Annotated in this window: 41 protein-coding genes, 1 tRNA gene and 7 pseudogenes; 31 read left to right on the top strand and 18 right to left on the bottom strand. The window is 59.6% G+C overall.

Annotation, left to right across the window (positions count from 1 at the left end):
* A pseudogene (locus C8024_RS07925) lies at positions 1–163 on the top strand (ATP-binding protein); the annotation flags it as partial.
* 45 nt (positions 164–208) lie between these two features.
* Here the strand turns inward: C8024_RS07925 and C8024_RS07920 are convergent.
* The 3 genes from C8024_RS07920 to C8024_RS21280 all read right to left on the bottom strand — a co-directional run bounded on the left by C8024_RS07920 (position 209) and on the right by C8024_RS21280 (position 1815).
* A complete protein-coding gene (locus C8024_RS07920) occupies positions 209–631 on the bottom strand; it encodes a polymer-forming cytoskeletal protein (protein ID WP_367947221.1) in 423 nt (140 codons plus the stop codon).
* Positions 624–1214: a M23 family metallopeptidase gene (locus tag C8024_RS21285; protein WP_254305705.1), complete on the bottom strand. Its 591-nt coding sequence runs from the start codon at positions 1212–1214 to the stop codon at positions 624–626. The genes C8024_RS07920 and C8024_RS21285 overlap by 8 nt, the downstream gene beginning before the upstream one ends.
* Positions 1215–1308: 94 nt before the next feature.
* Positions 1309–1815, bottom strand: coding sequence for a hypothetical protein (locus C8024_RS21280; RefSeq protein ID WP_254305704.1), 507 nt, complete (start codon positions 1813–1815; stop codon positions 1309–1311).
* A gap of 247 nt (positions 1816–2062) precedes the next feature.
* Here C8024_RS21280 and C8024_RS07910 point away from each other — a divergent pair, with 247 nt between their 5' ends.
* From C8024_RS07910 to C8024_RS07870, 9 genes and pseudogenes are all read left to right on the top strand, one after another.
* Positions 2063–3316: a glutamate-5-semialdehyde dehydrogenase gene (locus C8024_RS07910; protein ID WP_173203947.1), complete on the top strand. Its 1254-nt coding sequence runs from the start codon at positions 2063–2065 to the stop codon at positions 3314–3316.
* Positions 3317–3326: 10 nt separating this feature from the next.
* Positions 3327–3968: a nicotinate-nucleotide adenylyltransferase gene (locus tag C8024_RS07905; protein ID WP_100093274.1), complete on the top strand. Its 642-nt coding sequence runs from the start codon at positions 3327–3329 to the stop codon at positions 3966–3968.
* Positions 3969–4060: 92 nt separating this feature from the next.
* Complete coding sequence (gene rsfS, locus C8024_RS07900) at positions 4061–4384, top strand: ribosome silencing factor (protein WP_100095454.1); 324 nt, start codon at positions 4061–4063, stop codon at positions 4382–4384.
* Between the two features lie 12 nt (positions 4385–4396).
* Positions 4397–4818: pseudogene (locus C8024_RS07895) on the top strand (23S rRNA (pseudouridine(1915)-N(3))-methyltransferase RlmH).
* A gap of 5 nt (positions 4819–4823) precedes the next feature.
* The gene (locus C8024_RS07890; RefSeq protein ID WP_254305703.1) at positions 4824–6020 is read left to right on the top strand and encodes a murein hydrolase activator EnvC; all 1197 of its coding nucleotides are present in this window, start codon (positions 4824–4826) and stop codon (positions 6018–6020) included.
* A 127-nt stretch (positions 6021–6147) separates the two neighbouring features.
* Positions 6148–7512 carry a S41 family peptidase gene (locus C8024_RS07885; RefSeq protein ID WP_100093276.1) on the top strand — a complete coding sequence of 455 codons (1365 nt, stop codon included), beginning with the start codon at positions 6148–6150 and terminating at the stop codon, positions 7510–7512.
* A gap of 9 nt (positions 7513–7521) precedes the next feature.
* Entirely contained in the window at positions 7522–8007 is a 486-nt protein-coding gene (locus tag C8024_RS07880) for a disulfide bond formation protein B (RefSeq protein WP_173203943.1), read from the top strand.
* The gene (locus tag C8024_RS07875) at positions 8000–8539 is read left to right on the top strand and encodes a demethoxyubiquinone hydroxylase family protein (protein WP_254305702.1); all 540 of its coding nucleotides are present in this window, start codon (positions 8000–8002) and stop codon (positions 8537–8539) included. The genes C8024_RS07880 and C8024_RS07875 overlap by 8 nt, the downstream gene beginning before the upstream one ends.
* Before the next feature lie 56 nt (positions 8540–8595).
* Positions 8596–9216 (top strand): hypothetical protein, encoded by a 621-nt coding sequence (locus C8024_RS07870; RefSeq protein ID WP_367947220.1) that lies wholly within the window; start codon positions 8596–8598, stop codon positions 9214–9216.
* On the opposite strand, the pseudogene C8024_RS07865 reads toward C8024_RS07870, so the two are convergent.
* The 6 genes and pseudogenes from C8024_RS07865 to C8024_RS07840 form a co-directional block, all read right to left on the bottom strand.
* Positions 9217–10949 (bottom strand): annotated as a pseudogene (locus tag C8024_RS07865) (DUF885 family protein). It lies immediately after the preceding gene.
* Between the two features lie 104 nt (positions 10950–11053).
* Complete coding sequence (locus tag C8024_RS07860) at positions 11054–11851, bottom strand: PH domain-containing protein (RefSeq protein ID WP_173203939.1); 798 nt, start codon at positions 11849–11851, stop codon at positions 11054–11056.
* Entirely contained in the window at positions 11830–12567 is a 738-nt protein-coding gene (locus tag C8024_RS07855) for a PH domain-containing protein (RefSeq protein ID WP_173203937.1), read from the bottom strand. Before C8024_RS07855 ends, C8024_RS07860 begins: the two co-directional genes overlap by 22 nt.
* Complete coding sequence (locus C8024_RS07850; protein ID WP_254305701.1) at positions 12564–13109, bottom strand: PH domain-containing protein; 546 nt, start codon at positions 13107–13109, stop codon at positions 12564–12566. The genes C8024_RS07855 and C8024_RS07850 overlap by 4 nt, the downstream gene beginning before the upstream one ends.
* 68 nt (positions 13110–13177) lie before the next feature.
* Positions 13178–14155 (bottom strand): nitronate monooxygenase family protein, encoded by a 978-nt coding sequence (locus C8024_RS07845; protein WP_173203954.1) that lies wholly within the window; start codon positions 14153–14155, stop codon positions 13178–13180.
* 90 nt (positions 14156–14245) lie between these two features.
* Positions 14246–15512, bottom strand: a pseudogene (locus C8024_RS07840) (aspartate kinase).
* Between the two features lie 68 nt (positions 15513–15580).
* Between C8024_RS07840 and ubiG the strand changes: the two are divergent.
* Positions 15581–16309, top strand: a complete 729-nt coding sequence (gene ubiG, locus C8024_RS07835; RefSeq protein WP_173203935.1) for a bifunctional 2-polyprenyl-6-hydroxyphenol methylase/3-demethylubiquinol 3-O-methyltransferase UbiG — start codon at positions 15581–15583, stop codon at positions 16307–16309.
* An 88-nt stretch (positions 16310–16397) separates the two neighbouring features.
* Positions 16398–16748, top strand: a pseudogene (locus C8024_RS07830) (GNAT family N-acetyltransferase); the annotation flags it as partial.
* A gap of 71 nt (positions 16749–16819) precedes the next feature.
* Here the strand turns inward: C8024_RS07830 and C8024_RS07825 are convergent.
* From C8024_RS07825 to C8024_RS07795, 7 genes and pseudogenes are all read right to left on the bottom strand, one after another.
* Positions 16820–17491, bottom strand: a complete 672-nt coding sequence (locus tag C8024_RS07825) for a glutathione S-transferase family protein (protein ID WP_173203933.1) — start codon at positions 17489–17491, stop codon at positions 16820–16822.
* The gene (locus C8024_RS07820; RefSeq protein ID WP_173203931.1) at positions 17409–18059 is read right to left on the bottom strand and encodes a VOC family protein; all 651 of its coding nucleotides are present in this window, start codon (positions 18057–18059) and stop codon (positions 17409–17411) included. Before C8024_RS07820 ends, C8024_RS07825 begins: the two co-directional genes overlap by 83 nt.
* A gap of 530 nt (positions 18060–18589) precedes the next feature.
* Positions 18590–23115 (bottom strand): annotated as a pseudogene (gene gltB, locus C8024_RS07815) (glutamate synthase large subunit).
* Positions 23112–23270 (bottom strand): hypothetical protein, encoded by a 159-nt coding sequence (locus tag C8024_RS07810; RefSeq protein WP_173203929.1) that lies wholly within the window; start codon positions 23268–23270, stop codon positions 23112–23114. The pseudogene gltB and the gene C8024_RS07810 overlap by 4 nt, the downstream one beginning before the upstream one ends.
* Entirely contained in the window at positions 23267–23806 is a 540-nt protein-coding gene (locus tag C8024_RS07805; RefSeq protein ID WP_173203927.1) for a hypothetical protein, read from the bottom strand. The genes C8024_RS07810 and C8024_RS07805 overlap by 4 nt, the downstream gene beginning before the upstream one ends.
* Positions 23799–24413, bottom strand: coding sequence for a DUF2059 domain-containing protein (locus tag C8024_RS07800; protein ID WP_173203925.1), 615 nt, complete (start codon positions 24411–24413; stop codon positions 23799–23801). Before C8024_RS07800 ends, C8024_RS07805 begins: the two co-directional genes overlap by 8 nt.
* Before the next feature lie 151 nt (positions 24414–24564).
* Positions 24565–25983: an NAD(P)-dependent oxidoreductase gene (locus C8024_RS07795; protein ID WP_173203923.1), complete on the bottom strand. Its 1419-nt coding sequence runs from the start codon at positions 25981–25983 to the stop codon at positions 24565–24567.
* 278 nt (positions 25984–26261) lie between these two features.
* Here C8024_RS07795 and C8024_RS07790 point away from each other — a divergent pair, with 278 nt between their 5' ends.
* Positions 26262–27080: an undecaprenyl-diphosphate phosphatase gene (locus tag C8024_RS07790; protein WP_254305700.1), complete on the top strand. Its 819-nt coding sequence runs from the start codon at positions 26262–26264 to the stop codon at positions 27078–27080.
* Here the strand turns inward: C8024_RS07790 and C8024_RS07785 are convergent.
* A pseudogene (locus C8024_RS07785) lies at positions 27077–28011 on the bottom strand (complex I NDUFA9 subunit family protein). The gene C8024_RS07790 and the pseudogene C8024_RS07785 overlap by 4 nt on opposite strands.
* A 246-nt stretch (positions 28012–28257) precedes the next feature.
* On the opposite strand from C8024_RS07785, the gene C8024_RS07780 reads away from it, so the two are divergent.
* The 9 genes from C8024_RS07780 to C8024_RS07745 all read left to right on the top strand — a co-directional run bounded on the left by C8024_RS07780 (position 28258) and on the right by C8024_RS07745 (position 35635).
* Positions 28258–28344, top strand: a tRNA-Leu gene (locus C8024_RS07780).
* Between the two features lie 132 nt (positions 28345–28476).
* On the top strand, positions 28477–28992 hold the full coding sequence (locus tag C8024_RS07775; RefSeq protein ID WP_173203922.1) for an RNA polymerase sigma factor: 516 nt from the start codon (positions 28477–28479) through the stop codon (positions 28990–28992).
* A 91-nt stretch (positions 28993–29083) separates the two neighbouring features.
* Positions 29084–29983 (top strand): FecR domain-containing protein, encoded by a 900-nt coding sequence (locus tag C8024_RS07770; protein ID WP_173203920.1) that lies wholly within the window; start codon positions 29084–29086, stop codon positions 29981–29983.
* A complete protein-coding gene (locus tag C8024_RS22535) occupies positions 29980–30102 on the top strand; it encodes a hypothetical protein (RefSeq protein WP_302051606.1) in 123 nt (40 codons plus the stop codon). The genes C8024_RS07770 and C8024_RS22535 overlap by 4 nt, the downstream gene beginning before the upstream one ends.
* A gap of 132 nt (positions 30103–30234) precedes the next feature.
* Positions 30235–32265 carry a TonB-dependent receptor gene (locus C8024_RS07765; protein ID WP_173203918.1) on the top strand — a complete coding sequence of 677 codons (2031 nt, stop codon included), beginning with the start codon at positions 30235–30237 and terminating at the stop codon, positions 32263–32265.
* Complete coding sequence (locus tag C8024_RS07760) at positions 32154–33797, top strand: TonB-dependent receptor (RefSeq protein WP_254305708.1); 1644 nt, start codon at positions 32154–32156, stop codon at positions 33795–33797. The genes C8024_RS07765 and C8024_RS07760 overlap by 112 nt, the downstream gene beginning before the upstream one ends.
* A gap of 29 nt (positions 33798–33826) precedes the next feature.
* Positions 33827–34417, top strand: coding sequence for a biliverdin-producing heme oxygenase (locus C8024_RS07755; RefSeq protein WP_173203914.1), 591 nt, complete (start codon positions 33827–33829; stop codon positions 34415–34417).
* Positions 34401–34853, top strand: a complete 453-nt coding sequence (locus tag C8024_RS07750; protein WP_173203912.1) for a YbaN family protein — start codon at positions 34401–34403, stop codon at positions 34851–34853. Before C8024_RS07755 ends, C8024_RS07750 begins: the two co-directional genes overlap by 17 nt.
* Before the next feature lie 8 nt (positions 34854–34861).
* A complete protein-coding gene (locus C8024_RS07745) occupies positions 34862–35635 on the top strand; it encodes an energy transducer TonB (protein ID WP_254305707.1) in 774 nt (257 codons plus the stop codon).
* On the opposite strand, the gene C8024_RS07740 is transcribed toward C8024_RS07745, so the two are convergent.
* Entirely contained in the window at positions 35625–35765 is a 141-nt protein-coding gene (locus tag C8024_RS07740; RefSeq protein ID WP_173203908.1) for a hypothetical protein, read from the bottom strand. The genes C8024_RS07745 and C8024_RS07740 overlap by 11 nt on opposite strands.
* A 56-nt stretch (positions 35766–35821) precedes the next feature.
* Here C8024_RS07740 and C8024_RS07735 point away from each other — a divergent pair, with 56 nt between their 5' ends.
* From C8024_RS07735 to C8024_RS07695, 9 genes are all read left to right on the top strand, one after another.
* Positions 35822–37456: an EAL domain-containing protein gene (locus C8024_RS07735; protein WP_173203906.1), complete on the top strand. Its 1635-nt coding sequence runs from the start codon at positions 35822–35824 to the stop codon at positions 37454–37456.
* Complete coding sequence (locus C8024_RS07730; RefSeq protein ID WP_173203904.1) at positions 37456–39291, top strand: TonB-dependent siderophore receptor; 1836 nt, start codon at positions 37456–37458, stop codon at positions 39289–39291. Before C8024_RS07735 ends, C8024_RS07730 begins: the two co-directional genes overlap by 1 nt.
* Before the next feature lie 59 nt (positions 39292–39350).
* Positions 39351–39554, top strand: a complete 204-nt coding sequence (locus tag C8024_RS07725; RefSeq protein ID WP_217272079.1) for a hypothetical protein — start codon at positions 39351–39353, stop codon at positions 39552–39554.
* 21 nt (positions 39555–39575) lie between these two features.
* Positions 39576–40094, top strand: coding sequence for a YfiR family protein (locus tag C8024_RS07720; RefSeq protein ID WP_217272078.1), 519 nt, complete (start codon positions 39576–39578; stop codon positions 40092–40094).
* Positions 40091–42142, top strand: coding sequence for a response regulator (locus C8024_RS07715; protein ID WP_173203899.1), 2052 nt, complete (start codon positions 40091–40093; stop codon positions 42140–42142). Before C8024_RS07720 ends, C8024_RS07715 begins: the two co-directional genes overlap by 4 nt.
* Positions 42143–42153: 11 nt before the next feature.
* Positions 42154–42426, top strand: coding sequence for a hypothetical protein (locus C8024_RS07710; RefSeq protein ID WP_217272077.1), 273 nt, complete (start codon positions 42154–42156; stop codon positions 42424–42426).
* Positions 42426–42968, top strand: a complete 543-nt coding sequence (locus C8024_RS22530) for a PleD family two-component system response regulator (RefSeq protein WP_302051605.1) — start codon at positions 42426–42428, stop codon at positions 42966–42968. The genes C8024_RS07710 and C8024_RS22530 overlap by 1 nt, the downstream gene beginning before the upstream one ends.
* Entirely contained in the window at positions 42914–43153 is a 240-nt protein-coding gene (locus tag C8024_RS07700) for a hypothetical protein (protein ID WP_217272076.1), read from the top strand. Before C8024_RS22530 ends, C8024_RS07700 begins: the two co-directional genes overlap by 55 nt.
* A gap of 70 nt (positions 43154–43223) precedes the next feature.
* A partial coding sequence (locus C8024_RS07695; RefSeq protein WP_173203893.1) for an IS5 family transposase occupies positions 43224–43541 on the top strand: 318 nt, incomplete at its 3' end.

Here is a 43541-nt window from a genome sequence, read left to right as displayed (position 1 = left end):
TTTGCTCGGGCAGGCGGCGGAAGCGATGCGATTAACCGCGCGCGGTTATACCAGGGTCCTGCGCGTATCTCGCACCATTGCCGATCTGGCGGGGGCGGAAGTCATCGGACGAATCCATGTGGCGGAAGCGCTCAGCTACCGGAGGCAGGCACCGAGAAATTAACGTCAGGGATCGTTTCCGATCAAACGCCCGTCCACAATGATGAAATCAGGCAGCCCTGTCGCCAGGGGTCAGTTCCAGCGGGATCGCCATCTCGTTCATGTTCACCGTCGATTTGGCGAGATTGGGAGATTTGCTGCTGCGGTGCTTGAACTTGCCGTCGACATGTCCGCCTTGCTCGATCGTCACATTTTCATAAGTGACGTCGCCACCAATGCGGGCCGTGGAGGCGATGGCAAGATCGCCGGCATCAATCGAGCCTTCTACCGCACCGGACAGGCTGGCATTCTGGGCAACGATCGCACCCTTGATCTTGCTCGAGGGTCCCTGGACCAGCGACAGGCATTTGACGTCGCCGATCACTTCGCCGTCGATATGCAGATCGACCTTCGATTCGATATTGCCGGTGATGACGATGCCGTCACCGATGATCGAGAAGCTCGATCCGCTGCTGCCACTGCTTCTAGCCACGGCTGGTGCCTGACTCGCTGCGCTTCGGGGTGTTGGCACGCTGTCGTGCGATGGCTTTGATCTTGAGAACATCTGTATTCGCCTCTAAAAATGGTCGGGGGTTGATTGCACGTCCGTTCAGACGCACCTCAAAATGGAGATGCGTACCGGTCGAGCGTCCCGTGCTGCCCATAGCCCCCAATTGTAGTCCCTGTTCAATCTTTTGGCCAGCGGTCACGCCAATCCGTGATAAATGCGCATAGCGCGTCATCAAACCGTTGCCATGGGTGATTTCGACGGTCTTGCCATAGCCGGACTTCCATCCTGCATGGGTGACTTTGCCACCGGCTGCGGCCAGGATTGGCAAGCCGCGAGGGCCTTTGAAATCCATACCGCTGTGCATTGCGCTTCCGCCGGTGAACGGATCACGGCGATAGCCGTAGCTGCTTGATATCATTCCGGTGCTGGAGGGTTTGCCGGACGGTATTGCGATCAAGGTCCGCTCCAGCGCATCCATCCGCTGCAGGGCAAGATTGAGCCGCTCCAGCGTGGGATGCAGTTGCTGATCGCGATTCTTGAAAAAGGGAATCAGCGGACCGCCCATCGCGGCGATGGAGTTTTGCTCAGCTTCTCGGGATTCAGGCCGAATTTGCGAATTGCCTCTGCCGCTTGTTCGGTGCGTTGGATGGCCGCCATTGTCAGGCGCCGGGCAAACATGATCTGCCGCGCTTCAAGCTCGGCAAGATGGGCCGCTTCCGGAAAAGCCGCGCTGATCTTCCGGGTATTTTCGGACAATTGTTCGTCGGTTTGTTTTGTTCCACCGATTCAGCAGCTTCGGGCTGTTCGCCGACAAATTGCTCGGTCATCTGATCGAGCACATCCTGCCGCTGCTTCAGATCAGCGGCGACGTCTTCGATCGATGCCCTGTAATTTGCGACGCGGCTTTCGGTGCTGTTCACCTCGGCCTCTTTCTGCGCGAGCGCCATGCGTTCGCCGCTGACGGTAAGCTGATTGATCATCATTGCCAGCGTGACCACGAGCCAGAAAGCCAGCGCCGCAGCGACAGAATAGAATATACGTTTCTGCAATATGGCCGATATCGTGAGAAAGCGGACCTGTCCGTGTGATCGCATGAAAAATTCGCGATCCGTAAACATATGATCCAGCCGGGCTCTTAACCCTTTTCCGGTGTTTTGTTTGTGCATGACCCGCCGTTGTTATTCGTAATCCCCGATCATTCGCTAGCAGAGGGTAGCGAAGCTGGCGAATCGCATCGGGGTGACTCGTGACGAGTCGAACGTGTCATGCGATGAATTGCGCGATTGCCGAATAATTTATCCGAGCGAAGAGCGATTCCGAAGAATCGATTGTTGTTCCACGACAAAATTTTCTTGCTCAAACTTGTAGCGATTATGGGTTAAATTGCCGCCGCCACCATGCTAGCAGCCGCTTATGACAGAACCTGCACAACTGATTACCGACATGGGCCACAAGGCCCGCGCTGCATTCTCGATGCTGACCGGCGTGAGCGATGCACAAAAATCTGCTGCCCTGAAAGCGGCCGCGCGGCACTTGCGTGCCAGTAAGAAAAGCATTTTGGCTGCCAATCTGCGCGATGTGGAAAAGGCGCGGGATCGCGAACTGAGCGATTCCATGATTGACCGGCTGATGATCGACGAAGGACGGCTCGAAGCCATTGCTGCAGCGGTGGAGCAGGTCGCCGATCTGCCAGATCCCGTTGGACAGGTCATCGACCGCAGCGAACGGCCCAATGGCCTGGTGATGGAACGCGTCCGGGTACCGCTGGGCGTCATCGGAATCATATATGAAAGCCGCCCCAATGTTACCGCCGATGCGGCAGCCCTGACGCTGCGGTCGGGCAACGCTGTCATCCTGCGCGGCGGATCGGAAGCGATACACAGCAATGGCGCGATTTTTGAAGCTATGGCAGCAGGCGTTGTCGAAGCAGGCCTTCCCGCTGACGCGATCCAGCTGGTCCAGACCACCGACCGCGCTGCGGTGGGCGCGATGCTGAAAGCCAGCGGGCTGATCGACATCATCATTCCGCGGGGCGGCAAGTCGCTGGTCAAACGGGTGCAGGACGAGGCGCGGGTGCCGGTGCTCGCGCATCTCGACGGCATCTGTCACACCTATATCGGCAAGGACGCCGATCCGGACAAGGCGCTGGCGATCGCGGTCAATGCGAAGATGCGGCGGACCGGGATTTGCGGCGCGATGGAGACATTGCTGATCGATCAGGATTATCCGGCACCTGGTCCCCTCGTACGGGCGCTGCTCGATGCCGGATGCGAGCTGCGCGGCGACGATGGCATACTTGAACTGGACGAGCGGATCGTCTCGGCGGAGGCGACGGACTGGGACACCGAATATCTCGCTCCGATATTGTCGGTCGCGATGGTGAACGGAGTCGACGAGGCGCTGGCGCATATTGCCGAACATGGCTCGCATCATACCGATGTGATTGTCACCGAAGATAAAGATCTGGCCGAACGGTTCATCCTGCGGGCCGACAGTGCGATCGTCATGCACAATGCATCGAGCCAGTTTGCCGATGGTGGCGAATTCGGTCTGGGCGCGGAAATCGGCATTTCGACCGGACGGCTGCACGCGCGCGGTCCGGTGGCGCTGGAAGGGCTGACGACCTATAAATGGGTGGTGCGCGGAACCGGGCAGATACGTCCTTGAGTATGATTCGGTGAAAACCACCGGCCTGCTCGGCGGATCATTCAATCCGGCTCATGGCGCGCATCGCGCGATCAGCCTGTTTGCCATAGAAGAACTTGATCTGGACGAATATTGGTGGCTGGTCTCGCCGGGCAATCCGCTGAAGGAAGGGGCCAAGGACATGGCACCGCTGCATGCGCGGCTGGCTTCGGCACAGAAAATGGCGCGCCGCAGCAGGATCAAACCGACGGCCATCGAACAGGATCTGGGCACCCGCTTTACTTATGATACGCTGCGCAAACTGGTCCGGCGTTATCCGAAGCGGCAGTTTGTATGGATCATGGGAGCCGACAATCTCGCGCAATTCCATCGCTGGAAAGACTGGCGAAAGATCGCCCGATTATTGCCGATTGCAGTTATTTCGAGACCCGGCTATGATGACGATGCTTTTGCGGCTCCCGCAATGGCCTGGCTGCGGCGCTTCGTCCACCCCGCGCGCCAGCGTCGTAACTGGACCTACTGGAGTACGCCGGCGCTGACATTCCTGCGCTATCGTCCCGACCCACGCTCGGCCACCGCGATCCGGATGGCCCGGCCCCATTGGCATCAGCAATATGATGATCGCCGCGTCCGCGACGCGGTGACACACCGGCTGATTGGCCCAGAAGATTAGGATTTAAGTTGACGAAACCGAAGGTAAAAGCTCTGAAATCTGCCACTTCCAAGGAAGGAAAGGCCGAATCAGACGCGCTCCACGCGCTTGTCATGAAATCGCTCGACGATGATCAGGCGCAGGACGTTGTCTCCATAGCGCTGGCCGGCAAAAGCAATATTGCGGACCATATGGTGATCGCCGAAGGGCGTTCGACCAGACAGGTCGCGGCTATTGCCCAGAAGCTAGCCGAGCGCGTCAAACAGGCGGGCGGCACCGCCCGAATCGAAGGCCTCGCCAATGCCGACTGGGTGTTGATCGATGCCGGTGATGTCATCGTGCACCTGTTCCGGCCGGAAGTCCGCAGCTTCTACAATCTGGAACGGATGTGGGCTGTCGACGAGGAAGGCGATGCGGCGGAAGTCGCCGAAGCCTGATATAGCCGGGCGATGAGACTGCATATCGTCGCCCGTGGCAAGATCGGCCGCAGTCCGGAAGCGGAACTCGTCGACCGCTATGTGAAGCGGATCGGCTGGGACGTGAAGATCAGCGAACTGCCCGACCAGGGTGGCAAGATGCCGAAGCTGCAAGGTAGCACCAGAATCATCGCCATGGATGAGACCGGTGAAAACTGGACCTCGAAGAAGTTCGCCAATCTGCTGTCGGCGTGGCGCGATGATGGCGCGCGCGAGGCGCGTTTCCTGATCGGCGCCGCAGACGGTTTGAGCGCGGACGAAAGGGCCAGCGCTGACCATTTTTCTCGTTCGGCAAGGCAACCTGGCCGCATATGATGGCGCGGGCGATGCTGGCGGAACAGCTGTTTCGGGCAACCTCCATCATCGCCGGTCATCCCTATCACCGGGAAGGATGACCATGATGATCCGTTCCCTTCTGGCCCTGTCTGCTTTTCTCGGCCTCGCCACGGCAGGAGCGGCGCTGCTCTCTGCGCAGACGCCCGGTCCGAGTCTTGCGGAACAGCAGCGCAGCCTGTTGACCGCACGCGAACAATCCGAGCGCGCGCGCCAGCGCAGTGAAGCCTTGCGGCGCCAGGCGGAAGCGGCCAGCAATGATGCCGACCGGCTCGCTGCCGAAGCCGCTGCTCTCGCTGCCCGCATCCAGTCGGCGGAAGCCGATATCAAGGCTGCCCGCACACGTATCGCCATTGTCACGAAGCTTCAGCAGCGCCAGCGGGCCCGGCTGGCGGAAAAGCAGGGCCCGATGATCCGGCTGACGGCGGCGCTGCAGATGATGACCCGCAAGCCGACCGCGCTCGCTCTGGTTGAGCCGCGGTCGCTCGACGAACTTATCTACATGCGTTCGATCCTCTCGGCGGTGATGCCGGAAATCGAGCGGCGCACTGCCAGCCTGCGCGACGAGGTCAGGCAGGGTGAGCAGCTTCGGCTGCAGGCGGCCCGTGCGATCGTGTCGCTGGATGAAAGCCAGCGTCGCCTGACCGAAAGGCGGCGGCAGCTGGCCAGTCTGGAAGCCAGCGAGCGGATCGAGGCCCAGCGGTTTTCCGATGATGCCGGTATCGAGCAGGATCAGGCGCTGGCGCTTGGCGAGGAAGCGCGCGACATATTGGATCTGATGGACCGGATACGCGAAAGCGGGGCGGTCCGGGAATCTCTGGCCGATCTGGACGGTCCGTTGTTGCGACCCGGGCAGGGACGCGAGCCGCCGGTTGACCGGTCCGCCCAGAATGGCGATGTTGCCGGCGCCTATCGCTTGCCGGTGATCGGTGAAATTGTCACTGGACTCGGCGAGATATCCGACAGCGGCTATCGCTCTCGCGGCCTGACCATTGCCGTTGATCCCGGCGCGCAGATCGTGGCGCCGGCAGCGGGGCGGGTGGCCTATTCCGGTCGCTACCGGGGCTATGGCAACATATTGATCATCGAGCATGATGGCGGCTGGACCAGCCTGATCACCAATATGGCGACAAGCAGCGCCGCGGTCGGTGACCGGGTGGTGCAAGGCGCTCCGGTCGGACGGTCCGGTACCGACGATCCCGCCGTCACCGTCGAGCTGCGCCGCAATGGCCGGCCGATCGATATTGCCGCGCTGGTCGGCTGAAAAAGGTCAAAAGAACTGGAAAAGCGTCGTTGGTCGAATGCTTCCGTCATTATTGGTTAAGCTGCTTTGCTTTACGGACGATTCCAGCCTATATTTGGCGCCGATCTAGACCGACAGGACACTATTGATGAAAAAGCCCGTTTTGCAAGCCGCCGCCCTTGTGCTGACCGTTGCGCTTTTGCCCGCGACAACTTCTGCAATTTCGGCCGTCGATGCGAATACCTATCGCGAAATGGAACAGTTCATGAGCGTCTTTGACCGGGTGCGGAATGACTATGTCGATCAGGTTGACGATGCCGACCTGATCAAGGGTGCCATCGAAGGCATGCTGGCCAGTCTTGATCCGCACAGCAGCTTTCTCGACGCACGAGATTTCGAAAATCTGCGGACGCAGACCGACGGCAATTATGGCGGCCTTGGCCTTTCGGTGACGCTGGAAGACGGTGCGGTGAAGGTCATTGCACCGTTCAAGGATACGCCGGCCGACAAGGCAGGCGTGAAAGCGGGCGACTATATCACCCATATCGATGGCGAACTGATTTACGGCGGCACGCTGGACGAAGCCGTCGAGGAAATGCGCGGCAAGCCTGGCGAACCGATCACCATCACGATCGTCCGCCCCGGCCGCGACAAGCCATTCGATCTCTCCATGAAACGCGCGATCATCGACCTGAAGCCGGTCACTTGGGAAGTCCGGGACCAGATCGGCGTGATCAGCATCAACAGCTTCTCCAATGACACCGGCGCCGATGTCGCCGCCGCGATTGCCGGTATCGACCAGTCGCTCGGCAAGAAGCCGCTCGGCTACGTGCTGGACCTGCGCTCCAATCCGGGCGGACTGCTCGATGAAGCCGTGTCCGTCTCCGACGTATTCCTCTCGCGCGGCGAGATTGTATCGCAGCGCGGACGCGAAAAATCCGACATTGAACGCTATTTTGCCAAGAGCGGCGATGCCGCTGGCGGCTTGCCTGTGATTGTACTGATCGACGCCGGCTCCGCTTCGGCGTCCGAGATCGTCGCCGGTGCCTTGCAGGACCATCACCGCGCCCTGGTCATGGGCGAGCGCAGTTTCGGCAAGGGTTCGGTGCAGACCTTGCTGCCGCTTTCCAATGAAAGTGCGCTGCGATTGACCACGGCGCGCTATTATACGCCATCGGGAAAATCGGTGCAGGAAGGCGGGATCGAACCCGACATCAATGTACCGCAACTGTCCGACCCGGATTACAAGACCCGGCCGCGTTTCCGGGAATCCGACTTGCGACGCCATCTGGTCAACGAGATCAAGCTGAAGGACGAAGTTCTGGAAGAAGACAGCAAGGATGATCCGCGCTTCACCCAGACAGCCGAGGAGCTGAAGGAACAGGGCGTCGAGGATTTTCAGCTGCATTATGCCTTGCAGACCATTGGTCGTCTTGGCCCCGATGGACTGAAAATGGCGATGAACAAAGCTGCCAAGAAGCCAGCCAAGAAAACCCAGGTCGCGAAAAACTAGGGTCGTCCGGTGGCATCCGTCCGCAACGCTGGCTGGCTGGCCCTTCTGCTTCCGGCAGCATTGCTCGGTGGTGCGCTGATTGGCCAATATGGCTTCGGTCTCTATCCTTGCGAAATGTGCATGTGGCAAAGATGGCCGCATCTTGCCGCTATCATTCTGGCGTTCTTGGCGCTGATCTTGCGTTCCGGGCCCGTATCAAGGCTGTTGGTCCTTGCCGCTGCGATCGCAATAATGGTCAGTGGACTGATTGGCGGCTTTCACGCGGGGGTTGAATATGGCTGGTGGGAAGGGCTTACGTCCTGCGCAACCAATATTCCGGCGGGCGGCAATATGCTCGATTCGATCATGAATGCGCCGCTGGTCCGCTGCGATGTCGCGCCCTGGTCGCTGTTCGGCATTTCCCTGGCCGGTTACAATTTTCTCTTGTCAATAAGCGGCGCCATTCTCATCTTGGTGATGCTTGCCGGGCCGCGAAAGGATGCCGACCATGTCTGAGACAAAATTGGGACGAACAAGAGCGGATATTGCCTCGATGATCCGGGTCAATCAGGCCGGGGAATATGGCGCAGCGCAAATCTACAAGGGCCAGCTGGCGGTGATGGGCGACCATGCGCCGCAAAGTAGCGAAATCCACCATATGGCGGAACAGGAACAGCGCCATCTCGATGCCTTTGACCAGATGATCGCCGAGCGCGGCGTTCGGCCTACCGCCTTGCAGCCTTTCTGGAAGATTGCCGGCTATGCGTTGGGCGCGACCACGGCAGCGATGGGGCCGCGTGCGGCAATGGCCTGTACGGCTGCGGTCGAAACAGAAATTGACCAGCATTATCGGGAACAGCTGGACGCGCTCGAAACCGAAAGCGAACCGGAACTGACCCGTATGATTGCGGAGTTTCGCGAAGAGGAATTGGAGCATAAGGCTACGGCAATAGCTTCGGGAGCGGAAGACACGCCCGGCTATCCGGTCCTGAGCGCGGCAATTCGGCTGGGATGCCGGGTCGCGATAGGATTGTCGAAACGGATTTAGGAAGCGCAACCCGCTTCAGCACCGGTTCAGGCCGCTGTGGACAAAGGAACGATATGATGAAGAAAATTTTGATCTCCGCCGCTGCGCTGACCGCCACCGGCCTCCTCGCCTTTCCGGCCCAGGCCCAGGATCAGGCTGGAGACCGCGTCAACCAGCTGGTCATCTATGGTGACGACCCCTGTCCACAGAGCAGCGAGGAAGAAATTGTTGTCTGCGCGCGCAAGGACGAGGGCGAACGCTATCGCATTCCCGAAACGCTGAGAGGCGGCGGCCTGGGTGACGCGAAGAATCAGGCATGGTCGGAGCGGGTCAGGTCCTACGAATATGTGGGCGCATCGGGTACCAGCAGCTGCTCGCCGACCGGTGCTGGCGGTTTCACCGGATGTACGCAGGAATTATTGCGTCAGGCTTATGCCGAAAAAGGCATCGATGACACGGTTAACTGGGGCCAGTTGATCGAGGAGGAACGCCAGAAACGCCTGTCACGGATCGATTCCGAAGCCGACGCGGTGGAAGAGCGCCTGCTGGAAATCGAAGCGCAGCGGGAAGCGCGTGAAGCAGCTGCCGAGGCCGCCAGAGAACGGCTTGATGCAAGGGATGCGGATGCGCTGGAAGCCACCAATGATCTTGCCGTGCCACCGGGGGCGGATGAAACCCCCGGACCGGATGATGAATGATTAGCTAGCCTTCCGGGCTTCAATCCACCGGTTCACCTGCGCCTCGAGCATATCGAGCGGCACCGCGCCCTGTCCGAGCACGACATCGTGAAAGGCGCGCAAGTCGAATTTCTCACCCAGTTCGCTGGTGGCCTTGCGGCGTAGCTCGCGGATTTTCAATTCGCCCATTTTATAGGCCAGAGCCTGGCCGGGCCAGCTGATATAGCGGTTGACCTCGGCCTCGATATTGGCCTCGCTAAGCGCGGTATTGTCGGTCATGAAATCGATCGCTTGCTGCTTGCTCCAACCCTTGCTGTGAATGCCGGTATCGACGACCAGCCGGCAGGCCCGCCACATTTCATAGGACAGCCGTCCCATATTCTTGGCGGGCGTGTCGTAAAGGTCCATCTCGATACCAAGCCGTTCCGAATAGAGGCCCCAGCCTTCGACAAAGGCGGTGAAAAGGCACCATGTTTGCGGAAGTCAGGCATATCGAGTTCCTGCTGCAACGCGATCTGCTGATGGTGACCGGGCACTGCCTCGTGCACGCTCAGCGCCGGAATTTCCCAGAAAGGCCGCTGGTCGAGCTTCGACGTGTTGACATAATAATAGCCGGCAATCCCGACATCGGGCGAACCGGGATTATAATAAGCGGTGGTCGTACCTTCCGCGGTTTCGGCCGGGATTTCCTTGATGCCATAAGGCAACCGCGCCAGCTTGCCGATGATCGAGGGCATTTTGCCATCGATCATCTTGGTCACGCGGGCGACCTTTTTCATCAGCTCTTCCGGCGTTTTGGCATAATATTGGGGATCGGTGCGGAGATGCTCGATAAAGGCCTCGCGGCTGTCATAGCCGGCTTCTTTGGCAATCTCGACCATCTCGGCGCGGATTCGCGCCACTTCGCTCAGGCCGATATTATGGATTTCGTCGGCTGACTTTTCGGTGGTCGTCATCTGACGGATACGGAAATCATAATATTCCGCGCCACCGGGCTGGGCCGACACGCCGGGTGCCTTGGCGCAGTTCGGGGCATAGTCTTGCATATACCAGTAGAGATGCTTTTTGACCGCCGGATTGATCACGCTGGTGATGGTTCCGGCGGCTTCAGCGGCCAGCTTGTCGAATGTCGTTTCGTCGATTGTCTCCGGCCGCTTGCGGGTGAAGGGCTGATAGAATCGCGATTGTTTCGCATCATCGGTGAGCAGGCCGGAAATGCTGGTCTCATAGCCGACCATCGACACGCAGGGCTGGACATAGCCGCCGGCGAGCGCCTGGTTGGCGACGGTGATCGACTGGTCATTGACCCGCGCATATTGCTTCAGGCGGTTGATGTAAGTCCGGTAATCCTGCGCGTTGCGGAACGGCAGATTGTTCTGCATGCTGGCGAAATTCTGGTGCCAGCCGCCGCGATTGGTGAAATTGATGGTGCGCTGGCCATAGCTGTTCGCCTCGATTTGTTCAGCGAGCGACCGGCGCAATATGCCATGGTTGGTCTTGTCATCTTCGCTCAGCGTCGTCGTGTCGATGGCGTCCAGTTGCGCGAGCCAGGCCTTTGCCTTTGCGACGCGGCTGTCCTCTGCCTCGAGACTGGCGTCGCTGACGCGGCCCACCGGATCGTCTACGCCGAGGGAAGACGCAAATTCGGGATATTGTTCCAGCTGATAAGCCCAATAGCTGTCTATGATTTCATGCAGCGCGGAAGATGCCCGCTTGTCATCCGTTTGCGCATAGGCCGGCGCAGCGACCAGCATCGCCAGCGGTGCCAGCATGGTCAAATTAGTTCTGCGCATCATTTTTCTCCGAAACTGTCCTGATAATATCTCTGGAAACTATCGTGGAGAATCGACGCCTATAGTCAAGTCTGATTTTGCAGGCGAAGCAGCCGATCGCGCAAGTCCATAGCCTCGCGAAAGCCGATGGCGGTGATTCTGAGCGGTGCGATTGCCGAACCCCCGGCGATGCCGACGGTGAGCGTGGCGAGTTGCAGCGGGTGATCCAGCGGCCTCTGGCTGACATCGACGCTCTGGATCTTGCGGATCGGCAGGATGGTCAGCCGCCGCCGCCACCAACCGGTGCGGACATATAGCTGGCCATCGTGCAAGGCATATTGATGGTGCCGCCAGTTGAGCAACTGAATCAGCCCGACCGGAATGGCGACCAGGATGATCGCGTATAGCCCCGGATGGACAAACAGGCCGTTGCCGGTGGCGACGATCGCGAGCACCAGCAAGACCATGATGGCATCGCGCCACCAGAAAGCCGGATTGACGCCGTGGAACAGCAGATCGGCAGCGGGTGGGCGGATGGCGCATTCATCGAGGATCGGTTCGATTTCCGACAGCGTCGCGCAGGGCGCTGCGCTATGGTCGGTCTCGCCGGTCCCGTCTCCTGCCAGCGACGTGAACTTGAGATGATACCAGCCGAACCGCGCGCGAACGGGACCGGTCTGCAATATCGCGGCCTGTACCCGGTGGATCGGCATCACCATGTCGGTCAACGTGAAAAGACCGCGCCGCCGGCGCAATCCCGGCTGCCCGGTGTCGACCCGGTCAAGGCGAAAGCCATATTCGCGCACAAACGTCCGGACGATTCCGCTGACCACACCGACCAGAATGAGCGAGATTATGGCGATCAGTGCGCCACCGATCCGCATCCACGAGGTGAAGGCATTGATCGTCTCCTGCTCAGGAATGGCGTCGATCCATCGGCGGGGATCGAAGAAGCGTCGGGCAGGAGAAAGTCGAGATTCTGGGCGAGAGCGCCGAGTATCGCGAGCAGGACGAAGGAGAAATTGAACAGTCCGGCAATCAATATGCGGCGGTTGTCCATAGCAAATAACGGAGGTGGTTCTGCTATCTCGGCTTTTTCACCGCCGACAAGGCGGCCGGGTGCCAATCCGGCCTTATAGTCGCGGATCGTGTCGCGCAGAAGTTCGGCCTCCGGGCGTGAAAGCGCATCAAGCTGGCCATCCTCGCCGCCGCCGGAGCCGGTTTCGAGCGCGACCGTGGCGAGACCCAGCAAGCGGTGGGCCAGCTTCTGTTCGAGGCTGACATCCTGGATCCGGTCGAAGGGAATGGAACGGTTGTTGCGGTTGAGCAGCCCGCTCTTGATTCGGATTTCGCGTTCCGTGACCTGATAGGTGAAGCGCGACCAGATCAGGGCGGTGACGCCGCCAACAAGCGCGAACAGCGCGAATGCAGCCAGCCCGGTGTAGGCGATATTCTGGTCGAACAGGCTGAAGTGGAGAACGGCAATAGCGACAATATTCCGTCCGATCATCGACAGGGATTTCAGGATGATACTGAGCGGGTGCAGATGCCGGAACGGCGCGCTGTCCTGCACGGGCGGTGTTTCTGCGGCCTCGTTCATATCATGTCTTGGCGGATATGGTCCTTGATCGTCTCGCGCATATCCTCGGCGTCCGCGGTGGCCAGCCCGGGCAGGGTGACGATGCTGTTATGCGTTCCGGCGGTGTGCACGATCAGGGTCGAGAGGCCGAAGAAGCGTTGCAACGGGCCCTGCGCGACATCGATATGCTGGATCCGGTTGAACGGGACGATCGTGTCGGTGCGCCAGAGATAGCCGCGGAGCACCCGCAATTGCTCGTCGCCCATATCATAGCCCCAGCGGCGGTAGATGCGGTTCGGCAGGACGGCGACCGTCAGAACGGCAAAGATTGCCGCTGGAACCAGCACCATGCCGGGCTGCACCTCGTGATGCAGGAAGAGCAGCAGTTCGGCGACCGAGGCGAGGATCAGGAGGATCAGCGCCCGCAGAACCATATTGGCCCGGATCAGGCTTTTCTGCGGCGGGTGGAGCGGCGTCAGGCCCTGGTTATAGCTGGGCGACAGGGAGAGTTCCGGCGCGGTGGCGGGATCGATATTGGAAGAGTTGGAAGCATGTTCGTCCATGCGCCCGCTATGCCGAAACTGTGTTACCGAAGCAAGACAGATGATGCAGCGAAGCGCAACGGTCCATCCTAGCGGGCCAGGGCGGTTTCGGCCTGTTCGATCAAAGATTTGATAATTTCGGCCACGGATTCCTCGGCCTTGACCATGCCGACCGACTGCCCGGCCATGACACTTCCGTGCTCAATATCGCCATCTATGACCGCTTTTCGGAGCGCTCCTGCCCAAAAATGTTCAATTTGTAGCTGCGCTTCGCCCATTTCTATCGCGCCCGAATCCAACAGTTTGGCGACTTCGATCTGCTTGCGGGTAAATTCTTCGGTGCCCTTGTTTTTCAGCGCGCGGACCGGGATTACCGGCAGCCGTGGATCAACCTGGACGCTGGTGATCGCATCGCGGGCGTTGCCGCGGATGAAGGCTTTCTTGAAATCCGGATGGGCGATCGATTCATGGGCGCAGACAAAGCGGGTGCCGAGCTGGACGCCGCTGGCCCCCATTTCGAGATAGGCGGCGATCATGTCACCCGTGCCAATGCCGCCGGCAACAAAGACCGGCAGCTGATCGGCGATCTCCGGCAATATTTCTTGCGCCAGTACCGAAGTCGATACCGGTCCGATATGGCCGCCCGCTTCCATGCCCTCGATGACAATAGCATCAACGCCGGAGCGGACGAATTTCTTGGCCAGCGCCATGGCCGGGGCAAAGCAGATCACCTTGGCGCCGGTTTCCTTGATCGCCTCGAGGCTGCCCTTGGGCGGCAGGCCGCCGGCGAGCACGACATGGTTGACCTGATGCTTGCCGCAAATGGCAATCAGCTCCATCAGATCGGGGTGCATGGTGATCAGATTGACGCCAAAGGGCTTGTCGGTGCGCTTCTTCGTTTCGGCAATCTCGGTGTCGAGCAGTTCGGGAGTCATCGCGCCGCAGGCAATCACGCCAAAGCCGCCAGCGTTGGAAATCGCGCTGACCAGATTGCGCTCGGATACCCAGGACATCGCCCCGCACATGATCGCGGTCTCGCAGCCAAGAAAATCGGTGCCGCGTTGCATCAGGCTTTGGAGATCGCTCAAGATAAAAGATCCTTGTTCACAAATTTTGGTTCCGCGTGCGATGACGCGCCGGAGTTGGTCCGTTTGGCTTCAGGCCGCATCCTCTGCGTCCAGGCCATAAGCCGTGTGCAGCACGCGCAGCGCCAGTTCGGTATAGTCTTCCTCGATCAGCACGCTGACCTTGATTTCCGAAGTGGTGATCGCCTGGATATTGACGCCGCGTTCGGCCAGTGCCTTGAACATGGTGGCGGCAATGCCGGCATGGCTCTTCATGCCGACGCCGACGACCGAGATTTTCGCGACATTGCTGTCGGGGATCAGGCGGTTGAAACCGATGCCTTCGCGGGCGCTTCCAGCACCTGCATCGCCTGGTCGAGGTCGGCGCTGGGCACGGTGAAGGTCACGTCGGTCTCGCCCTTCTCGCGGCCGACATTCTGGATGATCATGTCGACATTGATCGCGGCATCGGCGAGGGGCGCGAAGATATTGGCGACCGCGCCGGGCTTGTCGGGGACACGGGTCAGGGTAATCTTGGATTCATTCTTGTCGTGGGCGATGCCGGTAATCAATTGGCCTTCCATATCGTCCGTCTCCATTTCGTCTTCGCTGATAATCATTGTTCCGGGCAGGTCGTCGGCGGTCCAGTTGGTATTTTCGTCGGTGAAGGAGGACAGCACCTGGATGCGCACGCCTTCCTTCATCGCCAGTCCGACCGAGCGGGTCTGCAAAACCTTTGCCCCGACGCTCGCCAGTTCGAGCATTTCCTCGAAGGTCACGGTTTTCAGTTTGCGCGCCCGGGTCACGATCCGGGGATCGGACGTATAGACGCCATCGACGTCGGTATAGATGTCGCAGCGGTCGGCCTTCACCGCGGCCGCCATGGCAACCGCGCTGGTATCGGATCCGCCGCGTCCCAGCGTCGTGATCCGGCCATTGTCGCTAACGCCCTGAAAGCCGGGGATAATCGCGATTTCGCCGCTCTGCATGGCCGTGGTCAGCGCCGTTGCGTCGATCGAATCGATCCGCGCCTTGCTGTGCGCTTCGATCGTATGGATCGGCATTTGCCAGCCGAGCCAGCTGCGCGCCTTGGCGCCAAGGGACTGCAAGGCAATGGCGAGCAGGCCCGAAGTCACTTGTTCGCCGGAGGCACGACCACGTCATATTCCGCCGGATCGTAAAGCGAACTGGCTTCGCGGCAGAAATTGACCAGCCGGTCGGTGTCGCCGGCCATGGCGGAGACCACCACCGCGACTTCGTGACCGGCGTCGGACTGTTGTTTGACGATCTGCGCCACCCGGCGGATACGTTCAATTCCGGCCATCGAGGTGCCGCCGAATTTCATCACTATGCGTGCCATGCTGCTGTCGCTAAAACTTTCGATAAAAAGGGCCTGAACAGGATTGAAAAGCCTGATAAAGAGGCGACATGACAAAGGCAAGTAGCACGATCAAGCCCGAAGAAGCCGCGCATTTCGGTGCACTGGCCGCAGACTGGTGGGACCCGAAGGGCTCGTCGGCGATGTTGCACCGTCTCAACCCGGTGCGGCTGGCCTATATCCGGGACGCGAGCGATCTGCATTTCCACTGCGACAGCAGTCTGTTCAGGCCGCTTGCCGGCAGGACAGCGCTCGATGTCGGATGCGGTGCGGGCCTGCTCTGCGAACCGCTGGCAAGGCTGGGCGCGCGGGTGACCGGCCTGGATGCGGCGGCGGAAAATATCGCTGTGGCGCGGGCCCATGCCGCACCGCAGGGGCTGGATATCGACTATCGCAACGAGGCAATCGAGGATTTTGCAGGCAAGGATTTCGATCTGGTGACCTCGCTGGAGGTGATCGAACATGTCGATGACCCGCAGGCTTTCGTCAACGGTCTGGCCGGCTCGCTGGCCGATGACGGGCTTATGATCATCTCCACTCCCAATCGCACGGCGCTTTCCAACCTGTTGCTGGTCGAGCTGGCCGAGCGGACCGGGCAGATTCCGCGCGGGACCCACCATCACGAACAGTTTATCAGGCCGGAAGAGCTGGAGAAGCTGCTCAACAGTGCCGGCCTCGAGGTCGTGGACACCAGCGGCCTGTCCTACAGTCCGTCGAAAGGTTTCGCGCTGTCCGACAATCTGTCGCTCAACTATCTGATGACTGTCGTCAAAGCCTGATGGTCGAAGTCCGGCCCTATGCCATTGCCGACAAGAACGCCTGCCTTGCCCTGTTTGACAGCAATGTCCCGGATTTTTCGATCCGACAGAGCGACACCTGTTTGTCGAATTTCTCGACCGGCCGAAAGGGCAGTATTTCTGTATCGAAAAGGACGGGCGGATTGTCGGTTGCGGTGGCTTTGCCAGAGAAGGGCAGGGGCAGGCGCGCTTTACCTGGGGCATGGTCGATCAAACGCTCCACGGCGATGGTCTCGGACGACTGCTGACCGAGCACCGGCTGCAGGAAATTATCAGGTCCGGCGACTTTAGCGAAGCCGACCTATCCACCACGCCGCGGATCGCGCCCTTTTTCGCGAAATTCGGATTTGTCGAAACCGGTCGGGAAAAAGACGGCTTTGCGCCGGGCATGGACAAGGTGTTGATGATCAAAACGCTTTAGGGTTGTCGTAACCAGACCCCGGATGAAGTCCGGGGTTGACGCTGCGCAACGCTATCGCATTCCGTGGTGCGTCAAAAATCCACTTTTTCATAATGGGGCGGCGGTGCGATCACCTCCATCCGTTCGGACAATAAGGGCCGGAAGGACGGGCGGGACTTGAACATGCTGTACCAGTCCTTGGTCTGCTTGTGTCCTGTCCAGTCGATTGTGCCAAGATAATCGGCAACGGAAATCTGGGCGGCTGCCGCCAGATCGGCGAGACTCATCGTCGCCCCGGCCAGCCAGCTGCGGTGGTCGATCAGATAGTCGATATAGTCGAGATGCGAATTCGCCCGGCGCATGGCTTCGCGCAAGATCTTGGCATCGGGCGGCTCGCGCCGGACCAGCCTCTTGTGCATCCGCTCGTGCAGCATCGGTGCGGTGACATCGCCGTAAAATTGTTCGTCAAACCAGGCGGCCAGGCGGCGAATCTCGGCGCGGTTGACCGCCGTGCCGTTGATCATCGGGGCCTTCTCGACCGTTTCCTCGATATATTCGCAAATGGCGACGCTATCGACCAGATGGAAGCCACGCTCGCTATGCTTCATCACCGGTGTCCGGCCGGTCGGGTTCATCTCCAGAAATTCGTCGCGCTGGTCCCATGGTGATTCGCGCACCAGCTCATAGCCAACCGACTTCTCGCCCAGCAGCAAGCGGACTTTGCGCGAAAACGGACAAAGAGGGAATTGGTACAACTGCCACATGGGTATCGCTTAATCGCGATTGGGCACGGGGGGAAGAGACTTGATGCATTGGTGAGCGAATTTTACCCCCAGATTGGGGGACAATTGTCCGTTTCGAACAAGGAGTAACGTCATTGCGAGGAGCCGCAGGCGACGTGGCAATCCGGAGCCGCACGCGCGACGCTCTGGATTGCTTCGCTACGCTCGCAACGACGTGCCTTGGTGGAAATGGACAATTGCCATTTGGGATTGGACTAATCCGCTTGATATATTGCCAGCCGGTTGCCGCCGGATCAAGGCACTCGAACCGCCGTCCGCCGGGGAATGCGAAAATTTCTTCGACGATTTCACCGTTCGCGGCCTTCACTTGCGCGAGAGATGCTTGGAGATCGTCGCTCTCGAATGTTGGCATCGGGGCAACCGGCTCCGATCCTGCTGCAATGCCGATTTGTACCGGTCCGCCTTCGACCGCCGCATATCCCGGACCATAATCGGTGAAGGCAAAGCCGAAGGCTTTTTCGTAGAAGGCCTTGCTAGCGGGTAGATCGCTGGCTTTCATTTCGACGTAGTTGGGGGTTATTTTGGGCATGGCTTTTCCTTCTTAAATTCGCATGGGCGACGCAGATATGCAGCTAGGCATTGCTAGCACTTCTAATCCAGAAATTACATTTCTGGGTTTGTCATGCGGAGAAGGATGGGATGGTGCAGGGAGCATGATAAGAACATTATCTAGGTGGCATCAAGGCACGCTCTCGGGCCAATGCGAAAATAACTTGTGTCGTTTTCATTCGTATATTTCAGTATTTCGACATTGTCTCCGATTGAGCAATCGACAATCAACTTGCTTGTCCCCTTTAATTGCACATGGCTCCCGTCATCCATCTTCACTTTCAACAAGGTCACGTAAGTGGGAACTTCTGTGACTGATGGCTGCCAGATTTTCACCAAAGTTCCCGAGACAAATTCAGGTGGATTTTTGTCGCTGCCCAGAATCCCGTCGTATGGATGTAATATAGCAGAGCGAAAATGGCCCCGAGGCCTAACGCGAGCAAGAACAGGCCCCGCTCGCGTTTGACTTTCCAGATCCAATAAGCGCGTTGAATTTTCCAACTCACAAACTCACTCCGCCGCTTCCATCGCCTCTTTAACCGATAAAGGTTGCGCGATCCGGCTGACCATTTCCTTGGGACAGACCTGCCAGAAGCGATCCCGCCAGCGGTCCCAGTCGCGCAATATGGCTTCGGACCAGTTGCTGTCGGTGGTCTGGTGGTGCCGCTCGATCAGCGCGCGCAGATGCGCTTCCCAATAGCTGCTGTCGAGGCGCTGCCAGATGATGCTCTCGCCATTGGCCTGTTTCTCGAAATCGCCCCCTGTGTCGAGAATGAAGGCCATGCCGCCGGTCATGCCGGCACCGAAATTGCTGCCGACGGGGCCCAGGATGACCGCATTGCCGCCGGTCATATATTCGCAGCCATTGGCGCCGCAGCCCTCGACCACCACGTCCGCACCGCTGTTGCGCACCGCGAAACGCTCGCCCGCCTGTCCGGCAGCATAGAGTTGCCCGGCGGTGGCGCCGTAAAGCACGGTATTGCCGATGATCGTATTGTCCTGGCTGACCAGCGGCGAGCTGACCATCGGACGGACGACGATCTTGCCGCCGCACAGGCCCTTGCCGACATAGTCATTGGAATCGCCGAACACTTCCAGCGTGATCCCCTGGCAGAGGAAGGCGCCGAGAGACTGGCCGGCCGATCCGCGCAGGCGGATATGGACATGGTCCTCGTTGAGCGTGCTCATGCCATATTTGGCAGTGATCTCGGCCGAGAAGCGGGTGCCGACCGCACGGTGGGTGTTGCGCACGGTATAGGTGAGCTGCATTTTCTCCCGCCGCTCGAACACCGGCTTCGCGTCGTCGATCATTTCCGCGTCGAGACTGTCCGGTACTTCGTTGCGCGGCGTGTCGATGTTGAAGCTGCGCTGGTCATCGCGCGCGTCGACCTTGGCGAGGATCGGGTTGAGGTCGAGATCATCGAGATGCTCTGCGCCGCGGCTGACCTGACGCAAGAGTTCGGTGCGGCCGATGATTTCGTTCAGCGAGCGATAGCCGAGACGCGCCAGTATCTCGCGCACTTCCTCGGCCATATAAGTCATCAGGTTGATCACCTTTTCCGGCGTGCCGGTGAATTTTTCGCGCAATTTCTCGTCTTGCACGCAGACGCCGACCGGGCAGGTGTTGCTGTGGCACTGGCGGACCATGATGCAGCCCATCGCGACCAGGCTGAGCGTGCCGATACCGAATTCCTCGGCCCCGAGGATCGCGGCGATGACGATGTCGCGGCCGGTCTTCAGTCCGCCATCGGTGCGCAGCTTCACCCGGTGACGCAGGCCGTTGAGGGTGAGCACCTGATTGGCTTCGGTCAAGCCCATTTCCCAGGGGGTGCCGGCAAATTTGATCGAGGTTTGCGGCGACGCGCCGGTGCCGCCGGTATTGCCGGAGATCAGGATGACATCGGCATGGGCCTTGGCGACGCCGGCGGCGATTGTGCCGATCCCGGCCGAGGAGACCAGCTTGACGCAAACGCGCGCGCGCGGGTTGATCTGCTTGAGATCGTAGATCAGCTGGGCGAGATCCTCGATCGAGTAGATATCATGATGCGGCGGCGGCGAGATCAGGGTGACGCCGGGCGTCGAGTGGCGCAGCTTGGCGATGAATTCGGTGACCTTGAAACCGGGCAGCTGGCCGCCTTCGCCGGGCTTGGCGCCCTGCGCGACCTTGATCTCGATTTCCTCGCAGGCGCCGAGATATTCCGAGGTCACGCCAAAGCGGCCGGAAGCCACCTGCTTGATCGGGCTGGAAGCATTGTCGCCATTTTCGAACGGCGTGTAACGGCGTTTCTCTTCGCCGCCTTCGCCGGACACGGATTTCGCGCCGATCCGGTTCATCGCGATGGCGAGTGTTTCGTGCGCTTCGGGGCTCAGCGCGCCCAGGCTCATGCCCGGCGTGTTAAACCGCTTGCGGACTTCGGTGATCGCCTCGACCTCGTCGATCGGCACGGGTTCGGGCGCATAGTTGAATTCCATCAGATCGCGCAGATAGATCGGCTCCATCTCGCGCACCGCCTGCGAAAATTGCAGATAGGAGGAATAGCTGTCATGCGCGACCGCCGATTGCAGCAGGTGCATCATATGGGCGCCATAGGCATGGGCCTCGCCGCCATCGCGCTGCTTGTAGAAGCCGCCGACCGGCAAGCGCACCACTGCCGGTTCAAAGGCCGCCTCGTGCTTTTCCTGGGCGTTGATGAACAAAGAGGCATAGCCTTCGCCGGAAATCTTGGTCGGCATGCCGGGGAAGAGATCGTTGCACAGGCGCGGGACAGGCCGACGGCCTCGAAATTATAGCCGCCGCGATAGCTGGAAATGACCGCGATGCCCATTTTCGACATGATCTTGAGCAGCCCGTCGTCGACCGCTTTCTTGTGCCGGGCGAGGCACTCGTCCAGAGTCAGTTCGCCGAACAGGCCGCGCGCATGGCGGTCGGCAATAGCCGCTTCCGCCATATAGGCGTTGACCGTGGTTGCACCGACCCCGACCAGCACGGCATAGCAATGGGTGTCGAGACATTCCGCCGCGCGGACGTTGACCGAGGCGTAGGAGCGCAGACCCTTGCGGACGAGATGCGTGTGCACCGCCGCGGTCGCGATCACCATCGAGATCGCCATCCGGTCCTCGTCAATATCCTCGTCGGTGAGGAAAATCTCGGTCTTGCCGGCGCGCACCGCCTGTTCCGCCTCGGAGCGGATGCGGGCGAGCGCATCGCGCAGCTCGATCGCTCCGCCGCTGGTGCTCATGGTGCAGTCGATCTGCGCCACCGCATCGCCAAAGCCGAGCTTCAGCCGCTCCCACAGGGCGCAGCTCAGCACCGGACTATCCAGCACCATGACATCTTCATTCTGGCTGTCCTGCTCCAGAATATTCGCCAGATTGGAGAAGCGCGTGCGCAGACTCATCACATGGCGTTCGCGCAGACTGTCGATCGGCGGGTTCGTAACCTGGGAGAAATTCTGCTTGAAGAAATGGCTGATCTGGCGCGGCTTGACGCTGATCACCGCGAGCGGCGTATCATCGCCCATCGAACCGATTGCTTCCTTGGCATCCTCGACCATCGGCGCGAGGATCATTTCCATGTCCTCCAGCGTATGGCCGGCCGCGGTCTGGCGGCGGATCAGTTCTTCCCTGGAATAGCCCATGCCGGAATTTTCCGGAGCGGGCGGCAGATCGTCGACGGTCAGGAATCCCTTGACCAGATCGGCATAGGGCTCTTCCGCCGCGATCCGGTCCTTGAGCTCGCGGTCCTTGAACAGGGCGCCTTCGTCGAGATCGACGGCGATCATCTGGCCCGGGCCAAGACGGCCTTTTTCGATGACCTGGCTTTCCGGAACCACGACCATGCCGGATTCCGAGCCGATGATCAGCAGATTGTCAGCGGTGACCGAATAGCGCAGCGGACGTAACGCATTGCGGTCGACGCCGGCAACCGCCCAGTGGCCGTCGGTCATCGCCAGCGCCGCCGGTCCGTCCCACGGCTCCATGACGCTCGCCATATATTCGTACATCGCCTGATGAGCGGGATCGATATCCGGGTTGTTCTGCCAGGCTTCGGGGACCAGCATGATCTTCGCGGTCGGCGCATCGCGGCCGGAGCGGCAGATGGTCTCGAACACCGCGTCGAGAGCGGCAGTGTCGGAGGAGCCCGCCGGGATCACTGGCTTGATATCCTCGCTATGGTCGCCAAAGGCGAGGCTCGCCATCTTGATCTCGTGGCTCTTCATCCAGTTCTTGTTGCCGCGGATAGTATTGATCTCGCCATTATGGGCGAGACAGCGGAACGGCTGGGCCAGCCACCATTGCGGGAATGTATTGGTCGAATAGCGCTGGTGGAAAATGGCCACCCGGCTTTCGAACCGCTCGTCGGTCAGGTCGGGATAGAAAACCGACAGGGATTCGGCGAGGAACAGGCCCTTGTAGATGATCGAGCGGCAGGACAGGCTGCAGATGTAGAAATCCTGAATCTGCGCCGCGATCACTTTCTTCTCGATCCGGCGGCGGATGAGATAGAGATTTTTCTCGAATTCGCGCGCGTCCTGCTTGTCCGGCATCGGCCCGGCAATCATGATCTGTTCGATCTCGGGGCGGGTGTTCTGGGCCTTCTGGCCGATTACCGATACGTTGACCGGCACCTGACGCCAGCCGTAGATGGTATAGCCGGATTCGATGATCTCGGCCTCGACAATGGTGCGGCACATTTCCTGGGCATTGAGGTCGGTGCGCGGCAGGAAGATCATGCCGACGGCCAACCGGTTCGGGCGGACCTTGTGGCCGCTGTCGGCAATTGCATCGTCGAAGAATCGCTCGGGCAGGTCGACATGCAGGCCGGCACCGTCGCCGGTCTTGCCATCGGCATCCACCGCACCCCGGTGCCAGACCGCTTTCAGCGCATCGATGGCCGAGGACACAACGCGCCGTGACGGCTTGCCGTCGGTGGCCGCGACCAGTCCGACACCACAGGCGTCCCCTTCGAATTCCGGGCGGTACATGCCTTCGCGCGCGAGGCGTTCATGTTCGGGCGTGGGGTAAAGGTGCGTCATTCGTCGTTTTCCTGCAGGTGCGCCTCGGTCTTGACCGGCGGAAGATGGGCGGTCGCTTCCTCGACTTTTTTCATGATCGCCGGCATGGCCTGCATCATCTCCGGTACGAAGCTCATCATCGACTGCATCATTTCCGGATCGACAAAGACCATCATATAGTCACGAGCAAAGGCGCCGCCGGTTTCGGTAGCAAAAAGGCGTTCATTTCGGCCAGTTGGTCAGCCGTGAACTTTCGGGCATAGATGTTTGCAAGTGTTTCGCGAATAGCCGGTTCCATGGCGGTCATCAGGTCGACCATTTCATTGGTTATGACTTTGGTCGATATTTGCATCCGCTCCTTAAAATGCGGGTCCCGTTCCAGCATCATGTCATTGATGGATGCATCGCCCATTTCCTCTATCGCCGCATCATTGACGCCATAGCCTTTCATGGTTTCTGCCATCGGACGGTCGAAACTCTGGCTGATGATGCTGTCCATCATCTGGTCCATCGTACCCTTCATCATCCGCTCATAGGTGCCGAGCGGGAACAGATAGTCGATCGTGACCTCGGCAGCGGCGAGGCGGGCCGGATCTGTTCCCTCAGCATCGGCGCTGGCACTGTTATCGCCACGTTCCGTGGGCGTTGGCGCGGCGGCCAAAGCAGGAGCAGCCATGATTGCAAACAACGCGGCGAAAGGGACCTTATTCATCCATACTCTCCATGCGTTTGTCCAAAATGGTCTCAATCGCGGCGTCCAGCGCGGCCTCTTCTCCGGGAGCATATTCATTGTTCCAGTCAATCACGATCTGATGGGTTTTCAGCGCCATCGCCTGCAATTTTGGCATCAGTCCGCTGCGTCCGAATTCAGCTAATGTAAGCTGATCCTGCCGATCCATCCCCGTCGCAATTTTGGCGCCAGCGGCGCGGGTGTCTGCTACCGTTGATGCAGCGCTATATTCAAAATCCGGAGATTGTTTCATTTCAGTCATTGTGGTGTCAAAGGCAATCGTATCCAGCGTTTGCGCCACCAGTTTTCGACCGGTTGGCGAGGAATAAAACTCAATCAGGGCCGCCAGCTCGGGGTCGGTGAAGGTATCCTGATAAAGCGCCGCCTGCCTCGCCTGCAATTGCGGCAGTCTTTCGAGGCTAGACTTGTTGATGATTGGCAGCATCGCCTCGGCGAACTGCTTTACAATACCAGGATAGTCTCGTTCCATTTCGGCCATCTCGGGGTCACTGTCAAAAAGCTCCTGCATCATTTCCACTGCTTGCTGGTCATCGTCGGCATCGCCAATGATATTGATTTCGCTGTTCAAAATCCGCGAAAGCTGCAGAGCGGGTGACACGGGCTGTGGCTCCACCGTGACGCCGCTATAATCTGCGGCGGGAGCAACCGGCGCGATAACGGCCAGCAAGAGAGGGATCAAAATCGTCACGCCGCCACCTTTTCCGCCAGCTTCTTCTCTTTCAAAACCGGTGCATATGCTCGGTTACATCGCGGCCGTCCCGGATGCCCCAGACGACCAGACTGGCACCGCGGACAATATCACCGGCGGCGAACACGCCTTCCAGATTGGTCATCATTGACTTGTGATCGACCCGCAAAGTGCCCCAGCGGGTGACGGAGAGGTCCGGCGAACCAAACAGGCCAGGCAGGTCTTCTGCATCAAAGCCGAGCGCCTTGATCACCAGATCGGCCTCGACGGTAAAATCGCTGTCCGGCTCTACTTCCGGCGACCGGCGGCCGCTGGCATCGGGCGCGCCAAGACGCATCCTGTTCGCCTTGACCGCTGTGACATGGTCGGTGCCCTCGACCGCTTTCGGGGCGGACAGCCAGACAAATTCGACGCCCTCTTCCTCGGCATTGCGCACTTCATTCTGCGAACCGGGCATATTGGCGCGGTCGCGGCGATAGAGGCATTTGACCGATTTCGCGCCCTGCCGGATCGAGGTGCGGACGCAATCCATCGCGGTGTCGCCGCCGCCGATGACCACGACATTCTTGCCCTTGGCATCAAAACGGCCATTGTCGAAGTCGGGAACGGTGTCGCCAAAGCTCTTGCGGTTGGAAGCGATCAGGAAATCGAGCGCTTCCTCGACGCCCGGTGCGCCAACCCCCGGCATCTGGATTTCGCGGGCCTTGTAGACGCCGGTTGCGATCAGAACCGCGTCATGCTTGTCGCGCAATTCGTCCAGCGTCGCGTCGCGACCGACTTCGAAATTCTCGTGGAAGGCGATGCCGCCATCCTTCAACCGCTGTACCCGCCGCATGATCACATGCTTTTCCAGCTTGAACCCGGGAATACCATAAGTCAGCAACCCGCCAGCGCGGTCGTGCCGGTCATAGACATGCACATCATAGCCGGCGACGCGCAGATATTCCGCAGCGGTCAGACCCGCCGGCCCGGCGCCGATGATGCCGACCGACTGGCCCTTGGGGCGACCCGGCTGCAGCGGCTCGACCCAGCCTTCTTCCCAGGCGGTGTCGGTGATATATTTTTCCACCGACCCGATGGTGACCGCGCCATGGCCGGAAAATTCGATCACGCAATTGCCCTCGCACAAGCGGTCCTGCGGACAGATGCGGCCACAGATTTCCGGCATGGTCGAGGTCAGGTTGGACATTTCATAGGCTTCGCGCAGCCGGCCCTCGGCGGTCAGTCGGAGCCAGTCGGGAATATGATTGTGCAGCGGGCAGTGGACCGAACAATATGGCACGCCGCATTGCGAGCAGCGGGCGGCCTGTTCGGCTGCCTTGTCGGGGGCATAGCGATCTGCAATCTCGCGAAAATCCTCGGCGCGCAGATCGGGGTCGCGTTTCTCGGGATAGGCCTGGCTCTCCTCGACAAATTTCAGCATTTCCAATTTCTGCGGGGCTTCAGCCATGCCAGACACTCGTTTTCTGTAAATTTTGATGGTCACGACAGCCCGGTCGCCGGGATGTTGCGCCGGAACTAGCCAAAAAACGGCAGGAGTCACGCGCAAATTGCAATATAGGACAGCTATTATGTCATAAAATAAGGGGATTGTTTTGAGTTAATGCGCAATTTTTTTCGCAATCCATAAACGGTATCGTATCGGCCCTATTTGCCTCATGGCATTTTCCTCACGACAAGGACATTTTGAAAAGCTATTGAGCGCAAAACCATATTACGGGCTGTCCAATGACCTTCATGCAAATGCTGCTCCTCGCGATTGTGCAGGGCGTTACCGAATTTCTTCCGATATCCTCTTCGGGCCATTTGATCCTGTTGCCGGTCTTCACCGGATATGCCGATCAGGGCCCGATGATCGATATTGCGGTCCATGTCGGTTCGCTGCTCGCGATTATCACCTATTTCTTCAAGGATGTCTGGTCTCTGGGCCGCGGCGGGCTGGCCACCATCGGTATCGGCCAGGCGCCGGCCGAGAAGCGCTTGTTCTGGTGGATCATTTTGGGCACCATCCCCGCCGTGATCGTCGGGCTGTTCCTCAAGACGGGCGGTTATCTCGACGGGTTCCGCAGCACCACATTGGTCGCGGTCAATCTGATCGTCTACGGCATATTGCTCGGCATCGCCGACCGTTTCGGGCGGCAGGTCAAATCCTTCGAGGATCTGACGCTCAAGGACGGCATCATTGTTGGCCTGGCGCAGGCGATGGCGCTGATCCCCGGCACCAGCCGTTCCGGCGTGACCATGACCGCAGCCCGCTTCCTGGGCTATACCAGAGTGGAGGCGGCGCGCTTTTCCTTCCTGCTGTCGATTCCGGCGGTGGCCGCGCGGCGTGCTGATCATCCCGGACCTGATGGGCGCGAGCAGCGCGTTGCTGAAAGAAGCGCTGATCACCGGCGCGCTGACCTTTCTGGCGGCGCTGGCGACCATGACCTTCCTGATGCGCTTTCTGCGCAAGGCCTCGATGATGGTCTTTGTCGTCTACCGCGTCGCGATGGGCATCGCTCTGCTAATGCTTTTCTAGTCTCGCCTTTGTCTGGCAGCGATTAGATCGCCTTGGCGCGCGCGCCGAAGCGGCCGTGCGCGGTATATTTTCCATCCAGCCGCTGGCGATGGCCGCGATCGGGGTTGGTGCCACGCCGAAAGCGTCCAGCCCCTTCGCGCCGGCAGAGACGATATTGTCCTTCTGCAGCATCTTGTACTGATCGGTGGTGATCGGGGAGCCCGGCAGCATCGCCAATATTTTCGCGGCGGCATCGGGCACATCGACAAAGGTCCGTTCGCGGCCGGTCATCCTGGCAATGCGCCGGTTGAGATCGCCCATGCTGATCACTTCCGGCCCGCCCAGCTCGAAGGTCTGGCCGGCATAGAGTTCCGGATGGCTCAAGGCTTCGGCTGCGGCATCGGCGACATCGCCGGCGAAGATCGGCTGGAATTTCGTGCTGCTGCCGATGATCGGCACGACGGGCAACATCTGGATCATCGCGGCGAAGCGATTGATGAACTGGTCTTCCTGGCCGAAGATGATCGACGGCCGGAACAGGATCGCGTCGGGAAAGGCTCTGAGAATCGCCTGTTCGCCGTCGCCCTTGCTCTTGCCATAGCGCGAGGGCGATTCGCTGTCGGCGCCGATCGCGGACATATGCAGCAACGTCCGGCATCCGGCCGCGGCCGCCGCCTCGGCGACATTGCGCGCGCCGGCGACATGGACCGCCTCGAAATTGCCGTTCAATATGCCGACTAGATTGACCACGCCGTCACAGCCGTGGACCGCACGGGCCACGCTGTCGGCTTTGTTCACATCGGCGCTGACAAATTGCGTCTGGCCGAGATTGCCGAGCGGTTTGATATGCATCGCATTCTTGATATTGCGCTCGGCAATGCGCAGCCGCGCCCCGCGCTCCAGCAGCGCCTGCGCCACATAGCGCCCGAGAAAGCCGCCGCCGCCAAATATGCAAATCAATTGTCCGTCGAGATCCATGTCCATCTTCCACTCGTGCCCTGGTTTGTTCACTTGCCTCTGCCTCAGCCGGGCGGGTGAAGCAACAGCCGATTCCCTCCCCGGCATAGCATATTTCCCGCCGCCGCGCCCCCGATCCGCACGGCCCGCGCACCGGTGACCGGCAGCAATGCGTTTTTGCCGATATGAATCATTGACAGCAGAACCACCAAGCGGCTAATCGCCCGCCTCTATCAGGTGGTATCGACATGATCACCGCCTGCATGGGCCCAGATGGCGGAATTGGTAGACGCGCATGCTTCAGGTGCATGTATTCGCAAGGATGTGGAGGTTCGAGTCCTCTTCTGGGCACCATTTGTTCATTCGCAACACGCACCAAGTAAAATCCCCACCAACCCGATGGCCGTCAACCGACCAGCGCGCCCCCCCGCCACCATCCTTATTGCAAGTCATTCGCAACTGATGTACTGGGCCTGACGGTCAGCCATGTCTATCAACGCCACCGCCTTGTCGCGTCTGTTGCTTGCAGAACGCCAGTCGCTGCTCCGGCAGCTCAGCCGGCTTGTCGGGCGGGACGGGGCCGAGGATGTGGCGCAGAAATTGTGGCTCAAGGTCCAGGCGGTGCGGGATGATCCGCCGATTCTCAACAAGCGGGCCTATTTGCGGCGGCTGGCGCATAATGTCGCGGTGGACCATATCAAGAGCGACCGGCGCAAGACGGCGGTTGCCCAGCATGCGGAGGCTTTGCTGTGGGGGCAGGATCATGAACCGGGGCCGGACCGGATCGTGGAATCGCGGGAAACGCTGCAGCGGGTGCGGGATGCGCTGGCCGGTCTTCCCGAGCCGACGCGCACAATATTGCACCTCACCCGCATGGAAGGGCTGACCCAGCGGGAAACCGCGGAGCGGGTCGGGGTGAGTTCGACCACAGTCGAAAATCACCTGCGGCGGGCGCTGCGCGAGCTTGCGCAGGTCCGGGACGGTGATCCGGCCGGCGAATAATATTCCGCCTTTCTGCTTGGGAAAAAGGCGCCGGCAGGCGTCTACTCTTATAGGGCCGCCGTAACCGGCGCCATTCGGACCAATTTGCACCATGAACATGAAGAAACAGGCCATATCACCATCTCCCTCCAGCGAGCAGAAGCCGCAGGCCGACCCCGGCGAGCGGGCGCGACACTGGATCGTCCGGCTCGCTTCGCAGGAAATGAGCCAGCGGGAACTGGAAGATCTGGAAGCATGGCTGGCAGAGCATGAAAGCCATGCCGCCGCCTTTGCCCGCGAACGCGCGCTCTGGCAGGATCTGGACATGGTTACCGAGGGACCGGCCAGCCGCCCGATGCCGGCCGCCGGGATGCGCCCGAAGCCGCTGCAAAAAGGGCCGCGCCTGTCGCGCCGCCGTCTGGTGCGCGCCCTGCCGCTGGCGCTGACCGCCAGTTTCATCGCGCTCTTCTACGGCCCGGTCTTGCTGCTGGAAATGCAGTCCGATTTCCGCACGGCTGCCGGCGAGACGCGCAGCATCGCGCTGTCCGACGGGTCGACCGTCATGCTCGACAGTGCCAGCGCCATTGCCGTGGATATGCAGGGACGGAACCGGACCATCCGCTTGCTGGAGGGCCGCGCATGGTTCGACGTCCGGCATGAATCCCGCCCGTTTCTGGTCGAGGCGATGGACGGGGTGACGCGCGATATCGGCACCGCTTTCGAGGTGATGCAGCAGAATGACAGCGTCCAGGTTTCCGTCACCGAAGGCGCGGTCGAAGTGCAGGGCCGGACGCGCGGCGCGGCGCATCTGCTGAAGGCGGGAGAACGGGCGCGCTATTCCGATAGCGGTGTCGTACCGCTGCCTCCCGACCCGTCTCGGCCATGGCGTCATGGCGCAAGGGGGAATTGCTGCTCGACCAGCAGCCTGTGGACGAGGCCATTCAGCAGATTGCCCGCTATCGCGCCGCACCGGTCTGGCTGTGGGGCGATTTTGACGATCTGCCGACGGTGAGCGGTGTGTTCCTGATTGCCCGTCCGGACGAAGCGCTGGCAACCATTGCCCGGATGCGCAGCCTGGAGCGGGTGGAATTGCCCGGCGGCGCGCTGCTGCTCCGCCGCAAGGAAAAATAATTTTCTCCGGGGCATTGGGAAAATTGCCGCGGCATCAGTCTACCTTCTGACAGTTAGTGCGATTGACTCGCATTAGCGATAACGGGACGCCTGACCAACGGTGTCTTGATGCTCTGAAGGGATTGCAAGACGATGATTTCGAAAAATGGCCGTGACAGACGGACGATCAATATTGTGCGGTATATGATGCTGGCCGGTACCGCGCTGAACTTCGTGACGCCGGTGGCGGCTGTCGCGCAGGACCAGTCCATGGCAGCAGACGATATGCGGCATGATTTCGATATCGCCGCCCAGACGCTGCGCGGCGCGCTGCGGCAGGTCATGCAACAGGGCAATATCCAGGTCGGTTTTGAAGCCAGCGAAGTCGATGGCAAGCGCTCGTCCGCCGTGTCGGGCAATATGGATGTGAACAGCGCCCTGTCCGCCCTGCTCGCAGGCACCGGCCTGACCTATCGACGTCTCACCAACGGATCGGTGGTGATCGTGCCCGCTGCGGCAGAGGATGATGGCACGGTCCAGCTTCCTACCCTCAAGGTCGAAGGTAGCGGCGGAACCGCGGGCAGCGGCGGGACTTCCGGACGCGGCAACGGCGTCGCTTCGCGGGACGCGCCCTATCGCAGCGCGGCTTCGACCGCCCATATCTCGGCCGAGCAGATCCAGCAGAACCGTGGCACCTCGCCGGGCGATTTTCTGCGCGGCGTTCCCGGCGTGCTGAATGGCGACAATCGCAACTCCGGCGCGCTGGATGTCAATATTCGCGGGATGCAGGGGATGGACCGCGTGCCGGTGGTGATTGACGGCTCGCTGCAGCAGTCGACCGTCTATCGCGGCTATTCCGGCGTCGCCGGCCGGACCTATCTCGACCCCGATCTGGTCGGCAGTATCACGATCGAAAAAGGCCCTAGTGCGGCAGCAGACGGGGTCGGCGCCACCGGCGGCGTGGTGCGGGCGAACACCCTCAGCGCCAATGATCTGGTGGCCGACGACAAGAATTTCGGAATTCGTTTCAAGGCGGGTTTGCAGGGCAATAATGTCGATATACCGGCGGTGGGGACGCTCGGTACCGGCAACGGGTCCGACGAGCGCTATGCCCGGCCTGACATGCTGGACCTGAACGGCTATAATTTCAGTATCGCCACTGCGTATCGCTCGGATGTGTTTGATCTCGTCGGGGCTGTTGCGCGCCGCAAGACCGGCAATTATTTCGGCGGCGAACACGGTGAGGTGCCCGCAGGCAGCAGCCGCTACCAGCATGGCGAGGAAGTGCTCAGCAGCTCGCAGGACAACATATCAATCTTGCTGCGCAGCGTGATCCGGCCAAACGACGATCTCGCTCTGGATCTGTCCTATATGCGCTACGAGAGTGATTTCGGCGAAATGATGCCGTCACAGATCGTCCGATTCGGTGGCGCTTTGCAAGCCCCGCTCAGCCGGACCCATGTGAACACCTATACCGGTCGTTTGCGCTGGGATCCCGCCGACAATGATCTTGTTGATCTCCATCTCGACAGCTGGGCAACGGATAATTTCACCAGCATCGAAACACTCTATCGCTTCACGCTGCCCAACGGGACGGTGCTCAACGACGATGCCGCTTTCCAGAGCCAGTCCAATCGCTGGGGCTTGCGGCTCTGGAACGATTCCCGCTTTGATACCGGGGTCGGCGCGCTCGCGCTTAGCTATGGCGGTTCCTACACACGCGAGCGCCTGAAACCGCCGCCGGGATGGGAAGATTACAAGGGCAACTCGGGCTATAGCGATTTTGTCGAACCCCGCGACGGCTGGCGTAATGAATATAGCGCTTATCTGTCTGGCGAGCTCAAACCGGCTGACTGGCTCACGCTCAATGCAGCGATGCGCTACACCAAGGTAAAGTCGCACGACAATAATCTGGTCGATGTTTCTACCGGAACGTCTGACGACCGGGACAGGGCGACCGGCTATAATAACGAGAATAACAGCGGCTTCTCGCCCATTGCCTCGGTCATTGTGGAGCCGCTGCCCGGATTGCAGTTTTCGCCCGCTATGCCGAAGCGATCCGCGCGCCGAGCCTGTTTGAATCGACGACCGGTTTCTCTTTCTATCCCGATCCGGACAACCCAGCACGCGCCGAGCGGTCGCGCAACAGCGAGATCGGACTCAACTACCAGACGGATTCGCTGATTGTCTCGGACGACGTCCTGCAGGCTCGAATCAGCTATTATTCCAACCATGTGGACGACTATCTGACACGCGGCAACAGCGATGGGCTGACGTCGGTAATCAATATCGACAGCGCCGAGTTTCAGGGTGCGGAGCTTTCGCTGCGCTACGACACGGGTGGCGTCTATGCCGAACTGGCAGGCTCCGTCCTGACTTATGAAGAGTTCTGCACCGAGGCGGGAGCATGCCGGGAAGGCGGGACCGCCAACAGCTATATTCCCTCCCATCTTCCGCCCAAGAACAGCCTCTCGGCGACGCTCGGAGCACGACTGTTCGACGAGCGGCTGCACGTCGGCGGGCGCTATACCCATATGGGGGACCGCGGCAACACGATCTATACATTTGGCGGTTCCTTAACGGTTGTCGATTGGGAGCCCTATGATGTGTTCGATCTGTTCGGGGATTTCCGGATCGATGACCGGATGAGCGTGGAATTCGGAATCGATAATATTACCGACCGCTACTATATGGACGCGCTGACACTGGGCCTGATGCCTTCACCGGGCCGTACTTTCCGGCTCGGCTTTACCGGTGCTTTCGGTGGCCCGGCCAAAGCGGAATCCGATAACCAGCGCCAGCGGGCGATGGAATCCTATCTGCTCGGCAAAACAGCGGCCGGTTCGTTCGACGGCGACTGGAGCGGCTTCTATCTCGGTGCGACCGCAGGCTATGCGGATATTTCGCGAGAAGGCACGACCACTGATGGAGCTGGCAATGCGGATGCAGTCGCCGCCACGGAAAGCGCCGATCTGAGCCATGGAGACATGCAATGGGGCGCGTTCGCGGGCTATAATTTCGATCTCGGCGGCGGCTGGATTGCCGGTGTGGAGGCCGATTTCAGCCTGATGCAGGGCAATGCGATGCGCTATGCCATTTCCGAGGAAATCCAGACCACTGCCAACGGCTTTTACGAACTCGCTGCCGATCAGGAGTCGCAGGCATCCATGGCCTATGACTCAAAATGGATGGCCACGGCGCGGGGTCGGATTGGCTATGCAACCGGCCGGGCTCTGTTCTACGGAACCGGTGGTCTCGCCTTCCTGAAGGAGAAGCAGACCCGCGGGCAATATATAGACACCTATGCCGTTAAAAACCTGTCCCAGGCCAATCCCTACGGCTATCTGACCGAGCTCTCCTTCACCGAAACAGACAGCAAGACGCGGACGGGCTGGACGCTCGGCGCCGGTGCGGAAATCGCTCTTGGCAAGAATATTTCGCTGCGTGGCGAATATAGTTACGCCCGGTTTGGGCAGAAGGACTTCCTGTTTGAAGAGGCCCGGTCCGGAGTCGGCAAGTCCTTCAGCTATAACGAGATCGTCGGATATGGCCCGCCCATCATCTACGATATCCCGGGAATCGGGATCATCGAAATCCCGAACCCGATCTACGAACAGGTTACGCAGGTCGGCACCTCCGACATCGAAAACGGCCGCCGGGCCGCCAGCAAGGCCGATGTCCACGGGCTGAAAATCGGCCTTTCCTTCCGCTTCTGACTTTATCGGAGACATTGATGATGAATGATATGACTGACACTCTCGCACCGTCTCGGGCGAAACGGCTCAAGGCCTTGACCCATGAAGTACATGACGCGCTGGACAGGTCCGTGATGGAAGCATCCAGCTTCGATGACCTGCAGGGCTATGGCCGTTTCGTGCAGATGCAATGGGCATTCCACCGTGAAATCGACGCGCTATATGACGACGCGAGGCTGCAGGCGGTTCTCCCCGGATTGCAGCACCGGCGCCGGAGAGCGCTGATTGCGGCGGATCTTGTGGATCTCGGGCTGGAGCTGCCCCAGCTCGGGGACGATCCGGCCTTTGCCGCCGGACAGGAAGCCGATCTGCCCACGGCGCTCGGGTGGCTCTATGTGGCCGAGGGTTCCAACATGGGGGCGGCGCTGCTCCGTAAACAGGCGGCCAGGATGGGGCTGTCGGACACGCATGGTGCGCGGCATCTCGCGCCAGCAGAGATCGGACCGGCAGCGCATTGGCGGGCATTTACAGCTGCATTGGACGCTGTCGCGCTGACCGATGCCGAGGAAGCGCGGGTGGTGCAGGGCGCACAATCTGCCTTTGCCCGGGTCCAGGATCTTGCCCATGCCTGTCTTGGTTGAGCGCGTTCCGGAGACAACCGACGGGCAGGAGCTGCTGAAGCGCAGCCGAACGGTACGGATGTTCTGGCTGGGAGTGGGGCTGTTGCTCCTGGGCGTGGGCTTTGTCGGCGCCTTTCTGCCGCTGCTGCCGACCGTCGATTTCCTGATCCTGGCGCTGGCCTGTTTTGCGCGGTCTTCGCCCAGGCTGGAAGCCTGGCTTCTGAACCATCCGCGCTTCGGACCGGGTTTGCGGGCCTGGCGGGAAGAGCGGGCCATATCGCGCAAGGCACGCATCACGGCATGGTGCGGCATGGCTTTCGGCTATGGCCTGTTCCTGTTCGCCGCCCGTCCGGACTGGCTGCCGGCTAGCCTGGTCGGCATTGCCGTGCTGGCCAGCGCGCTGTGGGTCGCCAGCCGCCCGTTGCCCCGCCAGATGCCGGCCAGTGGCGACGAATAGTGAAACATATGCAGCTGCTCGATAAGGCAAGGGTGACGGTACCGCCGGTCACAGCCGTTCCGCCGGCCCCGCAACGGATGGCGGAGTCCGGGCCGATATACGAACACGGGCAATATAGCAGCGCATCCGCCGTCAACCGCTCCACCGCCTTCACTCTGACCCTCGCGTTTCACGCGCTCGTGCTGGGCGGCTTTTTCATCCACCGCGGGGTTAGCCAGGTGAAGCTCGATACGCCGGCACTGGCCGTGTTTGAAATCGCGCCGCCAGCGGCTCCGCCAGAGCCGAGCAGCGAAGTTCCCCCCGGCCCGCAGCAGGTGGAGAAGGAAATGCCGGATTTCGAACCGGTCGAGGAGGATATCGAACTGCCGGTCATTCGGCTTGCCAGCGACAATCCGATATCCGTACAGCCGCAATTGCCCGATCCGGGGCCTCCGGTTGAACAGACCAGCGCGCCGGAAAATAGCCCGGTTCCACCGGCACCGCGGCCGAGCAGTGCTGAAACAAGCTGGGAAGCACGGCTTCTGGCGCATCTCGAGAAATTCCGCCGCTATCCCGCCGGAGCAAAAGCGCGCCGCGAACAGGGCGTGGCCTATATCCGGTTCCGGATGGACCGGGAGGGGCGGCTGGTCAGCGCGCAACTGTCCCGGTCCTCGGGCTCGCGGCGGCTGGACAAGGCCGCGCTGGAAACGATCCGGCGTGCGGCCCCGTTTCCAAAGCCACCGCAGGATTGGCCCGACAAGCAGCTGGAACTGACCGCGCCAGTCGAGTTTTTCATCCGGTGAAGACGAGTGCAGTGACAATGCTGCCCCGCAACCTGCCCGCCGGCGCCATTGGTTCCGCCCAGTGCGCGCGGAATTTGCGCCGGTAGATTCCCTTCCGTTTCTCGGCCTTGATCCGGCAGATCGGCAGCAAAAGCTAAACTCCCGCTAGAAACGCCCGTTAACGCAATGGGTAGGGATGATTATTGCGTGAAACATATATTTGGTCTTGGCTTGTTATCGGTCTGGAGAGAGCTCTCTTCAGCCAGCCGCGATGTCATCATCCTGTCGATAGTGGCGGTGGGCAGCTGGTTGTTGATCGTAAGCAGCGAGGCCGATAGCCGGTTTCATGACTGGGCCGTTCAACATTCAGCCCACGCCATCGATCACGTCATTCTGGCCTTCATCCTCTTCTCCCTATGTACGACCATTTTTGCCACGCGACGTTTTGCGGATCAGCGTGCGGCAAATCTTGCGCGCGATGCCGCGGAGCAGCATCTTCTCGTCAAGGTCTTCGAAGACCCGCTGACCGGGTTGCTCAATCGCATCAAGTTTCAGCGACTGGTCGAGGACAAGCTGACTGCCAATAGTGAAACCCAAGCGCAGAGCGCGGTATTCTATCTCGATCTGGACGGCTTCAAATATGTGAATGATACTTTCGGCCATAGCGTCGGTGATGTCATCCTGCAGAAGGTCACGCAGCGGCTCCATCTGGCGATGCGGGAAGTCAATCTCGACGACGCGCGGACCGAAGATGTGCTTATCTGCCGTATGGGTGGTGACGAGTTCACCATATTCCTGAATAATTTTGAATCCCCCGCACTGCCGCGGAAAATCGCGCAGAGGATTTTGCGGGCGATGGCCGAGCCGTTCGAACTGGGTTCGAAAAGCATCTCGATCAGTTGCAGCATCGGCGTGGCGATGAGCCCCGAATTCGGCTTCGATTTTACCGAATTGCTGCGGGCCGCGGACGCCGCCATGTATCATGCGAAAAATGACGGGAAGAATTGTGTCACCGTTTATTCCAAAGCGCTGGACGACGATGCGCTTCGGCTGTCCAATCTGGAACAGGGGCTGCGGACGGCTTTGGCGGACGACCAGTTCGAACTTTATTTCCAGCCGGTTTTCGATTCCCGCACGCTCAAAATCTCTTCCGCAGAAGCGCTCATTCGCTGGAACCATCCGACATCCGGGCTGATAATGCCCGATACATTCATCCCGCTCGCGGAAAAGCTGAACATCATCAATGACATTGGTGAGTGGGTGCTGATCGAGGCGATCAAGCGGATCGCGAAATGGTCAGGCGAAGGCATACCGATCAAACTTTCGATCAATGTATCGCCGAACCAGCTGCGCCAGATGGAATTTGCCGCTCTGGTTAAGGCCTCGCTGGCATATTGGAAGGCCAAGCCCGAACTGCTGGAACTCGAAGTCACCGAGAGCGCCTTCATGGAGCAGATGGAAATGGCCGCAGACCGTTTCACCCGGCTCAGCTCGATTGGCGTGTCGCTGGCCATGGACGATTTTGGTACCGGCTATTCCAATCTCGCAAAATTGACACAGCTGCCCTTCAAGCGATTGAAGCTTGACCGGTCGCTGCTGACGGGGCTGGTGGAAAGAAACGACAAGCGGACGCTGGTCCATGCGATCGTCGCTCTGGCTTCCGGACTGAACCTCCAGTCGGTGGTGGAAGGGGTCGAGACCGAAGAGCAGCTTTCCATCCTCCGGGTGATGGGTTGCGACCATGTTCAAGGCTATCTTCTCTCCAAACCCTTAAAAGAAGCGGAGTTTGTCCGTTTACTGGAACAGCAGGCGTTCGAGCCGATGCAGGCTTCGGGGCGATAATGACAATTGCGAGTATTCCTATCAAGATGATAAAACTTACCAGATCGGCTGTCGGGTCGATCGCGTTTCTCTCTCTGTCCGCAACAGCGGCGCACGCGCAGCTGGACGCGCCGGACGAGGATGACGTCGTCGAGTCCGGCCAGGATGAGTCCCTGCTCGATATGCAGCTGGAAGAACTCTTGACGCTGGAGGCGACATCGGTTGCCAAAAAGCGTCAGAAAGTAAGCGAGTCTGCTGCGGCTGTTTTCATCATCACCCAGGAAGATATCCGCCGTTCGACTGCGAGTTCCATCCCTGATCTGCTCCGTATGGTTCCCGGTTTAGAGGTCGCGACATTGCAAAATTCGGTGATCGCGGTCACCGCTCGCGGGTTCAGCGGACGGTTCGGCAATTCGGTTCTCGTTATGGTCGATGGTCGGACCATCTATACCAACAACCTGTCCGGTGTCCGCTGGGATCAGCTGATGCTGCCGCTCGATGAAATCGAACGGATCGAGGTTGTCCGTGGACCGGGTGCTGCCCTTTGGGGTAGCAATGCGGTCAATGGTGTCATCAATATCATTTCCAAACATGGCAGCGATTTGCAGGGCGGCACAGCGGATGTCCGCATCGGGCTGACAAAGCAGCAGGCCAATGGCTCCTACGGAGGCCGTTTTGACGAGAATATCAGCTATCGCATTTATGCCAACGCGACCTTTACCGATGGGTTGCGCGACGGCAATGGTGACAAGCTGGCGGGCCGATATCATGGCAGGGCGATCGGCGGGCGGATGGATTACGAGCCCAGTGGAGCGGACGCTTTCACTCTGGCTGCAGAATATTCGAAAGGTGATTTTGACATACCGGCGCTGGTTGTCAGACAGGACCTCCTGAACCCGGGTTATGATCCCGATCTTCTCGACGGCCGTTTTTCGGCATTTCATGTCCTCGGCCGGTGGACGCATGAAGTTAGCGAGGATCTGGACTGGTCGTTTCAGGCCTATTATGACCGTTCGACGCGGTTCGAATATGATGCGGATATCCAGCAGGACATGGTTGATCTCGATTTCGGCCTGCGCTGGAAAGCCAGCGACACACATGAAATCAATGTCGGACTGGCCGCCCGCTCGTCGGTCGATACGCTGGTCGCGGACGGGAGTTTCAAGCTGAGCAACGAACGGCGCAGCGACCAGTGGCTGAGCGGCTATATCCAGGACGATATCACGCTGATTCCGGACAGTTTGCGCCTGACCGTCGGGTCGAAGATCGAATTCAACAGCTTCAGCGGTACCGAACTGCAGCCGAGCGCCCGGCTATTCTATCGTCCGGCAGAAAATTTTGCCGTCTGGGCGGGCGTATCGCGAGCCGCGCGAACACCGTCCGGTTTCGAACGGGATGCGGAGCTGCGGCTGACCGTCGCACTTCCTGATACGCCCGGCAATCCGTTTTCCATACCGATCTATCCGGTTCTTTTCGGCGATCCCGACCTGAAGTCGGAACGCTCGACCTCCTATGAGGCCGGTTTCCGGGCCCAAATTGCCGATGGCTGGTCGCTGGATGTCGCCGCCTACAGAAATATCTATTCCCGGATCGTATCTTTGGGCCAAACCGGTCAGAGCCTGATTTTTCAGGAGCCGCTTACCGCCCCCGTTGGTATCGAATTGCCCGTGGCTTTCAACAACAACGGGCTGGCCAAGACCTGGGGTGCCGAGATTGCCTTGTCTGGCAGAATTGCGCCCTGGTGGAATATCGACGTCGCATATTCGCATCTGGATATGAAACCGGACAGGTTGACGGTCTTACGTCTCCCGGGACGACCATTGTCGACCCGAATCTGTCGCCGGAAAATCAGCTGAGCATCCGCAACGCTATCGACTTCGGTGACAAATTTTCCTTCGACAGCCAGTTCCGGCATGTGGGAGCTCTGGAAGGGGCGGTGCCCAGCTACAACAGCGCCGATATCCGCCTGACATACCGGCCGATCGAAACGGTCGAACTGTCGCTCATCGGTGAAAATCTGTTGCAAAAACGCCGACTGGAATATTTCCAGGAAGTTTTTCCCGCGCCCGCCGAATATGTTTCGAGAACCGCCTCGATTCAAGCCCGCGTTCGATTTTAGGGAAGCGGGGGAATGAATCTGGTGCACTGGTTTTTGAAAATGGGGATGGCTACAGCGGTGTTGGCCATGTTGATGGCGCAGCCTCTGCACGCCCAGTCGAGCCGTTCCAATGGCCTGAAGGCGGCGATTATATATAATGTGCTCCGTTTTGTCAGTTTTCCCGAGGGCAGCAACAGCGGTTCGCTGAATCTCTGCGTCGTCCGCCGTATGAGCGCGACAAGAGAAGTGGCGGCCCTGAACAGAAAACTGGTTGGCAAGCGGCCTATCGAGGTCCGCTATATTGATCCGGGTGTGTCCGATCTGTCGGGCTGCCACGTGGCCTATGTCGGATCCGGCACGCCGGCACAAATCGGCCGCATCAGACAGCGCGGCCTGTTGCTGATCGGCGACGATCATGATTTTATCCGCGCCGGCGGTGCCATCGGCCTGGTGAAATTCGGAAACCAGATCCGTTTTGAGGTGAATGCCGGTTCGGCCCGCCAGTCCGGCATAGCGATCAGCTCGAAATTGCTTCGGCTGGCTTCGAGGGTGAAGCAATGATGAAATTGTTCCATCTCTCCGCGCTCAAGCATATGCCATTCCGGTCGAAGCTGACCCTGTTCACCCTGGCAACCGCGGCCTTTGCACTGCTGATGTCTTCGGTCGGCTTGCTTGGCCTGCAATATTATTACAATCAGATCGCCGCCCAGCAGCGATATAATCAGGTTGCCGAAGTGCTTGCGGCAAATCTGAGCGCCGCGATCCTGTTCGATGACAAGATTGCCGCGAACGAGAGCCTGAGTTCCGTTCGCGGCATCAATGACCTGTTGTGGGTCGGTGCCTATGATGCGTCCGGCCGCAAAGTCGCATCCTTTGCCAACGAGGAGTCCATCGTTTCCGCTGGCGCAGACCGGTCGCGGGAAAGCGACATGGGGGAGACGCAGATCATTGCCCCCGTGATGGCAAATGGCGAAAGGGTTGGCGAATTACGCGTTGCGGCTCATCGCAAGACCCTGGGAACCATTGTTGCGGATAGTGCGCCGAGCACGATCATCATGTTCATCATCTGCATCACGCTGGCATTTTTCGTGGCGCGCTTTCTGGGGAAAATGGTGTTTCGCCCGCTCGCCAGCATGTCCCAGTCGATGGAACGCATTGGCCGGTCTGGCAATTTCTCGCTCCGTCTGGCCAGCGATGCGGATCCGGATTTCAACGTCATTGTCCGCAGCTTCAACAGGATGCTTGGCGAGATCGAAAAGCGGAACGGAGAATTGTCGCAATCTGCCGAACGGCTGGAAAAGGCAAGGGACGAGGCGGAACATGCCAATCTGGCGAAATCGCAGTTTCTGGCCAATATGAGCCATGAATTGCGGACGCCGCTAAACGCCATCATCGGTTACACCGAGGTGCTGCAGGAAGAATTGCACGCCGCGGGCATGGACAGTTCCATCGACGATATCAAATGGATCTACAGCTCTGCCCAGCAGCTTCTGGGCCTGATCAACGGCATTCTCGACCTGTCGAAGATCGAAGCCGGCGGCATGGAAATCGAATATCATGATTTCGACCTTGCCACGCTGATGGACGAAGTGGTTGCCATGCTTGAGCCGATTGCCTCAGCCAAGGGCAACAAGCTGATGATGCAGATGGACGATACGATTCAGATGCTACGGTCCGACTCCACCAAATTGCGCCAATGCCTGCTGAACCTTGGCAGCAATGCCTGCAAGTTCACCGAAAACGGGCATATTGTCATCGTCGTGCGGAAAAAGGAGGATGACATCATGTTCTCCATTTCCGACACGGGTATCGGCATGTCGCAGGAACAGATGGATCGGTTGTTCAAGCCTTTCTCCCAGGCCGATTCTACCACCACGCGGCTGTTCGGCGGGACTGGTCTCGGCTTGTCGATCACCGGTCATTTCGCCGAAATGCTGGGCGGCAGCGTCAAAGTGGAAAGTTCGCTGGGCACCGGTTCGACATTCAGCCTGCGGGTCAAGGCAAATGCCCTGCCCGACGCGCCGGGACAGGATTCCGGCGGATCAGAGGTTATGGACATGCTCGACGCGCAGGAACGGTTCCGGTCAAGTTCCCTGCCACTGGCGCTGGTCATCGAAGACGAGCCAAGCGCGCAGCGGCTCTTGTCGCGGCTGGTCGAGCAGGCGGGTTATAATGTGATGACTGCTGCGAACGGCGAAGAGGGGTTGGAGAAAGCGGACATCTATCGGCCGGATCTGATATTTCTGGATATCGACCTTCCGAAGGTAGACGGCTGGCAGGTGCTGGATGCGCTGGAAGCCGACAGCAGCTTGAGTTCCATTCCGACCATTGTGGTGAGTGTCGATGACAACCGTCGCCGGGCGCTGGAAAAAGGTGCCTGCGATCATTTCGTCAAACCGGTAAACCGGGTCGATTTTTCGGATATCCTGTCGCTTTATTCGCTGCGCCAGAAGGGCAAGGTCCTCATCGTCGATGACGACGAGGGCACCGTCCATCTGTACCAGCGCGCGATTGCGCAGATGGGTTACAGCACGCGCGCCGTTCAGAGCGGAGCTAAGGCAATGGCCATATTGGCGGATGAAAAATCGATTTTGTTGTCACCGATCTGAAGATGCCGGATGTGAGCGGTTTCGAGCTTCTGGATCATATATCGCAAATGGACAGCGAGGTCCGGCCACCCGTATTTGTCGTCACGGGCAAGCTTCTGAACGATTCTGAACGGGCAAAGCTCGAAGGCAAAGTCGCCAGAATCCTGCCCAAAAATGGCATCAGCCCGAGAAAACTGGTCGCCAGCATCGGCGCTTTTGGCGATCACGCCGATCCGGAAAAGAACGCCCGGAACAGGGACGAATCTCCCTCGATATTGACCACAGGAACTGGAAGCAGGCCTTGATGATGCAGAACAACCATCCGATCGAACCCGCTGTCGTGAAAATTCTTGTCGTCGATGACGTGGAGGCGAACCGTGCCCTTTTGTGTCGCCGGCTGGGCAAGGCAGGTTTTGTGGCCGCGGCCGTTGACAGCGGTATGGCGGCGCTCCAGTCAATCGAGGAATCCCTCCCCGATATCGTCCTGCTCGACTATATGATGCCGACGATGAACGGGGTCGAGGTCCTGAAACAGTTGCGGGACCGCGATGCGACCAAGTCGCTGCCGGTGATCATGGTCACCGCCCGCACGGAAGGCGAGGCAGTGGTCGAGGCCCTGTCCGCAGGTGCCGACGATTATGTAACCAAGCCGATCGATTTTGAAGTGCTCTGCGCGCGCATGGAATCGCAACTGAGCAAAAACAGGACGCGGTGGAAATCCGGCGCACCAACAATGTTCTGGACGAACGCGTCATCATTCGCAGCATGGCGCTGGCCGACATCCAGAACGAGTTGCAGGACGAGATTGCCCGACGGCGCAGGCTGGAAGAGAAGCTGGCCGCTCTGACCGAGGGCGGATTGCAGGTGGCGGACAAGAATGGTTCTACCGATCTGGCTGGGGATCTCACCGAAATCGATGGTCTGGTTGCAAGCATCTTCCAGGTTGCTTCCGAAGGCGGCCAGGTCAATCTGGCAATGCTGCTGAATCTGAAGGAAAAAGTCGCCGGGGCGCGCCGGAAGGCCGGCGCCTAGGTTGTGTACTCATAAAGGGGATTCCCATAGCGCCATAGATATGATTCACTGTCTTTAGAGGAGGTGTATCATGGCACGATTTGATTTGAGTGATGCGGAATGGTCGATTATCGTTCCGCTATTGCCCAACAAGCCGCGCGGCGTGGCGCGGGTGGATGACCGGCGGGTACTAAACGGTATTTTTTACATTTTGCGCACGGGCTCGCCCTGGCGGGACCTTCCGGCACGCTATGGCCCGTACACGACGGTCTACAATCGCTTCAACCGATGGGCGAAGGCTGGTGTTTGGATTAATATATTCAATGCCTTGGCAGCAGGTTCGCCAGAATCCATGGCATTTATCGACAGTTCCATCATTCGCGCTCACCAGCATTCCAGCGGTGGTAAA

This window comes from Sphingopyxis sp. BSNA05 (assembly GCF_013265645.1).
GTDB lineage: Bacteria > Pseudomonadota > Alphaproteobacteria > Sphingomonadales > Sphingomonadaceae > Parasphingorhabdus.
The sequence above is the reverse complement of the archived record's forward strand: the minus strand, read 5'-3'. Positions and strand labels throughout refer to the sequence as shown.

What these genes read in the sequence shown, in the direction of transcription:
- C8024_RS07730 (WP_173203904.1), top strand. Translation starts at nt 37,456, where the DNA reads ATGACAATTGCGAGTATTCCTATCAAGATGATAAAACTTACCAGATCG.
- C8024_RS07875 (WP_254305702.1), top strand. Translation starts at nt 8,000, where the DNA reads ATGTCTGAGACAAAATTGGGACGAACAAGAGCGGATATTGCCTCGATG.
- C8024_RS07860 (WP_173203939.1), bottom strand. Translation starts at nt 11,851, where the DNA reads ATGCGGATCGGTGGCGCACTGATCGCCATAATCTCGCTCATTCTGGTC.
- ubiG (WP_173203935.1), top strand. Translation starts at nt 15,581, where the DNA reads ATGACAAAGGCAAGTAGCACGATCAAGCCCGAAGAAGCCGCGCATTTC.
- C8024_RS07890 (WP_254305703.1), top strand. Translation starts at nt 4,824, where the DNA reads ATGATCCGTTCCCTTCTGGCCCTGTCTGCTTTTCTCGGCCTCGCCACG.
- C8024_RS07825 (WP_173203933.1), bottom strand. Translation starts at nt 17,491, where the DNA reads ATGTGGCAGTTGTACCAATTCCCTCTTTGTCCGTTTTCGCGCAAAGTC.
- C8024_RS07770 (WP_173203920.1), top strand. Translation starts at nt 29,084, where the DNA reads ATGAACATGAAGAAACAGGCCATATCACCATCTCCCTCCAGCGAGCAG.
- C8024_RS07855 (WP_173203937.1), bottom strand. Translation starts at nt 12,567, where the DNA reads ATGAACGAGGCCGCAGAAACACCGCCCGTGCAGGACAGCGCGCCGTTC.
- C8024_RS07715 (WP_173203899.1), top strand. Translation starts at nt 40,091, where the DNA reads ATGATGAAATTGTTCCATCTCTCCGCGCTCAAGCATATGCCATTCCGG.
- C8024_RS07845 (WP_173203954.1), bottom strand. Translation starts at nt 14,155, where the DNA reads ATGCAACGCGGCACCGATTTTCTTGGCTGCGAGACCGCGATCATGTGC.
- C8024_RS07775 (WP_173203922.1), top strand. Translation starts at nt 28,477, where the DNA reads ATGTCTATCAACGCCACCGCCTTGTCGCGTCTGTTGCTTGCAGAACGC.
- C8024_RS07795 (WP_173203923.1), bottom strand. Translation starts at nt 25,983, where the DNA reads ATGGCTGAAGCCCCGCAGAAATTGGAAATGCTGAAATTTGTCGAGGAG.
- C8024_RS07755 (WP_173203914.1), top strand. Translation starts at nt 33,827, where the DNA reads ATGACTGACACTCTCGCACCGTCTCGGGCGAAACGGCTCAAGGCCTTG.
- C8024_RS07810 (WP_173203929.1), bottom strand. Translation starts at nt 23,270, where the DNA reads ATGATGGTCTTTGTCGATCCGGAAATGATGCAGTCGATGATGAGCTTC.
- rsfS (WP_100095454.1), top strand. Translation starts at nt 4,061, where the DNA reads ATGAAATCGCTCGACGATGATCAGGCGCAGGACGTTGTCTCCATAGCG.
- C8024_RS07885 (WP_100093276.1), top strand. Translation starts at nt 6,148, where the DNA reads ATGAAAAAGCCCGTTTTGCAAGCCGCCGCCCTTGTGCTGACCGTTGCG.
- C8024_RS07820 (WP_173203931.1), bottom strand. Translation starts at nt 18,059, where the DNA reads ATGCCCAAAATAACCCCCAACTACGTCGAAATGAAAGCCAGCGATCTA.
- C8024_RS07790 (WP_254305700.1), top strand. Translation starts at nt 26,262, where the DNA reads ATGACCTTCATGCAAATGCTGCTCCTCGCGATTGTGCAGGGCGTTACC.
- C8024_RS21280 (WP_254305704.1), bottom strand. Translation starts at nt 1,815, where the DNA reads ATGCACAAACAAAACACCGGAAAAGGGTTAAGAGCCCGGCTGGATCAT.
- C8024_RS07765 (WP_173203918.1), top strand. Translation starts at nt 30,235, where the DNA reads ATGATTTCGAAAAATGGCCGTGACAGACGGACGATCAATATTGTGCGG.
- C8024_RS07750 (WP_173203912.1), top strand. Translation starts at nt 34,401, where the DNA reads ATGCCTGTCTTGGTTGAGCGCGTTCCGGAGACAACCGACGGGCAGGAG.
- C8024_RS21285 (WP_254305705.1), bottom strand. Translation starts at nt 1,214, where the DNA reads ATGGGCGGTCCGCTGATTCCCTTTTTCAAGAATCGCGATCAGCAACTG.
- C8024_RS07805 (WP_173203927.1), bottom strand. Translation starts at nt 23,806, where the DNA reads ATGAATAAGGTCCCTTTCGCCGCGTTGTTTGCAATCATGGCTGCTCCT.
- C8024_RS07910 (WP_173203947.1), top strand. Translation starts at nt 2,063, where the DNA reads ATGACAGAACCTGCACAACTGATTACCGACATGGGCCACAAGGCCCGC.
- C8024_RS07870 (WP_367947220.1), top strand. Translation starts at nt 8,596, where the DNA reads ATGAAGAAAATTTTGATCTCCGCCGCTGCGCTGACCGCCACCGGCCTC.
- C8024_RS07745 (WP_254305707.1), top strand. Translation starts at nt 34,862, where the DNA reads ATGCAGCTGCTCGATAAGGCAAGGGTGACGGTACCGCCGGTCACAGCC.
- C8024_RS22530 (WP_302051605.1), top strand. Translation starts at nt 42,426, where the DNA reads ATGATGCAGAACAACCATCCGATCGAACCCGCTGTCGTGAAAATTCTT.
- C8024_RS07850 (WP_254305701.1), bottom strand. Translation starts at nt 13,109, where the DNA reads ATGGACGAACATGCTTCCAACTCTTCCAATATCGATCCCGCCACCGCG.